We start from the raw sequence: 57,671 nt of genomic DNA on the forward strand, positions 1-57,671 counted from the left end.
GAAGGTTCAATCTTCCCATTTATTAATTGAAGTAACGTTGATTTCCCAGCACCGTTTTTACCAATTAATCCGATAACATCCCCTTGTTTTACTGTCACATTCATTTTTTCTAACAAAGTATTTTCCTTTATTTCAACATAAACATCATTTAATTTTAAAAGTTCTTTCATAAATACCGATCCCTTTCATTAAGGGAGAATAAAAAATCCTCCCAAAGTAATTTTGGCAGGATTAGTCGTTAAAATATTTATACCCAAATAAGCTATTGCGCAACCTAAATAGCAATACCGTTGTATGGAAATTGGGCAGACTAATCCTATTTTTTAGAAATTGAAATTTATTTAATTTCAACATTTAAAAATAAGATTAGTTAATCATCGTCCACCCATCATTCCTTTCCGTCATTAGTAACCATATTGTACCATGATAGTACTGTATGAGTAAATGCAATTATATGTGCTGTAATAAAGATTGCTTTCTTCTAGGTCTATTTATCATTTCTTTACTTCATATTGAACAAGCGCAAATTACATTGATTGTAATGATTCCTTTAGATTTCCCTAGTAATAAACTTCTAAGCACTCCCTCTTATATAATTTTTATATAAATTTATGATTAATTATATATTATACATACTACATTTTAGTTCTTATAATAAAATTATCATTTTTAAGGAGGGATTCTACAATGGAATTTAGCAAACTCGGAAACAGTGGGTTAACAGTAAGTAAGATTGCATACGGGAATTGGATAAACCATGGTGGAAAAGTGAATGAAGATACTGCAAATGAATGTGTGAAAGCCGCATTAGATGTTGGAATTACAACGTTCGATACTGCTGATGTTTATTCAGACACGGTAGCCGAAGAAGTACTTGGCCGATCTTTGAAGGGCATACGCAGAGAGAGTATAGAACTTTGTACAAAAGTATGCCATCCGACCGGACCTGGAAAAAATGATCGAGGTTTATCGCGAAAACATATTATAGAAAATTGTAATGCATCTTTACAACGGCTACATACAGACTATATTGATATCTATTATGCACATAGATTTGATAAAACCACTCCCCTTGAGGAAACGATGTTAGCTTTTGCTGACCTTGTAAGACAAGGTAAAATCCTTTATTTAGGCGTAAGTGAGTGGACATCAGAACAAATTACCCGTGGTGCAGCACTTGCACGAGAATTGAACATCCCTCTTATTGCTAGCCAACCTCAATATTCGATGTTGTGGCGAGTTATCGAAACGGATGTAATACCTACATGTCAACGTGAAGGACTTGGTCAAGTTGTTTGGTCTCCTCTCGCACAAGGTATTCTCACTGGAAAATACCAACCAGGTAAACCACTCCCCGCCCAATCACGTGCTAATTCAGATGCAGGAAAACCATTTTTCAACAAACTCGTACAACGTTGGATGAGTGATAATGTACTTATCGCTATACAGAAACTTAATCCTATTGCTAAAGAAAATAATCTCACCCTACCTCAACTCGCAGTTGCTTGGGTATTACAAAATCCAGCTGTTTCCTCTGCAATTATTGGCGCTTCCAATCCGGAGCAAATTAGAGAAAACGTAATTGCTTCTATTGTGAAATTGCAACCTGAAATTATGGATCAGATTGATGGGATACTAAAAGGTTTCGTTGAGTATGATCCTAGCAAAACAGGTTGAAACATGAGTGAGTTCTACCTAAAAAGAAGCATTCCTTTTAAAATGCCCACTCCCCATCCTATAAAGATGGGCTTTTATCTTTTAAATTCACAATGTGAAGTCGTATAAACCTCTCTAACAACTGTTAAGAAGTTCTCTAAAATGACAGACTTTTCATCATGTCTCCATCCGGCATATAAATTTATTAATGGTGTTTTTTCTTTGATTTCTTTATAAATGACTCCCGATTTTTTATAGCTTTCCACCGATGAAGGAACGACAGACATCCCCATTCCTACAGCAACTAAATTTACAATCGTTTGCATTTGAATCGCTTCTTGAACAATAGTTAAACTTACTCCATGTTCCCAAAAGTAACTAATAATTAAATCATAAAAGTTTGTACCGAAATGACGAGGAAATAAAATAAATGGTTCATCCACTAGTTCTTTAATAGAAATATTAGGTAACGAAACGAAAGGGTGATCTTCATGTAAAACTAGTTTTAAACGTTCGTTAGAACAAACTTCGGAAGACAATATTTCATTATTTTGCTTGGAACGAATAAATCCAATATGAATTTGTTTTTCATAGAGTGCTTTTATTTGCTGGTCTGTTGTCATCTCTCGTAATATAAGTTGAACTTTAGGGAAACGTTCTCGAAATTGTTTTAATATATCTATAACGATTCCTGTTGAATCGACAAAGCCAATTATTAAATGTCCTATCTTCCCTTCCCCCGCAAGCTGTGTTTCTTTAATAGTTCTATCTACTTGAATTATCGTTTGCCGCGCACCTTCTAAAAATATTTCCCCTGCATCGGTAAGTTCAACCATTCGTTTTGTTCGATGGAAAAGTTGAACTCCCAATTCTTCTTCTAATTTACGAATTTCTTGACTTAAAGGAGGTTGCGCCATCATAAGACGTTCTGCTGCACGACTAAAATTTAATTCCTCTGCCACTGTTATAAAATATTTCATTTTCCGAATATCCATTACAATCCCCCCTATCATTAACAACTAACAAAAAATCTCTTTTACTACCAACCAGCATTAATATGTCTAGTAATTCTTTTTACCTTCTCTTAGGTACATAATCTTTCATTATCAAATTGTATCAGTATTACAAAACAAGGCTAAAAAACTTATCTCAAAAGTTCTTTAGCCTGAAGCATTTTTTACACATTATAAAATTTAATTCGTACAACGGTACCTTTATCAATTTCTGAATGGATTTCCACACTATGTCCTAATTGTTTCGTAATTTCATATACAAGATATAGCCCCATTCCAGTTGATTCTTTAAAATCTCTACCATTTTCTCCTGTGAAGAAAGGTTTAAACACTCTTGGTAAATCTTGCTTCGGTATCCCTACGCCATAATCGGCGATTTCAAGTATAACGTTATTACCTTCCTTACAAGCTTTCACTTTAATCTTCTCTCGACTACCAGATGAATATTTAATCGCGTTCGATAGTATTTGTCCAATTAAAAATTGTAACCATTTCGCATCACTTTCTACTGTAATGTCCTTCTCAATTTTAAGCTCTGGATAAACAAAGTTCCGGATAAAGAAGCGTTTATGTTCATGCACGGAATCATTCACTATTTTATGGATTTTTACTCTTTCCACGTAAAAATCTTGTGTAAATGCTTCTAAACGCGCGACATACAAAGCCATCTCTAATCCCTTTTTCAATCGGTCAGTTTCTTCATTAATACTTTCAAAACGCGAATCCACTTCATCCTGTGTAATTAATTCTATTACAGACAAGGGTGTTTTCATTTGATGAATCCACTGATTCATAAAGGTTAAGTGATCATTATTTTTTCTCTCTTGTATTTGCAGCTGATTTTGATAATGTCGATATTGTACCTCCAGTAAGTCTTGAAGCGCAGTAGATACAACAGCAAAATCTGATTTTTGAACAGATTCATCCAAAGAATGCAACGGATTTGCTAATCTTTCATAGAACGTACGATGAGTAAAGTAACGAAATACTAAATAACCTACCATAAAAAAGACACCTAAAAACATTGCATATAATGCCGTTGCAATATGGTTATGCCCATCAAACCAATATACAAGGAATATGGAGAGAAGTTGCAATACTGTAAAACAAATAAGCGGTATATGATCACGTATAAACAGCTTCATCATTTTTCCATACCAGTATCCCAAGTAATATGCATTCTATATCCAACGCTACGAACCGTTTCAATTGCATCTTCAATCTGTAATGTTTTTAACTTTTTACGCACACGAGTTGTATTTACGCTTAAAGTATTATCATCCACATAGGATTCACTATCCCATAATTTATTTAATAACACTTCCCTGCTCACTACACGCGGATAATTTTTCATTAACGTCTCTAATAAAATAGCTTCATTCCTTGTAATATCAATCTCTTGATTCTTAAGCTTTAACACAAGTCTTTCAGGATATAAACAAAGACCTTGTTGCTCAATCATTCGTTCTTCTAGTTTTGGTGCATAATCTCCGTAGGCACGTCTTAAATGACTACGAATTTTCGCCACCACAACTTCATAATGAAAAGGCTTCGAAATAAAATCATCGCCACCATTTTCTAACGCCATAACTTGATCCATCGTACCTTCACGCGCAGAAATAAATAAAATTGGACATGTAGAAACCCCGCGAATTTGACGACACCAATAGTACCCATCAAAACATGGTAAATTAATATCTAATAAAACTAACTCTGGTTGTTCTTCTAAAAAAATGTCTAATACATTTTGAAAATCTGATACAATAATTCCTTCATAACCGTATTTCGCAACATGTGTTGATAATAGTTCTGCAATTTTTATATCGTCTTCTACAATCATTATTTTGACCATTATTTAACTCCTTTTTCGCTCCACAATCTCAAATATACTTATACAAAATAAATACTACCTCTTTTCACAAAATCCGTAAATTAAAAAAGGACACTTTTATACAAAAGTATCCTTTTTTAATCTTTATCTATTTAATATTAAATTGATTCAAAATAAATCCCAGCTTCTCCACATAATCCATTCCTATTTCCATCCGTGCCGTTTTCAGCGGGTCTACAACTTGGCATACTTTTAAATTACCTGCTGCTGATAATAAAAGAGTTGCGTCAGCTTTAGACATTCCCAACTCTTCATATAAAAATGTCACCATATTACGTACGGCGCGATTAGCTGCATCATCTAACAATTTCTCTGAAGCGATCGTTATTATTTTTCCTTTTTGAATAGCCATTGGTAGAGGCCATCGCTTTCCTTTTATAGTTTGAACAGTTACAGTTACCTCACCAGCAACTTCAACCCCGCTAACACCAATTTCACCATCACCCATCGCTGCGTGTAAATCACCTAATGCTAAAAGAGCACCAGGAACATTTACAGGTAATAATAACGTTGTCCCTTCCTTTATCTCTTTACAGTCCATATTCCCGCCGTGATCATGCGGTGTACCACATGAAATACTCTCTTCTTTCGGCGCAGTACCAATTACCCCGATCATTGGATTAATCGGGATTTGTAGTTCACTTGAAAACACAACATGTTCATTATGTATTGAGACGACTTTCACTGTATTTTCATGTAAATCTTCCCCCATTACACCAAGGTTCGCACCTGTAGTTAAAACGCCCTGCTCTGCAATTTCAATCTTTTCAATCGTTACAACTAATATATCACCAGGTTCGGCCCCTTTAATATATACAGGACCAGTCGCTGGATTAATTCGATTCCAATCTAACTCTTGAAACACCACATCTTCAGAATCAATTTGATTTTCAAAGCAATCATATGTTTCAAATACAAGGCGACTCCCAATTTCTACTTCCATACATGGTTTATTTTCTGATGACATTGCGTAAATGATATGTTCTTTTTGAATTCGATACATATTATCTCTCCCCTTTTATATTGGTCTACAATTACTAATTAGCTTTTTTCATAAAAGCTCCTTTTAATAATTAATGAATTTACATATAGAAAAGCACTTAGCTTATTTTCATACATACACTCTTTACTATAACAGGTAAAGAAAGGCGGTATCCTTATGCCTCTTATTCCATATAACGAAAGCGATGTTGACTTACTCGCTCGATTAATACGCGCTGAAGCTGAAGGCGAAGGTCGGCAAGGCGAACAACTTGTTGGATGTGTTGTAGTAAATCGTGTGTTTTGTGATTGTTTAGACTTTAAACAACTCCGTACCGTACATGATGCAGTATATCAAAGCCCAGGTGGATTTGAAGCTGTACAATACGGATATTTTTACCAACGCGCTCGTGAATCAGAAAAAGAAATCGCAAGAAAAGTTTTACAAGGTGAATGGCGCTGGCCAGCAAGATGGGCTCTTTGGTATTTCCGTCCAACTGGAGCTTGTCCACCTGAATGGTATAATCAGCCGTTTGTAGGACAGTTTAAAAGCCATTGCTTTTATGAACCACGTGGTGATGAATGTCCGAAAATGTATTCACGATAGTAAAATTTGCAACGCAAGTGCTTAGAAATTTGGGTACTTGCGTTGCTTTTCACTATGTTTTAGAAATCTAATAATGTGATTAATTTTTCTATGCCTACCACATGTATCAATAATGGTATACGAGGACCATTTGATTGATTCATAATGAGCTTATATATAATGGTGAATAATTGTTTTTGATTTTCTTTCATTATCTTTTTATCTTCATGATGACAAATCGAATACAATTGTTCCATTAAGTTAGAGTAATCGTTATTAGAACGAAGTGTTTTGCAAACTTCTACTAACCATCCTTTCTGCCTGTCATCTAATGTGTTGTAAAACTCTATATTTCTCTCTTGATTTACTGTAATTAATTTTTCAGATTGAAAGTTTCTAATCCAATATTCCACCCGATTACTTATTGCAATCATTTCAGGTAATGCATAACTTCTATCTGTTTTTTCTAATATACTTTGTAAAATAGATGAATCAAAATGTAATAATGGTAACGTTCCTGCTACTTGATTAAATTTCGGATATTCATTAACTCGGCTATCAGCTCTAGAGAGCTTCATTGCATCAAATAAATCTTCATTTTTGAGCATTTTATTTTTATAACTATCTTTTAATCGTTCATACTCTGTAAAATTGCGAATCACATCTTCATCAAGACCGATATGAAACGCTGCGTCTGGCCTATATTTTGCAAACATAAATAGAATCACTTCGGGCAAATACACTTTTAGCAACTCGCTAGGTGTAATACTATTCCCTAAGGAACTAGACATTTTTTCATGATTCCCTTTAATTCCAATGAAATCATAAGCAACGTAATGTGGAGCTTCACGATTGAATACTTCCCTCGCAATTTCCTTTGATACATTATAACTACCTGTTTCTGATGAATGATCTCTGCCGCCCGGTTCAAAAACAACATCCTCAATCATCCATCTCATCGGCCAATCGATTTTCCAATTCAGTTTCATTTTATTTGTATTTAATATTGATAATTCATTTTGATTTCCGCATTCACATTCATACCGAACTGTTTTCAATACTTCATCAAAATGTGTAATCGTTGTTGCATCTTTCCCGCATTTCTCACAATATAATGTAACCGGATAAAAATTCTCTCGTTCTTCCTCACTACACTCCCCAGTTTTAAAACTCATTAAAATATCATATATTTCTTTTCTTTTATATAAAGACTCTAATATATTTGCGTTATACCTTCCGCTTCTATACTCAGCGTTTTGATATATGAATTCCACTTCAATCCCAAATACTTGGAGCGACTTTTCAAACTCTTTTTCAAAATGCTCCGCATATGAGTTATGACATCCATATGGATCTGGAATATCACAGTATGGCATACCAATATATTTAGCAAAAGATGGATCAATATTTTTAGGGACTTTTCTAAACCTGTCATAATCATCCCATGAAAAAATGAAACGAGTCTTTTTCCCTAAATCTTTAAGCGCTCTTACAACGAAATAAGTCGTTACAATTTCACGGAAGTTCCCGATATGAACAGAACCAGATGGACTAATTCCTGAAGCGCAAACAAAAGTTTCTTTGTTTGGATGTTTTCTAATTAATTCATGTGCTACTTCATACGCCCAATGCATATACTACTCACCTCAATTATATTTTTGTTCTCACATTTTCATTTTTTTGCAATAAAAAAACTCCCACCCCCAAGATTATTCATCTTGAGGACGAGAGTTATTAGCTTCGCGGTACCACCTCAGTTTGTTAATATGTCACCATATTAACCTCTTCAGGTACGGCAAAATATGCTTATACCCTATCTCTATAACGGGAGAACCCGTCGCACCATCCCTAAACAAATTAGTTCCTTGCGCAGCTCCAAGTCTTTTTTCATTAAGATGTATACTGCTCTTTCTCAGCTACCAGAGCTCTCTGTACGTATTCTTTCTTAACTACTCTTCTCTTCCATGCCATTTTAAATATTAGTTTTTTTATATGATAATTTATAACACTTTTATTGTCAAACTTTTCTAAACAGAATATATAACTATCTAAAAAAATGCTTTATCGCTTCTAATTGAATTTTGTGGCTACACTCATCACAACAATATGCCCCTTTTGGTTTCTCTTTAAATCTCTTATATTTTTCACTACCTTCGTAAACACGAAATATGTTCTTACAAGAAAAGCAAACAATCTCATAAAACATCATATGCATTTTCCTCTCCGTGTTTATACACTTTTCAATAATTTTAGAAGATTGATTGTCTACCTTACAAATCTTAATATCTTCTTACTAAAGGTTTACCTCTATTTTTATCGAATTATATAAATATCTTATAAAACGAGGTGAACATCTTGTTCAGTAATATAGAATTAGTTTTGGATGCTAAAGCAAGTTTAGCTGAAGGACCATGTTGGGATGAGAAAAAGCAGCTTTTATATTGGGTTGATATTATGGAGAAAAAATTATGCATATATAATCCTACCGCTAATACGAACCGAGTAATCACTCTCAATCAACAAATTGGTTGTGTTGTTCCATATTTAGAGGACGTACTACTCTTAGCTATGGAAAACGGCTTTTATTCTATTAATGTATATACAGAAAAATTGACACATATTTTTGACCCTGAATCACATTTAATAGAAAACCGTTTTAATGATGGAAAATGTGATCCAGCTGGCCGCTTTTGGGCAGGTACTACAGATACATATGGTATTAATACTGCAGGTTCTTTGTATTGTTTAAATAATAATTTGAGCGTAGAGAAAAAAGTTTCACATGTAAATACATCAAATGGAATTGCTTGGTCACCCAACCATAAATACCTTTACTATATTGATACACCTACTAAAAAAGTGGTTCGCTATCATTATGATAAGTATACTGGAAAAATTCTCAATCCAATTGATGTAATCATTTTCCACGAAAATGATGGGCTACCCGACGGTATGACAATTGATGAAGAAGGTTGTTTATGGATTGCACATTGGGGAGGTTCAAAGATTACTAGATGGAATCCTTTAACTGGAGACCAAATATTAAGTATCCCAATTCCAGCGTTATATGTAACGTCGTGTACATTTGGAGGGCCTAATTTAACAGATTTATATGTTACAACAGCCAGAACAAGAATGACAGATGACGAATTAAAGGACTATCCACATGCAGGTGGTATCTTTCGAATTCAAACAAATATTAAAGGTTGTCCTACATATGAATTTTGCAATAAAAATATTGGAGCTGAAACAATATGAACCGTATCGAATACATAAGACAAGAAGAAAAGAAATATCACGATCTTTGCTATGAACAATATAAACTGTTTGAAGCTGGATCTTGGCTTAGCAAACCAGTTAAAACGGTGATGGACTTAATAGATCACTTTGCAGGACAAAAAAACTTGCAAGTACTTGACCTCGGCTCTGGCGTCGGTAGAAATAGCATTCCAATTGCACAAAAGATAAAAAATACTAGCGGTACTGTTACATGTGTTGACTTGCTTGATTCCGCTTTAAAAAAGCTACAAATTTATAGCAAAGAACATGATGTATTCGAGGTTATAAAAACAGAACAAGCAGCAATTGAAAACTACTATATTGCCTCTAACACTTATGATTATATCGTTGCAGTATCCAGTTTAGAGCATGTTAAATCAGAAGAAGATTTAACAAATGTGCTCCATTCTATGAAAAAAGGTACAAAGACTGGTGGTATTAATTGTTTAATTATTAACTCGAACATACAAGAAATTGATTTAAAAACGAATGAAGAATTAGATGCTTTAATTGAAATTAATCTTTCAACAGAAGAAATGATAAATACTTTAAAAAGCATTTATAAGGAATGGAAAGAAATAAAAGTTGAAATAAAAGAATTAGCTTATGATATAGTTCGAAATGAAAGACATATTCAATTAAAAACAAATGCGATTACATTTGTCGTTCAGAAATAAAACTTTAAAAGTCATCCTTAATAAAGTGAAACTTTAATCAGTGGGGGTTTTCTTCATCCCCCACTGATTATTAGCCTTCACCAATCGGACTTTTATGGGCAGTTGATCCCCACCTAACTTCTTTGCTTTCGCTGAATTTTGAGGTGGGGGTCTTACTGCCCATTAAAGCGGGATAAATAAAAGAGCACTTGTTTCCGCAAGTGCTCTTTTGGGGATTTTGAGATGCCCTATTAACGAAAGTTAAGGTTACCTAAAGTTAAAAGGTATTTATATTATATGCTTGTCCTTTTTATTTGTGCATAATCAATATATAAACATCTTTAATAATTCTTAATAACTTTTATTTATAGTTCTTTCTGACATGTTATCATTATGAAATTGATTGAAGGTTTATCTACCATATTCTTATTCGGTTCATCAATTTCCGAAACTTGTACCAATCCATACTTATTAAAATCTTGGTTTATAGATTCCGGATCATAGAAGAACATTTTTACACCTTCCATTACCTCAAAATAATCTTGATCCAACTCTTTTCCTTTTCTGTACATTGGAGCTTTTTTAGAAACCGTTGTAAAAACCATATATCCACCTGGTTTTAGCTGATTATAACAATCTTTAATAAATTTCTCTCGCTCATGCTTATTCAACAAATGAAGAAGTGCATGACTGAATATCCCATCATACAGTTTACTATCAAAAGGCATATTGTTTACTGAACCGTGATGTATACTAATACCTTCTAATCCGTTTTGCTTTGCTAAATCAATGGCTGTTTTTGAAATTTCAATACCCGTGACATTTATACTATTATCGATAAAAACCTTTGCATTTCTACCATATCCAATACCCGGAATTAAAATATCCTTAACGTTTTTTTCAAGGAAAAAATCCTTTGTCAAAATTGCAGAATCTGTAGGTTCAAACCCCCACATCGTTTGTTTTTCTATAAAACTTGATTCCCAAAATTCCATTATATTTCTTTCTCCTTATTCTTATCTCATTTTTAGTATCACATTACAAACTTATAAATTTTAACGTTGCTGCTACCTATGCCAAATTAATTTTTTTACCACATTCAATATAGGTCCATTGAATATAGCATAATTATAAGCCTATATCTATTATAATGATTGGTTTAAAATCCACCCATTTTTTATTAATCCTTACGTTTGTAAAAAAATAAAAAAGCCAATACTTCTGTTAGAATATTGGCTTTTCTCAAGAGAAATTATCTTTTTGTATTGTACTGATCTATTACTTTTTCTAACACTTCTAAAGTTATTGGTTGAGCTTTTTCTATTAATTGATAACCAATACGCCCATTCGGTTCAGCTGTAACTTGTTGTAAAATCTTTAAATCATGAATTCCTTTTTCTCTTAATTGCATATAAAGTTGTTGTTCCGACATTTTTGCCTTCATCAAATTCTCTATTACAATCTCTCCGTTTTCTACTATTACAATGCTACTGCCATTTAGGAATTGTTCCACCTTCTTTAATTTCAATTCAAAGATATGAATGATAAGAAGTATGCTCGCAAATATAATAGCTGCAAATATAGATGGGACTACTTTCCTACTTAATACAGGCTCTACAATAATACGTCCAATTGATACTACTATAATTATTTCAGCTCTTGTCATTTGACTAACAGATTTACTACCTGTCATTTTTAATACAATTATTCCAGTGAGAATTAATACAATGCTTTCTAAAATAACATTCATAATAGCCCAATCCTTTAATGGTGTATGTTACTATCATTCCCATTAAAGTTGTATTTTACATACTTACCAAGTTTTTAAACCCTTCAGACCATGATGAAAATAAAGGCTCCCACCCATACTCTTTACGTGCTTTATTATTTGAAGCTCCTCTTTCCCAACTAATCTTCCCAGCTTGAACTATTGGAACCGGCGCCCCAATTGCAGCTGCATATATCGGTAACCACTCTTTACTTGTTGCTGGAAAATCATCTACAATATTTACAGTTCCTGCAGGCCAATGAAGAGCTAACATAGCTGCCCTAGCAGCATCTTCGACATGTATAAACGAGCTTATCCCGTCTGATGCGATAATTTCATTATTACGAACTTGATTTGCGATTAATCCATTTTCCGCATACCATGTACCTGGACCATATAGCGTACCGTAACGAAGTATAACCGCTTCTTGTAACTCCGAAACAGCTTGTTCTAATTTTAATATGCCATCAATAGTCAGCTGCCTAGGCATAGGGGCAGCAATGTCTAATGAATCTATTTCTGTCGCAAGTGTTTCTCCTGGTTCATACGCCCATGAAATACTTTGAGCAATCATTCTCTTTACCTCTACATTTTTAGCTGCATCAACAAGGTTACGAGTACCTTTGATTCTAATTTTGGCATTATCCTCAAAATTCCACGTAGACAATGACGTTAATTGATGAATCACTACATCAGGAGTTGTTTCATTTAGTGCAGAAAATACAGCCTGTCGATTAAATATATCAGCTATTACTGGGATAGCACCAAATTTCTTCATTTCCTCTACTTGCGATTCATTACGAATCATTGCAAATACCGTATGCCCCTCTTTTATTAACATAGGCAATAAAGAACGTCCGATTACACCCGTTGCACCTGCTATAAATATTTTCATATACATTCCCCCTCATTTAATAATCATAAATGTAACGAAATATATGTGAGGAATGTGACAATTTTATATTGTTCCATAAATATCCTCTTTTTTTACAAACATGTATTCACAGTACCTATTGGACTATTTATAATAATAATTAATGTGAATGTTTCATCCAAAATTTAAGCTATAACGTTGGCTAGCAACCAACAGTGATAACATGATAATCGAATTTGATGGATATAGAATTAATGAGTATGTTATTGGCCGTAATTGTTCTCTTAACAAGTTAAAAGCAATGTATTTAAATGTAAAAAATGAAGAGTTATCTAATGAGGATCTTCTACGTTTATTTTGTATGCACTATCATTATGAAATTATTCCAAAGTCACTACAAGAAGCCGGCACGAGCGATGTTGTCATCGATTTAGACACAGACTATATTTATATCCCTAATAGATAACTGTAAACTAGATTAAATGAATAAACATTACGATTCAGCTAAGTGTTTAATAAAATAAGTCATTGCCCAAATTAATGTCGCAAATTGAGTAACAAAATACATTGTCCATTCAAAACGAGTCAATTTTCTCTCTCGTTTAACCTTCTTTAAATATCTGTAAAATATGAATGTACTCAAAAACATAAGTAACAACGATAATTGCTGTAAATCATCGACTATACGTACCGCCATAAACTCCATCACCCTTCTATTCAAAATATAAGCTTTATTTTAAGAATATCATTTATTGGTAGTTTATTTCCAGTTCATATACTTATGACATAAACTAAAAGAGCACTCAGCTATTGAGTGCTCTAAAAAATGTTAATTCAACACATTTTCCTCGTAATGGTAACGTGTTATCCCCCTTACTTTTTATACTTCAGTTTTATCACTTCTGGTATATGGTTGCTATCATATTTCCTCGTATAGGTTTCTCCATCTGGTGTAACAAATTGTAATACAATCTTACCACAAACACCATGTTGTATTTCAAATTCACCATCTGCATTTGAAATACTGCGTTCCTTGTCTTTAATAGTATCTTCATAAATTTTCACATTAAATATAGGTTCGTTATTTTGATCTATGACAACACCTTTTGAATACTTAGCAATTGCTATACACTTATCATTTTCTTTATAATATTTAGTAATAATCATGGCTCCAATTACTATAGCGATACTTACAAGTAAGAGAATTATTTTACGTCTCACAATCCACCTCCTTATTTGTGTTGTTCTTTCTTAAATTGAAAATCTAGATGTCTTAATAATTTGATTTCTTCTAGTACTTTGTAAATACCTTCTTCAATTTTCTGCTCTTTTACATTTGATACGTTTAACTTTAATAATTTTTCTTTAGGAAAATCCTTCATAAAATTTTTATCAATAGAATCGATTTTTATTTGATTTCCACTTAAACTTTCCATAAGGGTTTCTGTAACTATATGTTTCTGTAATTCTAAACAAGTATGTATTCCCAATATACTTTGCTTTTTATATATAAATAAATGTGGGTTTTCATTTTGTACTTTTTCTAATACTGTTGCTAATTTTTTTGACCTATTATAGTAAGAAACTTTAATTTTATTTTTATGACGTTCAAACATGCCGCTCTTTATATAAATCTCTAAAGCTGCTTGAGATATCATGGGACTATCAATATCTAATATCTTTTTATATTTATGGAAATCATTTGCGATCACTGGCGGAATAACTGCTACACCGACGCGTAAACCCGGAAAAATAATCTTCGAATAACTTTTCAAATATATTACATGGTTACAATCATCTATACTATATAACGGATCTGCTTTTGAATCATTTTCTAAGTCAGCTAAATAATCATCTTCTACTATAAATACATTATATTTCTTCGCCAGTAGTACAATTTTTTCTTTCTCACCTTTAGAATAAGACGTTCCAAGCGGATGATGATATCTCGGTATCGTATAAAAGAATTTTATTTTTCCAGTTTGAAATATTTGTTCCAATTCATTCAAATCGATACCTTCATTCGTACGTCTAATACCGATTACAGGAACTTTATTTATTTCTAGATAATCAATATATAGATGATATGTTGGCTGTTCAATTAATACAGTTTCATTTCCATTCGGAAACGGTATAGAAGTTAATATAGCAAGTGCTTGCTGCACACCTGATGTGACAAAAATATTGTCCTCTTTTGTGAAAACTTGATAGTTTGCTAGTTGTTTTTGAATAACTGGAATTAAAGATGGTAACCCTTTCGGTGTGCCGTAAACGAACAAAGCATTTTTATAAGTATCAATAGCCTTATTAATACAATGTTGAAAATCTAAATATGGAAAAACATCTGGATCTGGTGCTGAAGAAGCAAAATCAATTATCTCGTTATTTTCTATCATACTTCCAGATTTCTTAACAACGTAGTAGCCACTTTGAGGGACGGAATAAACAATATGACGTTTCTCTAATTCCTGTAATGCACGTATAACGGTTGCCTTATTACATTCATATTGTGAAACAAGTGTCCGAATAGATGGTAGTTTCTTCCCTTCTTTTACCTCTCCATTTTGAATCATATTTTCTAGGTCATTTAAAACATGTAAATACTTATACATCTCACACCTTCTTCGTTAGTTTTGTATCGCTACAGCTTAATTAACATACTTTTTGAGTTTTCATTTAGATTTCTTATGCAATTACATACAACTTTTTACTATGACCTATAATTCCCTTCTAAAAATATGGAATTTAACATTATTTAACAATTATTTCACTTCAAAAAGGATTTACAATTAATAAATAGAATATCTCCATGAATAAATAAAAAGTGAGGGATATATAATGCAGCGCTTAAATACGATTGATATTAGTAATGTACTTGAATTAGAACAAGCTCTTTCGACTTTATTACGTGAAGAGATTTCTTCAAAGCAAGACCTTGAAAATTGGTTAAAAGAACAATCTAAATTAATTTGGGAAATCGAAGAACAATTAAGATCACATTATATTGCCTTTCAATGTAATACAGATAATAAAGAAATAAAAGATACCTTTGAATATGATCAACAGTTTGTAAGACCCCTTTTAAAACGTTACCAAAACTTATTTCATAATACATATTTACAGTCACCTTTTCGAATGGAATTAGATTATAAATTATATGGTTTATTAGATGCTAAAATAAAAAATGCGCAAACGCTATTCTGTGAGGAAAACATCGATTTAGAAATTAAAGAAGACAAATTAGTAACAGAGTACTTTGAAATTACAGGAGGATTATGTGGAATTTGGGACGGCAAAGAAAAAACAATTACAGAATTACAATCATATTTACAAGATCCAAATCGTGAAATCCGTAAAAAAGCAAAAATAATTATTTCTGAACAATTCTTGTCTGTCGAAAAAGAACTCCAAACTATCTTAAATCAATTAATTGAAATTCGCCATCAAAAGGCGAAAAATATTCAAGTAGAGAATTATCGTGATTATATGTTTAAGAAATACGAACGCTTTGACTATACAGCCGAAGATTGCTATGAACTAGCTGAATCAATACGTAAGTACGTTATACCACTTAAAGATAAAATATTACAAGAGAAAAAAGAAAAACTGCAAGTGGATACGCTTCGTCCATGGGATGTAACAGCTGTAGCCCCAGATGAAAAAGTACTTACACCTATTGCAAATGAAAATGATTTAATTGAAAAAAGCACTCACATCTTCAATAAACTAGATGTTGAATTTTCAGCACTTTTAAACCGAATGCATGAACATGATTGCCTCGATTTAATAAGTCGCAAAGGAAAAGCATCTGGTGGATTTTGTGAGTACTTACCAGCTTCTCAATTATCCTTTATTTTTATGAACTTAAACTATACGCAAGATGATATTATCACTTTCATACATGAAATGGGTCATAGCATTCATAACGAACTCATCAAACCATTAGATTTACGACAATATATAGAAATTCCCGCTGAAACAGCTGAACTAGCTAGTATGACAATGGAATTATTCTCAATTGACTTCTGGGAAACTTTCTATACAGACAAAAAAGATTTAAAACAAGCGAAAATTAACTTCTTTAAAGATGTTATTTCATATTTACCTGTTATGCTTATCGTAGATCAATTTCAACACTGGCTTTATGAAAATCCGAGTCATACTTCTGAAGAAAGAAATGAAAAATACTTACAACTTCAAAAAACTTATGAGTCTAACGTCATACATATTAATGGCTACGAAAACTGGATAGCAACGAGTTGGTTACCTGTACTCCATATTTTTGAAGTGCCATTTTATTATATTGAGTATGCAATTGCTCAACTTGGTGCGTTGCAAATGTATAAACAATATAAAGACAATCCGGACCAAGCTCTAGAAAATTATAAAAAGGCACTATCGCTAGGAAGCTCAAAATCAATAAAAGAAGTATATGAGACAGCCGGCATTCGTTTTGATTTTTCAGGTGAAACCATTAAAGAACTCATGTCATTTGTAGAAAAAGAATTAGAATTATTGGAACAAATATAAGAAAAAAGCTGTACCTATATTTTAGGTGCAGCTTTCTTTTTTATTTTATTGATTAATTCTATGTACTGAAAATCTCCATATCCGATTGTTGGAAAAAGATGAAACAACTTTATTAATAATTCTTGCGTTGATAAATCTTTATTTTTGGAGATAAATTTTATTACATCATTATCATCTTTTAACATTTCTAAATATAAGTCTACAGCCTGATACATTACTGGAAGTAACTCTACAGATTGTTTCCTATGATTCACTAATACTTCTGTATATACAGAGTGATAGTTACCTAACTTCATTTCAATTTGACTGACTTTGAATTCATCCTCTTTAAAGCTATTTAAAACCACTCTCCCCTCATAACCTGACTGTTCAAGGTATGCAAGTATTGTAAGTAGATTCATTTGGCAAAACATATCCTCACCAAACCATAAAACAATACATTCATATTTATTCTTAAAAAGATTATTTAATGGAGCTATAACCTTTTGTATATAATCCTCAACTGCACTATTATGCCCCGTTGCTCTTGTTTTAATAAACTCTTCATCAAAAGCTTGTGTAGTAACGCGATTTACACACATCGCTTCGTTAAATGGTGCATAATCAGATTCACCCATTAGCTTTTCATTTTTAAACTCTTCATACATCATTTGACCGTTTAATATGTGAAGTACATCTTTATCAAACAGCTCCCTCTTTGCATTTCGTAACTGCTCAACCTCTACTTTTCTAGAAATATTCATTTTAAACTCCCCTTCTATATTGATATTGAGTTTAAAAAATGATTGAATAGGCTTGAAATTCTCTTGGATTTATTCCTAAAACATTTTTAAAAGCTCTACTATATCAATTTTAAAGGATTTCAAAAATTAAAACACGAATTTTGTACATTAAGAGATGTTTAGTTTCTAATTGAAAATTTATGTATGGAAAGGAAATTACAATGAACGAATTAAAAAAAGAAATACTCCACTTACTTAATGAGCAATATCCATTAGATTTTATAAGTGTTACATCCATAACAAATGAAATGTATCGATGTCTTGCGGAACAAGGTACTTACTTCATTAGAATTACAAACTATAAAACGTATAAAGAACAGTTAGAAGAAGTTACATTTACAAACTTTTTATATCAAAATGGCTTAGGTGTTCCTCCCGTAATACCTTCACTAACTGGAAATTTAGTTGAGAAATTAACATTAGACAAGGAGATTTTTACCGTAGTATATAAAGCTGCTCCTGGGATACATTTACCAAGAAATGAATGGAATGCTAATGTATTTAAAAAGCTTGGTCAACAAATTGGTAAGTTGCATCGTATATCTAACAACTTTGGAAATACCAAACCGGTAAAACATATTAACGATTGGTATGAAAATGAAGAATACAATTTTCTTAAGTATATTCCTAAAGAAGAGACTATTATTAGAGAAATTGCATCTGATATTTTATCTTCCATAAAAAATCTGCCAAAAACATCTACGAACTACGGCCTGATCCATGGAGATTTATGGTTGGAAAACGTTTTAGTTGATAATAATTTAAACTTAACAATGATTGATTTTCAAGACTGTGAAAAACATTTTTACATATTCGATTTAGCGGTTCCAATCTATAGCGCGATAGAATACTCATTTGCCGGCAATGGAAATATTGTGGACTATGAGAATTTAATTACAAAAGCAATACTTGATGGGTATCAAGAAGAAAATGAATTACCTAAAGAAATGATAGACAAACTTCCTTTGTTTATAAAATTAAAGGAGATATTTGAATATAGTTTAATGCATATGTATTGGGAGAAAGAAAAATTAACTGAGGAACAAGTACGGATAATGAATCTTTATAGAATGAAACTTGAAAATAAGTATACCTATATCAATATGTAAAGCTGATGTTGTTTAACTACAGTATTGTATTTAAACAACATCCTAAATAAGGGTAATTACTTGCTTACTAAATTGTATTTATTTTTCACTTATACATACTGATCTAATAATCCATTTAAATATACTGCGTTTTCCGGAGATACTTTCTCTGACAATCTAGCTACAATAATAATAGGAGCCCATTGAAAAATCTCATCTCTTGATAAGCTGGTATTTTTGCAATAAATATGTAAATACATTTCAACTAATTCTACTGATGCCTGAGCGTACAATAAGTATGTACGAAATACATCTGCACGAACATCACCTGAACTTGCATCAACCCAATCTATAATTTTCACGTTACCGTTACTCAAAATCAGATTGAATGGATGAAAATCTCCATGACATAGCCTAGAATCAAATACAATTGAATCTAATTTTTGTAATATATTTTCCTTCTTATTTTCATCCAATCTATGTACAGATTTAATTTGACGCTCTAACCTTTCTCTCATTGGCTCCGTTTCATCTGGATTCACACATATAGCATGAATCTTTTTTGTTCATTAACACATAGGCCAATGTAATGCTCTGCTTCATTTAGGTTATTAAGTAGGAGATCACCAATACTGTCCCCTTTTACATATTCCATAATAATTGCCTGTCTATCTTGTATTTTTGTCACTTCAAATACGTTCGGAACTGGTAGCTCACATGAATAAGCATATTTTTGTTTTTTTTGTTTCGTTTATAGCCTCTGTATTTGGGAGATAGTCTTTAAATAATTTCACAATCTTATTATCATATAGATAAATTTCCGCTGTATTCCCTTTTGCAATCGGATTACCTAGATTCACTTCATTTCCCTCCTGTAAATAAAGTGAAACTTTAATCAGTGGGGGTTTTCTTCATCCCCCACTGATTATTAGCCTTCACCAATCGGACTTTTATGGGCAGTTGATCCCCACCTAACTTCTTTGCTTCCGCTGAATTTTGAGGTGGGGGTCTTACTGCCCATTAAAGCGGGATAAATTCAAATAACACTTTATCCTTTACTTTACATTCACTGTAATCATAACGAAAACCTACTTAACAAATCTACAAAAAACTTACCACTTTCTACCCTTAAATAGAAAGTGGTAAGTTTAACTGTTTAGGAACATCAGAATGAAACACCGGTGTATGCAAGATAGTAAATAAATATCCTTGTTGAATAAACGATACTTCATTACGCTTACATTCAAACGGAATACTATTTTTCTTGAAATTATTTTGGATTTGCTGTAAAAATACGGGGTCCGGTGTTCCGAAAGAAACGTGTACTTTCGGTGGTAAAGCTTTCATTGCAATTGGAATCCAAGGTCGCTGCCACCAAGTTGCGACGATATAGGCAGTTCCACCTATAACAAAGTTAAAAATATCCCCATCTTCCATCGTTTTCATATGAAGATTTGATTTTAACCATTCTGTAAATACAGGTACACTTTTAACGGGAAGACCGATTTCCCTAACATATAAAATGTTTAAAGGTGACTGCGAAACTAATACATCTTCTTTAACATAGCTATGTGCGATAATTTCAAGAAGATTTCCATCACCGTCTTTAAAGTATAAATTGAATAGACCGTTCTCCTCACCGATTGTATTTCCATCTTTCCATTTCACAATAAGTAATCCGGATTTTTTAAGCCACTTTGCTGTTTCATGAAATGTTGAATATGGAATTTCAAAAGCGAAATGCGCAGGTGCAATCGGTTCATATACTTCTTGAAAACTAATTGTTGTGTATGGTGTTACTTCAAATTGAATACATGATGCAGTTTCTTTTTTTATTGGAAAAGATAATATATCCTTATAAACTTGTTTTACTCCTTCTATTGAAACCGTTTGTAGTTTTATATCTGAAATATGTGTAATCATTTTACATCCCCCTATTTCATATTATCTACTCGTATTGTATTACAATTAGAAATAGATAAAATCAAACGGAAGGATTGATTTTTCATGTTGAAACTACAACTTTAGTATGAATACGTTAGCTCCAATTATTTTTGATTTCCGCTATAACAATTTCTGGTTTATCCCAGTGCAACATGTGGGTAGTATCAGGGATTACCTTTACTACACCGTCTGTTTTCTCTTTAAAAATATTTACTGTCTTATCTCGATAATCCGTCCAAATTTTTGGGACTGTAGCTCGAAGTAAGATAATGTTAGCCGGCAACTGCTCATATATATCTATCGTTTCATCTTTATGCATACCTCTTATTATATTGCCAGCCGTTGTTCCTCGCGCATGCCAACATACTTTATTATCCAGTTCAATCCCAAGATCTTTTACTGCAAGTTCTAATAATGGCGACCATCTAGTATAAGCTTCTTTTTCACTTTTGAAAAATTCGTCCCAATTATTAAAAACGTATTCATCAAAGTCCTTTTCATAATAAGCAATTTCTTCTTTCAACGTTTCTTCTTTAAGCCTTTTTGTTTGATATCCACCATCAATAAGAATACTTCCTTGTACTTTTTCTGGATGATTTAACAAATAAAATAACGCTACAAAACTTCCCCATGAATGTGATAGAAAATAGAAGTGTTCGATTCTCAATTCATTTATTATTTCATTTAACCAATTTGCTAAATTGTGCATCTCATAATCTTCTGTTCTTTCAAAGGGCGGTGTTTTACCATGTCCAGGTGCATCAACGGAGATAAATCTATACTCTTCTTTTAATTCCTCAGCAATTTCTATAAAACTTAAACTCGTACTACCTAATCCATGTAAACAAAAGATAACGGGCTTGTCATTATTCTCCCATTCAGTAATATGTACATTTATTTTTTCGTTGTTAATATAGTAGCGTTTCAAAACAATTATCCTCCATATTTCGTTTTTTTGATTAGCACTTTACTTATTTCTATTTTTTTCAAGTATCCCCTGCATTCTTTGCCACACAAAAAGCTGCTTTTCTATAATAGAAAAGCAGCTTTTACACTCAAATACACTATAATTTAACAGCAATTATCATAAATCTTTTTGAATTCGTACGAATCCCTTTTTCAGAACTATTCGTGTCAATGAATTTTTGTAAAATAGTAAAATCCTTTTTCTCTTCTCCAAATCTAGGAATAATAGGCGTATGTTTTAATAAGAAAATGAGATCTTCAGGAGTACTGTAATAATCAGTAACATCATATTCACGTACTTGCACGAGATCAAATCCTGCACTTATAAGTTCATTCATATACTTTTCTTTTAAAGTGCCATCTCGTTCACCTAAGCATTGTCCTCTGCCAAATGCTTCTTTCAGGTTTAATTTATCATTCTCACTTACTTGTTGTGTTAAGAAAAAGGCACCCTTTTTCATTACTTTTGCTAACTCAGATGCCAGAAACGGGGCATGACAACTTGAAGCAATATCAAAATGAGCATGTGGAAACGTTAACGCTTCAGAGTCCATTTGGAGAAACTCAACGTTTTGTACACCTGCTTTTTTTAAGTTGGAATATGCTTTTTCAATCATGCCATTTGAATTATCTATTCCAGTTAGTAATTTTACTGAAGATGCTATTTTTATTACATTCTCTCCGCCACCTGTACCAACATCAAGTAGACTATGTGATGGTTTGCATCTTTCTTTCACTTCGCTATAAAAGTCCCATGTATCTCCTACAGTTTCACATTTTATTTTACTAAAATCCCATCCATTTAATCTTCCTACTTTATCATAGAAGCTTTTATACTCTAATTCGTTCATCTTATTACTTCCCCTTTGTAAAAATGCATTAAATATGTATAATAACCTGCAACACTACTTAATTATATATTATAAAATGCAAATTATTAAAACAACATAATTCTTCGTACCACATTAAGTTTACATAACAATTTTATAGTTTACCTTTATCTATATGTTCTAAATGTCCTCTTCCCCAACTACACATACTATCCAAAACAGTACTGACTGTTTTTCCATGCTCAGTTAAGCTATATTCTACTTTAGGTGGTATTTCTTGATAAATTTCGCGTTTTAGTAGTTGATCTTGCTCTAATTCACGTAATTGCTTTGCTAACGTCCCTTGAGATATATCTGGTATTAATCGCTTTAATTCACCAAAACGTTTCGTTCCATCTGTTAGCAAAATAAACAAAATGAGCGGCTTCCATTTCCCGCCGATTATTTGTAATGTCGCTATTACCCCTTCTAACTTCGGTTCTTTTAAATCCATTTTTCTCACCTCTCCTCAGATATCATAAACCATATTTAGCAATTTTTCCTATTACTTATCTGCATAAATAGCGATTAGTACGAAATTTACGACTATGTACATATAAAGTGCGTACTTTTCAATACTCTTATTTTAAAGAATAATAAAAGCAACACAGATTTATTTTTAATTTTATATTAAGGGAGAGGCTTAATCATGTCTTTTACTTCATTAAAAGATAAACAAATTGTTATCATTGGCGGGAGTTCTGGTATTGGATTAGCAACAGCAACAGAAGCAATTAAACAAGGCGCACATGTTATTATTGCAGGGCGTTCGGAAGAAAAATTAAAAGTTGCTAAAAAATTAATAAATAGCAATCTTCTCCAAACTTACGTATTGGATAATCAAAATAAAGAGCAATTACAAAATTTTTTCGAGAAAATCGGGAATTTTGATCATTTATTTACACCAGGGGCCTCTTACACACTTGGACCAATAAATGCTACTGATGATATTGCTGAAAGTAGCTTTATCGGAAAATTCTGGCCACAATATTACGCCGTAAAATATGCAATTCCTTTTCTTTCAAACTCTGGATCTATCGTGTTAATGTCCGGTGCCTTTAGTCAAAGGCCACTTAAAGGTGCGCCTGCTTATGGAGCTTGCAATGGTGCTATTGAAAGTTTAGGGAAAGCTTTAGCTGTTGAATTAGCTCCTATAAGAGTTAATGTTGTTTCTCCCGGAACGATCCGAAGGGAAAATGAGAAAAGACTAGCTGCTTATGAAGCTTATAAATCTCATTCTCTTGTAAAGAGACCTGGGCATAATGATGAAATTGCACATACTGTCCTGTATTTAATGCAAAATAGTTTTACTACAGGTAATGTATTATTTCCAGATGGAGGATACACATATCATTGATTTAAAATTCAACTGCAAATTATCTTGAAGGTTTTTATTAAAACACAATTTCCATTAGGTGTAAATTTTTCAACTGCCTCCATTTATCTTCATAATTTAAATTTTAGTTGATGAATCAAACCGACAAGCCATTTAACTGTTTTTGAGCACAATAAAATAAAAAAAGGCATAAAATATGCCTTTTTTATTACTTATTTGTTTATCGGATAACAAACCTCAGTAATCCACTTATTAGGATCCGATTCAATAGCTGGGCTAACATGATAAATATTAAACATAGGGCCGGCTAATTCATATCCTTCCGCTTCAATCCATTTTGCAGCTGCTTCATTTACATCTGTCATTTGTTCATAGCTTCCGTTTACTGTTATAGATGCTACTTTAATTGCTTCGATTTTTTTAAAATGAACATCGTTTGTATTTTCGTACTTTCCAAAGATATTTAGCTGTATTTCTACATCTACATCCTTTTCCTTGTATTCTTGATCATGGAAGACAGCAATACTATAACTCGGATGAGCCATACTAATATTTTTCATATGAATTTCTTGCATCAATATACTCCATAGATCGCCTTCACAATTATATGAAGGAATAACCTTTCTAACACTACCTACATTTCTTTCTGGAATTTCTTTTATAGAAACATGATATTTCATCTCAACAACATCCTCTCTCATCATTTTCATTGAGTTTTCGAGGAGACGTAATTGTTTTTGAAGGTCACCCATTTCATCCTTTATTTGAGCACAACGATTTTGAAATTGTTCTTTTACACTATTTATATTATCGCATTCAATTATTTCTTTAATAGTAGCGATGTTAAATCCCATATCTTTTAACATTTGAATTTGATTTACTTTCTTTAATTGGGCTGCTGAATAGTATCGATAACCACTTTGTTCATCAACTTTTACTGGCTGCAATAATTCAACTTTATCGTAGTGCCTCAACATACGTATGCTAATGGAAGATAGTTTTGAAAAATCCCCTATTTTAAACATGTTTTCCTCCTATAAATTACATCTACTTCGAAGCTCAACTTTATCTTAAACAATGACATTGTGTGAGAGTCAACTGTTTTTAATGATTTAAACAATAATTAAATGTATTATATTTACACAATTAAAGTTGTGTATTTACATTTTTATAATCAACATTATAGTTTGTCTGTCTAATTATTTATCTCCAAACATTCATAAACGGCCATCATATCTCGTTTATCCAATTCGCGAATGCGACTGAAAATTGGTATTTGCGAAACAGCTTCTGTTAATAAGCTTTCATCCACAACATCAGTAACTTTTCCAGTTAACCAAGTTTGTACATCCACGCCCTCAACAACTTCTTTTAGCCCTTCGTCATTAATACCACTTGCATTACAAGTTACACAAGGAATTGTTAATTTAAACACGCCGTCATGTAGATTATCTTCTGTTATAACTTTCTTTCCTTTACAAAATGGACATGGATTACTTTTTCTAATTTTATTAATTTGAGTAACTAACTTTTTGTATCCAAACGCTTCGTATACATACGTAAGTTTTTTATATTTACCATTTGTGAAGTACTTATCTATAATAGTTTCTCTCGTTTCATAAACATTATGGAAATCACAAACAGTTACTTGATTATTAACACTAATGGATTCGATATTTCCTTTTATTTCATCCCAGAATGGTAAGACATTTTGCAACACCATTTCATAGTTTGAAAAGCTTGCCTGTTCTAATTCAAACATTTTTAGTGCAACTTGTTCTTTTCTTGGCAATAAAGAAACATCTTCTGTCAATCTCATATCGCCACCAACAATAGATTTTAATTTATGAAGTGTAGGTAAATCATCGACTATTTTCAACACTTCATCAACTGGTTGATTGATAATTTCACGAATATCAAAGTTATCAAATTTAAGCGGTTTATGATGATTTAAAACTGTCCCCTCACAAATTGGACATACAATCATTTCTTTAGATTCTTTAATTTCTTCTTTAATGGCTGCTTTTGAAATAACAATATATCCACCAATAATCGTATTAAATCCTACCCATGTTCTACGTGTCTTTCCTTTTTTATCATAAAATGATTTTTCAAAATAACCATACCAAAACGTATGCTTTTCTTCTTCTGACATATCATTATAGCTCTTTGACAAATCGTGACCAAGCTCATTTTTAATTTCTTCAAATAGAAATTCTATTTTTTCATATTGATAAAATTTTAATACTTTCATGATTTCTGGATCGAATAGACCGTCCCAAAATGGAACGTTTTTATTTTGGATTGTAATATCTTTATCGAAAACTTCAATTTGAAGACGTCCAGAACAAGATGGACAATGATTGTCCTGTGAAAAGAAATCAAAACTTCTCGTATCTTTATTAGTTGGATGAGCAGCTACAATATGATTAATTAATCCACCGATCTCATATAAAAAACTATATTGACTATATAAATGTCTTTCAAGATCAATAGCAACAACCGGTGCAATTGTATCCGATTCATATTCACCATAAATTAAACGGGCCATTGATGATAAACTTTTTAAAATACCACCCTTATAAATATTTTCGGCATTTTTAAAATAGTTAATATGATTTTTTTCTAAATAGTGAACTCCTTGTTTCTGCTTAAGCATGGAAGAAACATGTATTTTCTCTGTGCTATTCATAATACTTTTTTGACGATAGTAATTCTCATGACTGACAACATACAGATGCTCTACAGATTCATACTGCCTTTTCCTAAAATCAACAATATAATCAGAGCTTTCTAACATGTAACTATTATGCTCAATCATAATGATAGAAACTGATTCATCTTGCAAAATCCCTCTAATACTATCTATAAATTGATTTAAAATATTTTGTGATAAACCTTTTGAAGGCTCATCAAAAATAAATAATGTATGTGGATTTCTTGTTTTTGCAAATAACTCAGAAACTAAATGAACACATTGAAACTCACCTGTTGATAATGTTTGTGTTTTTCGTTCTAATGTTAAATAACCCAGCCCTAATTTGATTAGTAGGCTCAAGCGTTTATATGCAATATCTTCATTTGGAATTTCATCAATAATATCCTCAATCGAACGCTCAAAAATATCATCGATTTCTTCACTATACTTTGTCAGTTTCTTTTTAATATCAAGGAAAGTAGCAACAGTTGATCGACTTGTAATCGATTGGTTTCGATCTTGTCCAACCATAACTAGTCTATCTTTTGGATAACGTTTCAAAAAGTCTTGCGCTACACATTCATTGACAAGTGTAGATTTTCCACATCCTGATTCACCAGTAACCGTAACAAGTCTATTTTTAGGAATTTGAAACTCAGCCATTTGGATATTACGACAATACAAATCATGGAATGTATAATAGTCTGTTGGCATTTCTTTATTTCTTTCCCACAATATTGGTTTTGGTCTTGGTGATTCTTTCACAATTTTCCCGCCATATTTTCCGCTACCAGGCCCGAAGAACAATTGCTCATCAGTTGTATCTAGTACTGTATCTGAATGATCAATAAGCCAAATTTGATTTTTACACCCTAATTGTTTAATCTCTTCTAATATTTTTAGTAATGTTTCATGATCAAGTCCAACTGAAATCTCATCAATAATAATTACAGCATTTTCACTTACCGCCATAAATTCAGCCAAGTAAAGCCTTGTTAACTCTCCACCTGACAACGTACCCATAATTCTATTTAACGTTAAATAACCGATATTCATATTTATAATATTTTGCAGTATATGTTGTTTTGCTTCACTAATATTTAATTCTTCTGCTAATGAAAGAATAGATTCAACACTTAAATCATTAATATTTGAAATTGTATGTGGTTTAGCAAATAAATCTATCGTATGTTGTTCGATTTCTTCACTATAACGTTTCCCCTTACATTTTTTACATTCAATATTTTTCGTAGTGCCACGTCCTTTACAACCAGTACACCAACCTAATTGATTATTGAATGAAAAGACCTCAGGAGAAAGATTAAACACTTCAGCAAGTTTTTCACGAACCTCTGTAAAAACACCAGTATGAGTACCAATTGTTGAACGCGGATTAGATGAAATCGATGATTTCCCTAGAAAAAGTACTAATGGCATTTCTTCCATCTTAATAGCACTAAAATTCGTTTCCATAATGTTAGGAAATAAATATTGATATTCAGCTTTTGGTAATAAAGAAACTAAACGTTTTTTTGATTCTTCACCAATCGTTTGGCAAAATGTAGTTTTACCAGATCCAGACAAACCCGCAATTCCAAACGATTTATTTACCGATATTTCTGCATCCAATTTATTAATATTATTCGCAATTAATTGATTTACTTTCATATTAACCTCTATTCTTATAGTTGTTGAAAAACATTTTTATAGGATAATAATTACATAATAAATACAGATTATATAATGTCTATCCATTCAATTCATCGGTCTTAACCTTATATTTATCAAACCAATACTTCCATTCATCTTTTGAAAATTCTTTTTCTTCACCTTGTAAAACAGAAGAAAAAAGATCTAGACAAATATGCCAACCGGCTATATCTTTCGGTGTATGGTCTGTTAGTTCATGGATGAATTCTTTAAGTATTAATACAGACCCATTTTCCTCTTTATGTATTTCAAATCGCACGCGGTCTTTATCCCACGTGAATTCTAATGTTGAATTTATTTTACAATCTAAAATATCGATATTTAAAAACGAACCATCCATCATGTCAAATTTAATAATTCCACCTGTTTTAAGATTTTCTATTTGCAAGTTAGACATCCACTTCTTCAATTTATTATTATCTGTTAATACAGACCATACTTTTTCTATCGAATATGGAAAATACCTATCAAATTGTACTACGTATTCATTACTTTGTTTATCTATTATAGCAATCATTATTCATACGCCTCCTTCTGCCTCTGACAGAATATATGTTCTCTTTTATTATTTTACTTGATTTCACTAAAAAAATAAATCTCAATTAACATACTTTTACGGTATTTTAACAACATATGGCTTCATTATAACTATTTACTATAATCATTCCCTACAGGTTGTTCTTTGAAAACTGAAGATATGAGGTTGATTCGACGGGGCATTATTCCCTACTTATTTTTATGACAAAAATAAAAAGCAGAAAGAATACTTCCTTCTGCTTTTATAATAAATGGTACATTTCATATTGTGTTAAAGCGTTCTTTTCAAACCCATTTTTCTTTAAAAATCCTTCCAGTAAACTATTATTAGGAAACCCAATAGATACAGTTGCTAACTTCAATTTTTCATTTGCTACTTGTAATAATTGCGTCGCAACACCAATATTTCTATAGTCTTTGTCTACGAATATAAAGCTAATTTTCCCATGTTTATTTATACATACCGTACCTTTTAAATCATTATCAACATATGCACTGTAATACGTGTTATTTGTTTTCTCAATATAATCAATATCATTTTGCCAATTTATATGGAAGTTAAGCCATTTTTGAATTTCAAGTTTAAATGTTTGAAATTCAATTTTTTTCACTTCAACATTTTTATTATCTTTATTTGTTAGTTTAGTTACATCATTTAAATTATAATAAGAAAGATCATATACTTTTTCATAACCTAGCTTATTATAGAAGTTAATCGCTCTATCATTACCTACAATGACCTCAAGAAAAAGTTGTTTGCATCCATTTTGAACCGCCTCTTCTTTATGCAGTTCAAATAAATGCTGACTTACACCCATCCCTCGATACTCTGGATGAACCGCTAATGTTCCGCAACGCAATGTTTTTATGCTTTCATAATCCTTTATACCACCAAGTATTACGCCAACAGATTTATCACCATCTAAAGCCAAAAAAGAGTGTTCTATCGCATTTCCTTCTGGTCCAAAAAATCTTTTAATAAAATCTTCTTGTGAAACTTCCATTTTAATGATGTAATCTGAGAATCCATCTTTAAAAGCTTCATACACTAAATCTATACTTACTTCGCTACATCTTTTGTATTGAATCATATAACTATAATCCTCCGCTTTGGCTTGTTATATACTACATTCGAACACATGAAATGAATTCCCTTCACCATATCCATCCTTTATTTCATGAATAACCACTTGACTAAACCCATTTTGAATAAGGATATTTTCAAACTCTTTTAAATCATATAGTCTTATAGGAAAATCCATAATCTCAGTTTCTACTATTTTCTCATTTTGGATGACTTCATATTTTAGTTTAATATTTAACAGCCTTTGCGAGTCATCATATGATACTTTTCTATTTTCAACAATGCATTCATTGTTAATTTCTTTTCTATTTGTTTCTATCCAATCTAGAATATCTTCCGTTTCGCTTCCCCCTAATACAACTGTAAGAAGGAATTTCCCATTTTCTTTTAAATTATTTTTCATATTTTGAAGACTAATATCTACTAAATTATCTGGTAAAAGTGAAAACGAACCAATTGGTATCATGATAAGATCATATTTTTTATCACCATGGAAGTTTTCGATTCTTTCTTGTGATATAACTGGCTTCAAGTTGAATTTTTCTGCCTTTTCTTTACACACTTTAAGCATTTCTACTGAAAGGTCGAACCCTTCTATATCAATACCATTTTGCATAAACGGAATTAACATTCTACCATTCCCGCACATCGGTTCTAACACTTTCATATTTTTGTCTTTTATAAAAGAAAGATAAAATTCCAATTCTTTTCCGGCCGCTATTGATTTATCACTTTCATATATTTTTGTACAAAGTTCACCATAATACGTATGCAATATTATTCCACCTCTTAACTTAAAATACATGGATAGTTTGTTATATAAGTTCTGCTATCTATTATTTACTACAGTAATCTCATAAACACGTAAAAAAGCAATTAAATGTTCACATGCTCTTTCGCATGCTAACATTTTAAAGATTTTTTGTTCTTCTTTCGTCTTATCATTCGCTTGATCCGAAGCAGCTTTTAAACATAAAAATGGTTTTTTATTTATATGACAAACATAAGCGAAAGCTGCCACTTCTTGATCAACTGCCAAAGCTCCGTATACAGTATGGAGTAAATATCTCATTTCTGAACTACGAATACGTTGATCCCCAGATAAGAATGTGCCGAAATGAATCGGATCATAAGACCGCATTTTTTTCATTCTTCTTACAAGTGATTTTGTTGTTTCAATAGGTGCTGTTCTACCATTATATAAATTAAAAACATCTTCTCCCGAACCAGCAGCAGTAACGTCGTGTTGTATTGCATTAAGGGCCACTACAATTTGACCATTTTTCACCTTATTTGATAGACTTCCGCATATCCCTGTCATAAATAACTCATCTGGCTGAAACTCGCTAATTAATAACTGTACACAACTAGCGCAGCTTACTTTACCAACACCAGTTACAACTGATATAATTTCCAACTCATTAATAGTATGAAAATGAAATTCCCAAGCTGCTCTTTTTTCAACGCGTTCACTTGGATAATATTGATGCAAATACGTAAGTTCTGGTTCCCATGCGGATACGATTGCAATACGTTTCATTACACGATTCACTTCCCCTACTGTCATTTAAATAAGTTATCTATACTTTCTCGTTCATAGTCTGGAATCCACTCTTTGTATTTCTCATATAAATCTCGTATTATTTCTTTATTCTTCGCAATTACTTCACATCCTCTATCATCGTAAATAAACATGATAATACCTTTCGTTGCATTTATGAGAAATACATCTGGATAAGAAATTTCTTTCTTACGTCCAAAACGAGGATAAAGTTCTGGAAAGTTTTCATGATTAGCAGCTTGAATAATCGGTTCATAATTAATATCTTCCGCAAGACATTTTAAAGAGAATTGAAATGTACAATATACATCTGCTTTTTCATCTTCAAATAGAAAAGGTAAAGTTTCTTGTCTTATACGAAACTTTAAATCTTTTTTCTTAATATATTTATTGTATACATTTATTTTCTGTGGAGTTTTTATATTTTCCTTTTTAAATCGATAAACATTTGTTACTAAAAAAACTGTATCTTTTTCCGAGAATATATCATGGAATACTTCTTTATTGCACTTATATAGCTGATAAAAATAATCCATATTATATTCATCTGTTCCCTCTTTGAATTGGTATTTACCTTTCCCAAAATCGAAATGCAAATGATTTTCCCACTGAGAGCATATGTACGGTACTAATGTAGCACCTGGAAATGTTTGATTCATATATTCTTTTAATTGCATTTTTATATCCTTTCTACTCTACAATTTCTTTTAAATGCCAATATGCTTCTTCTAGCCACGGATGTATAACTTTCAGTGTATTTTTTCTTTCCCATAAATATGAAATATATGCAAATGCAGCATGTTCCAACGATTTTTCCAATCCTTTTTTTACTTCTACTAAATACGGTGGTGTGCCTTGTTGATCCCATGCTATTTTGTCAGCAACAAATAATATTAAATCCATCTTTGTAGCCTGTTTACGCAACGTAGTGTGGCAACCGATTGCGTTTAAAATCTCTTCATCATGTACTTTAAATATCTCATTTGCAATTACTCTCGATAGTTTTTGATGAATGATCATTGGGAATTCTCGTTCTTCTTCTAATATCTCTATTCCGAATTCTTCAGCAACTATAATCCGCACCTTATTGGGAAAGATTGCACTAATATCATGTAAATATCCCGCGATTGCTGCTTTTTCTTCATCTTCATAAAACATTTCTGCAATTTTTCTCGCCTCATTTGCTACACGAATTGAATGTTTATATGTAAAGTCCTGATTGTATTTTAATAAAAATCTTTAATATCATTTTCAATTTCTCCAGTTGCAGCAAATGAATATATATCATTATATAACATAGCAAATCCCCCTTATAACTAACTTTCATTATAATGTAGAATATAAATATCCCTCTTATTTTGTATTCGCTATGAATATTTTAATACCTTTTTAATACGTTACATGAAATTTTATGTAGAATCATTGCTACAAAGTACATAAATGTTTGATATTATAGTAATGTTAATAATTTTGGAAAGGAACTAACTAAATAATGAATAAAAACATATTAATTATTGATGACGATAAAGATATTGTAGAATTACTCGCTGTTTATTTGCGAAATGAAGGCTATAACATTTTTAAAGCATATGATGGTGATGAAGCTTTGCAGATGTTATGTACATATGAAGTAGATCTTATGATTCTGGATATTATGATGCCAAAACGAAACGGATTAGAAGTTTGCCAAGAGGTTCGTGAAAATAATACTGTACCTATTCTTATGCTTAGTGCCAAAGCTGAAGATATGGATAAAATATTAGGACTTATGACAGGGGCAGATGATTATATGATTAAACCATTCAATCCACTGGAATTAGTGGCTAGAGTGAAAGCTTTGTTAAGAAGATCGTCTTTCCAAAACAATGCTACTCAAAAAAAAGAAGATGGTATCATTCGTATTCGAGCTGCTGAAATCCATAAGCATCATCATACCGTGAAAGTAAATAATGAGTATATTAAGCTTACATCTATTGAATTTGATATTTTATACTTACTTGCAAGCAATACAGGAAGAGTATTTAGTTCAGAAGAAATATTTGAACGCGTATGGAATGAAGATGGTTATGGTTCTAACAAAACTGTTATGGTCCATATTAGTAATTTACGTGATAAACTTGAAACTGTAATGAATGGAGAAAAATTTATTCATACTGTTTGGGGAGTGGGCTATAAAATTGAGAAATGAAGCATTTGATATATTAAAAGATATTCCAAAATGGAAAATTATTTTTTGGCTCTTATTAGCTGTTACACTAACTCCGATTACCGAATTAATTATATATCGTCTCATAACGAGTGTAATTGAGAGTTCGCTTACTTTAAGTGAACTCGGTAAAGAATTCATTAGAATTTTCGGCTATGAAAAATATAAAGGGCTAAAGGAATCCCTTTGGATGATAATTGTATCTTATTTGTTTCTGTTCTCTATTTTCTCATCCTATTTATACATTTTTTATCGTCGCGAAAGAAAAATGTACTATGAAACTCGTATAAAAAAAATGATCGAAGAAATTCGTTATATCGCAAGTGGAAATTTCAATCATAAAATTTCCATTGTAAATCATAATTATTTAGAAGAATTAGCAACTGGGGTCAATCAAATTGTTGAACAATTAAAAGTCTCAATTGATGAAGAAAGGCAAGCGGAACAAGCCAAAAGCGAACTGATTACAAATGTATCACACGACTTACGAACCCCTCTTACATCAATAGTGGGCTATGTAAATTTAATCCATCATGATAATTATAGAGACGAAGTGGAATTGCGTCATTATATACAAGTCATTTATGATAAGGTAACACGCCTTAATGCATTAATGAATGACTTGTTTGAATATACACGTGTTCAAAATAAAGAGTTAAGTTTATATTCTGCTCCCATTGATATTGTAGAACTACTTGGGCAATTAACTGTTCAATTCCGAATACAGGTTCAAGAAGCTAACATAGAATGCAGACCTTCCTTCCCATCTCAAAAACTCATGGTATTAGCTGATGGTGACAAATTAGTACGCGTGTTTGAAAATCTTATTATAAACGCTATCGCTTATGGAAACGATGGTCACTATATTGACCTTACAGCTTATGAAAGTAATAATATGATTACAATTGATATTACAAATTACGGACAACCTATTCCTAGTACGGATTTACCTCATATTTTTGAACGATTTTATCGCGTTGAGAAATCACGCTCAACAAACACTGGTGGATCTGGCCTCGGATTAGCAATTGCCAAAAGTATTGTCGAACTGCATAAAGGAACAATTGAAGTATATAGTGATGACACCAAAACAACTTTCACTGTAAAATTATTACCTTATAAAGGTTAATTTTACATAAATTTAGGTTCAATTTCTTCTACAATAAGAAATTGAACCTTTTATTTTCCATTAATACCCAAAATTTAATAATCCTTTATAAATCTTTAGAAATTCTTTACCTTTTCTTTCTTCCTAATTAAGCATTCCTTCTTACAATAATAATATTGATGTCATAGTAGGAGGATCGCTTATGCAATTCTTAAAAAAAATAACAGTTTTATTATTATCTTTTCTCATTACTGCACTTATCGTTTTATATTTTTATCTTTATGTAAATGGTCCAGTTATTCAAGCTAAATCAGCTATTTTAATAGATGCTAATTCAGGGGAAGTTATTTATAAAAAAAATGAAGAAACTCTAATACAATCAGCTACTTTATCTAAATTAATGACAGAGTATATCGTGTTAGAACAACTAAATGACGGCAAAATACAGTTGGATGAATCCGTAGAAATAAGCAACGACGTGTTCCAAGCGGAAACAAGCCCTATTCAAGTAACATCCAAGGATAAAACGACGGTTCGTGATTTACTTCATGCATTGCTTTTAACAGGAAATAATCGTTCCGCACTTGCGCTAGCAGAACACATTGGTGGAAATGAAGATAGCTTTACAACGTTAATGAATGAAAAAGCAAAACAACTACAGTTATCACAATCATCTCCATTTCTAAACTCTACTGGTGTTAATAACGATACAAATAAACAACCTAGCACAACAGCGATAGACGTAGCTAAACTAGCAACACAATTAGTAAAAGATTTTCCAGATGTACTGAATATTACAAAATTAACCTCTTACCAGTTTACCTTCAAAGATTTCCAAGTTTTTAACACGAACAAGATGATTTATTCCATTAATAAAGACATTAAACTCCAAGGTGTCGATGGCCTGCAGACTAGTTTTTCAACTAACGGTATTTATAGTTTTGTCAGTACAGCTAAGCTAGGTAATACAAGGCTTATTTCAGTAATATTAGAAGCCGATGAAGAAAACAGTACTTTTATCGAAACAAAAAAATTACTGCAGTACGGTTTTGACCCTTCCTCCTACTCTGCACTCCAAGCTTTTAAAGATACCCTTACATCTTGGTCAATATTGCTACAGTTTAAAAATTTAATCATACAAACGATGATGATTTTTTTCATCATTACCATATTAATGTTTTTACATATACGTCAAAAAAAATCCGAGGATTTCAACTGAAAAATCTTTTTGTATTTAAAAACCGACTTGCGTTTACAGTGCAAGTCGGTTTTTAAGTCTATAATCCTCTTCCAATTAAATTCGCTGAAATGGGCTGAAGGTTTAACTCTCTTGCCCATATGGATAGCTGACCTATATGATGAATTTCATGTACAATAACGTGTCGTAACACTTCACCATACCTATACTCTTTATCCGTCCATGAAACGTTTAATATTTGATTTTCTAAAGATTCTGTCCACGATTGTACAAATTCTTCTAAATCTTTGTTATACAAATCAGATAACGCCTTTACTTTTTGAATGGATTGATAATCCTTAAATTTCGGCTCATCTACTTCCTTTCCTTTCAAATCACAAATCCAGCTATACTCAACATCTACAATATGAAATAATGTTTCTAAAATACTTCCAACACCACCAACACGCTTACGGAGTAATTCTTCCTCTGAAAGTTGCTCACACCACTTAAACCAATCGTCTCTTACTTGCCAATTGTATTGAAATAAAGTGTACACATTTATCTCTCCCCTACCTCAATAATCCACTTAACAGCATCTATTACACAATATGGCTCATCTTTTTGAATATAGTGGCCACTTTGTTTTGCAATTACAAATTTATTATTGCTTGATAAACGTAATAATTCTTCTTGCAATTGCAACCATTTCATTTGTGCATCTGGCGAGTAAAAAGCTTTTTTGCCTGCAGCTAACACGGCAAGTGGAATATTTCTCATTGACTGACAATATTTATCTACTTCACCTAGACTAAACATAAACTCTTCATAAGAACTTTCATATACAAACTGTTTATAGTAAGCTTCTTGAAATTCTAGTGACATGATTGGCAAAAAATCTTCTTTATAATTTTCCGGTGTCGAATCAACCAAAACTATTCCCGACATATCTTCGGGATAAAAATCCGCAAATAAACGTGCATTTATTCCACCAAAAGAATGTCCTACAAAAATATAAGGTGGTTTCAATTGTAATTGCTCTAAACAACTTCTCAAATCTTTTACCATTTCAGAACTAATACGTCGCTTGGAACTCTTCCCGCTTTTTCCCATTCCCGCTCGATCATATGTGAGTACCGTCCCATATTCCGTCAATTCTTCAGCAATAAGGTCCCATGCCTTTGAATAATCGCCATAACCTGCTTCCATTATAATAACAGGCTGCAACTTCTTTCCTTGGAATATTTTCGTATATATTTTAAAGTCATCAACTTGCACATATTCTTCCATACATTTAATCATTGACGATCACTTCTCTCACATTAAGACAATCTACAATTTGATCAATTATTTCACCGACAGATAAAGATCCATCCAAAACAATATCTGAATTTGGCTTTACAGTATGGAGCGCCTCCAAATAAGCTTTTCTAGCATATGTTATATAATGCTTTAAATCATTATGTATTTCACTCATTGTATCTTCTTTAAAATCTCGCAAAATTCTTCTAGCCATCGCAATATCTAAAGGCGTATCGATAAATATCGTTACGTCAATCAACTTTCCCATTTCACTATTTAAGTATGCAAAGGGATAATCTACAATAATATAATCTAAATAACTATTTTGTAGCAGATGCTGAATATCGTTAATTAATGGTGTGAGTACCCATTCATCATAATTTGCTCCATCTTCAATCCATTTACAAATATCAGCAGGACAGTTATCAAATATATAACTATCAAAATAAAGAGCTTTTAAATTTTTTAACTCATGAGTTAATCTTTCTGTAATGGTAGTTTTACCACCCCCAGAAACAGCTGCAATTGAAATTATTTTTGTCTTTTTATCCACGATTCCCACCAACCCTTTTGTTAACATAATATAATTATAAATTACTATTTTTGTTTATGTTCCATTCATATTCTAACATACTCATTTCCCATAAATTCCAATACGTATCTCCTACTTTTTTTGACTCTCTTAATAAACCTTCTTTTACAAACCCTATTTTTTCATAACATGAAATAGCTGTCGTATTAAAATCATACACACCAAGCGTTACTCTATGTAGTTTTAATTCTTCAAAAGCAACATGAAGTACTGCTTTCATCATATGTTTCCCTATAGAACGTCCTCTCATTCCCTTATCACCAATTAATACTTTTCCAATTCTAGCTGACTTATTTATATTATCGATTTGTCCAAGCGAAATATGACCAATAATGTCTGAAGTCTCTTCATCTATTACTTTGAATGCGAGTGTGTTTGTACTTTCGATATATTTATGTAGTTGCTGTTCATTTAGAGGGTATGTAAATGCATTTCCTGACCATTGTATTAAAAACTCCTCGGAATTAATCCAATTTAATAATTGTTTGGAATCGGATTTTTTAAAAGGTTCTAGTCTAATCAACTTCATTCTCCTTTCATACACCCTACTATATTTCTTCAAACTTATTTCTATATATAGAATATATTCTCCTTTTATACGAAAATAAAATAAAGCCATTCATAAGAATGACTTTACAAAAACATAACCTAATTCTGCTATGTTTCCTATGTCAACAATGGTTCAATTGCTTCAATTTTACAAACTGATATAATTACTGTAACTACCCCCGCACTATTAGCAAGCTTTACAACATCACAAGTGACAGAAGAAACAGTTCCTGCATAATTATTACTTCCTGTATTAATGCGCACTGCTCTATTTACTAATTTTTTAAGCTCATCTCTAATTCCTTGCACACAGCAACAATCACATTGTTTATTCTGTTCTTCCTGTTCTTTTTTACACTCTTCAAAAGCATCCCAACAATCATCCTGTTTGCACGTACACTTCTTTTTAGAATTACTATAACGATACCCCAAAATCTCACCCCCTGATCATTTCTATTAATATAGTATGTCCACTAGCTTTAAAATGTACGAGGCAAAAACATAGAGAGAAAAAAACAAACGCATGTACTAAACTTTCTTATTTACATTTCGAAAAGTAAATATAATGCTTTACAAACCCTCAATTCAAACACTCCACATATGTAGGCATTATTAGTATATAAGTGCTTTCAACGTCAATAACCATTCTTTTCTTTATTAATTATAAAAACGGAGCTCTAACAATTAGAGCATCGTTTAATACGGGAACTTGGATTTAATTTTACTGAATTTAATATTTAGACAACCTCTTTTTCAAATACACCTTTTTTTATTGTAATTTCCTGTTTTATTAAGACGATTACTTCTAGCTTCTACACATTTGCTATATTTTTTCTGATGAGATTACATACAACATCTTTGAACTCGCTTCATAGCCGAAAAAGGACTATTTTAGATAGATTCCTATAAGCATCCATACAGCCAAGGCACCAATAATAGCAAGCCCTATGCGTGTAGATATCTGTTTTCTTAAAGGATTCAGGATATCAATTATGTAGATTCCCTTTAATAATGCAAGCTATGCAATAACCGTTATGAACCTCGCGGACAATCAGGTTTTCTTTTATTTAAATAAAGGTTTTTTAAAAATCCACAAAACTCACCTATATTAAAATATCTTCTAAAATCTCTATGGAACATTTATAATACTTTTAAACGGTTTAAATTCTACAATCAGTAATGGAGGCATTTTAATGGGAAACATCCCAAAAGTATCATCACACCAATCAAATCCTTATATACCCTCACAACAAGTGAACCCTAATACCCAACAAGGTAATATAAAAAAAATAAGACGCCGTATTATAACTACTTTGTCTTTTATATTACCTATAATTTTTATCCTTCAATATTCTCTGAATAACCAACAAGAAAGGATTAAAGAAAAACAAATCACGCTTAATACGGAGCAACAAAAATTATCTTCTGTAAAGAAGGATGGTCATTCCCTTAAGAATGATGTTAAGGCTTTAACAAGTAGTGAAGAAGAAATTTTAAAATTCGCAAGGAAACTGTATGGATTTTCTAAACCGAATGAAACTATATATCAAATAACTGAATAAAATTACACTGCATTACCCAAAAGGTGATTTGAAGATAATCGCCTTTTTATGTTTAATTTCTAAAGGAATCGTACTAATCTCTCTTTCTATCATATAAATACGTTGTTTAATTTGTTAAAATACAACGCTTGTCCATTTCACTTTTTTCTATCATTACATTTACTATTAGTAATACGATTTTTAGAGGTGATAAATAATGGACGAGTTTTTATCTTTTGCTGCACTTAATCCGGGTTCTATTGGACCTACACTTCCACCTGTTCAACCCTTTCAATTCCCTACCGGTCCCACTGGTTCTACTGGTTCTACTGGACCAACCGGGCCTACTGGACCAACCGGACCTACTGGATTTAGCCTTCCTGCTGGGCCTGCATCTATTACCTTGACTTCTAACGACACCACAGCATGTGTATCCACTCAAGGAAATAATACTTTATTTTTTTCGGGTCAAGTATTAGTAAACGGTAGTCCCACTCCAGGAGTAGTAGTCAGTTTTTCATTTAGTAATCCTTCTCTTGCCTTCATGGTCCCTCTTGCTGTCATTACCAATGCTTCAGGTAACTTTACCGCTGTATTTCTAGCCGCTAATGGGCCTGGAACAGTAACCGTTACTGCTTCACTTCTTGATTCTCCTGGAACAATGGCTAGCGTCATTATTACCATTGTGAATTGTCCATAATGATTTTATTTCTAAGGACTAAGCAATTTCTGATAAGATGAGCACTGATTTACAGTGCTCATCTTATCATTGGGATGTTACTTTCAAATAAAATTTCGTAACACCCTACAAAAATAGCGCCTTTATTAAGAAATAATGATTTTAATATTTCTTAAGCTTTTTTCATCTCAAGTAATTTTTATTATTAGTTAAATTCTCAATATAGTTTATGTATATAATTCCATTCAAAGATACATAATACCCACGTAACTACTTAAAAACACTTCGTTTTATATCTAAGTTCAAAAAGGAGCCACATAACATGGATAAAAAAGATCTATTAAGTCAAAAACTTGATCATGTGTCATCGGATGCATTGAATACCCCTAGTAAAGAACAAGAACATATGCAAGAAGCATCTCAGCAGGCATATGTTTCAAACAAAAAGGACCGTACTCAATCTTTACATGGTGAAGATTTACCAATTTCAGACGTATATAGAACAACGAACAAACAGTAAATTTTAAGGGGAAAAACCTTAAGAACGAGTGAACGTAATTTTTCCCTTTTCCTATTTCAAATAACACTTTTATATAAAACCCGTACACATTATTGATATATTAAATATCACAATATCTTGAAAATTCGGGATATCATTAATTGGTCGTATACACCAAATTTCGACATCAAACGATAAGAATATCTCTCTTAGTGAATCCCTGTCCCCCAGGGGTTTCTCCTATTATCTTTTTACTTTTCGCTCCACTAAATTTTTATTCTTAACAAAATTCAATCACTCCATTGAATAGACATACCACAGTATCATATTTTGATAAAACCTATAAAACAAATAGACATACGTAATAATACTAGTAGTATTTTTCTACTCTAAATTTACTTCTTCCCTCTTCTATTTTTATAAAAATAAAAATGAGCTCTATTTAAATAGAGCTCATTCCTAATTTTATGATTTACTAGACTGTAATCCTTGAATAAACGGAACTACTTCAGGATTTACAAGTGACGATAAATCTCCTAATTCTTTTCCTAAGTAAGCAGCTTTAATGACACGTCGCATTACTTTCGAATTACGTGTTTTCGGTAAATCTTCTACAACGTGAATATCTTTTGGACATAATGCCTTTCCAATATGAGAGTTTACTAAACTCATTAACTCTTTCTTTAATTCTTCTGTGAATGTTACACCGTCCCTTACTACTACAAAACAATGACATACCTCACCTTTTACATCATCAGGTACACCAATTGCAGCAGCTTCTACTACATCATTATGTTTCACAAGAATAGATTCATATTCAGCAGGACCAATACGTTTACCTGCAATATTTAATGTATCATCTGAACGTCCTGTAATGATGTATTGTTCACCATCGTAAATAACCCAGTCCCCATGGACCCATTTATTTTCAAAACGTGACCAATATGTGTTCACGTAACGTTCATCGTCTTCCCAGAAACTTTTCGTCATACCAACCCAAGGTTTCTCTAAACATAATTCTCCAACTTCATCACGAATTGGATTACCTTGATCATCGAGCACAACCGCTGCCATTCCTGGTAAAGCAGCGTTAAAACTAATCGGTGCAATTGGTTTAATAAGAACATTACCGAAAATCCCACCAGAAATTTCAGTTCCGCCTGAATAGTTACAAATTGGTACATTACTTTTTCCAACTGTTTCAAATAGCCACATCCAAGGGTCTGGATTCCAAGGTTCACCTGTTGAGGCGAATACTTCTAAACTCTTAAGCGAATGTTTCTTTACATACTCATTACCTTTTGCCATTAACGCACGAATTAATGTTGGTGATATACCGAGATGTGTAATTTCATATTTATCAACTGTTTCCCATAGGCGATCTGCTTCTGGGAAGTCTGGAACACCTTCATACATAACCATTGTTGCTCCATTTATTAAAGAACCAAATAATAAAAATGGCCCCATCATCCAGCCCATATCAGTTACCCATAATACACGGTCACCTTGTTTTATATTCATTCCAAACCCAGCATCAAATGCAGACTTTAGCGGGAAACCAGCATGCGTATGTACTGTTCCTTTCGGTTTACCAGTCGTTCCTGATGTATAAATGAGCATCAATGGATCGTCGCTTTTCATTTCTTCAGCATGTACAAATGGTTTTTCTTTTTCTAACGTACTCCATGAGAAGTCATAGCTGTGCGGAGTAAAATCATTTCCTGCATGACGTACGATAACAACTTTTTCAACCGTTGGGCAATGTTCACATGCTTTATCCACTTCATCTTTTAAAGAAACAATTTTCCCGCGTCGTGAAAATCCATCTGCGGTAATTATCATTTTTGAACCAGCTGCTTGTACACGTGTCATTACTGCATCCGAAGCAAATCCTGAGAATATTGGTGAAATAATTGCTCCAATTTTCATAACAGCTAGCATCGCAACAACTGTTTCTGGAATCATCGGCATATAAATTGTTACACGATCACCTTTTTCAATACCCGCATGTTTCAATCCGTTTGCAACACAGCTTACCCAGCTGTCAAGTTCTTCATATGTAAATGATTTTGAAGTTCCATTTTCCCCTTCATACTGAAGTGCTGGTTGTTTTCTTGTTTCGTCATCTGCAAGCCAGCGTGATAAAACTGATTCTACAACGTTACATGTTCCGCCATTATACCACTGTGCAAACGGCGTACCATTTTCTAAGTCTAACACTTCTGTATAAGGTTTCATCCATTGATAGCCAACCGCTTTCTCAGCTTCTCCCCAAAACCAAGCTGTTTCTTCAATAGATTTATTATAAAACGTTTCATAATCTTCATAGCCCAATGATTTCATCCAACCATATAAACGCGTTTTTTCTTTATACTCTTCTGTTGGAAACCAAACTGCTTGTTTCAATGTTTTCCCCTCCTTAACTTTTTGAGAAAGAAAGCCCTAAATAGGGCTTTTAAACTGGATATACAGGATGTTTACGATCCGTGAATACTTGATATTTACTCATATACATTTCGAAACGCCCTTTTAATTCTTCTCGTAAATTGTTTGGATGAACAATACCATCAATGACCATTTCTGATGCTAAGTGGTAAATATCAATATCTTTCTTATATTCTTCACGTTTTTCAGCAATGAAGGTTGCACGCTCTTCTTCTGGTAAAGCTGCAATTTTATTTGCATATACTGCATTAACTGCCGCTTCCGGACCCATTACTGCGATAGAAGCTGTCGGTAATGCTAAGCAGCAATCTGGTTCAAATGCTGGACCTGCCATTGCGTATAAACCAGCCCCATACGCTTTACGAACAACGATAGAAATTTTCGGTACTGTTGCTTCACTCATTGCAGAAATCATTTTTGCACCGTGACGAATAATACCAGCGCGCTCTACTTTTGTACCAATCATAAATCCTGGTACATCTGCAAGGAATAATAATGGAATATGATATGCATCGCATAAATTAATAAACTTCGCTGCTTTATCAGCTGAATCGTGGAATAATACGCCGCCTTTCATTCGCGGTTGATTTGCAATAATTCCAACTGGCTTACCATCAATACGTGCTAAGCCTGTAATTAATTCTTGAGCAAATAATTTTTTCACTTCATAGAAAGAGCCTTCATCAATAACTCTATTAATAAGATCTTTCATATTGAAAGGAGCATTTTGATTTTCTGGAATGATTTGTTCTAACGTTTTATCGAATTGTTTCGGTTCTTGAGGTGTAACCAATGGAGTCTTTTCTAAGTAGTTGTTTGGAAAATATGAAATGTATTGTCTTGCTTGTGTAATCGCATCTTCTTCTGTTTTACATAAAACATCTCCGCATCCTGATACAGAGCAATGCATACGAGCTCCGCCCATTTCTTCTAAAGTTACCTTCTCACCGATAACCATCTCAGCCATACGAGGAGATCCTAAATACATAGATGCATTTCCTTCCACCATCATAACAACGTCACAAAAGGCTGGAATATATGCACCACCAGCTGCAGAAGGTCCAAATAATAAGCATACTTGCGGAACTTTACCTGATAATTTCACTTGATTATAGAAGATCCTTCCTGCACCGCGGCGCCCTGGGAACATTTCAACTTGATCAGTAATACGCGCTCCAGCAGAGTCAACTAAATAAAATAACGGAACACGTAATTTTTCTGCCGTTTCTTGAATACGTAAAATCTTTTCAACTGTACGTGCGCCCCATGATCCTGCTTTTACAGTTGAATCATTTGCCATCACGCATGCAGTACGCCCATGTATTTTACCCGTTGCCGTTATAACACCATCCGCTGGTAATCCTGTTTGTTCACAATTTGCAAATAATGCATCTTCTACATATTCACCATTATCAAATAAAAGCGCTAAACGATCTCGAACGAATAATTTACCTTTTGCTTTGTTTTGATCATGATATTTTGGTGCTCCGCCTTGTTTAATTGTTTCAACTCGTTCTTCAAATGAATTAGATTGTTGTTTTTGGTCTAACATATTTACTCCCCCTTATACATTGGTTTGCGTTTTTCTTTGAATGCCTGTAATCCTTCTAATCTATCTTTCGTATGGATTACGCCCTCATACGCTTGTTTTTCCATTTGTAATCCGGTATGTAAATCTACTTGAATACCATTTGAAATTGCTTCTTTTGCTAACCGAACCGCAATAGGACCATTACTAGCAATACGCTCTGCAATTTCAATTGCTTTTTCTTCTAATCTTTCAGCCGGTACAACGTATTCTACTAAACCATATTCTTTCGCTTCTTGAGATGAAATACGTCTTCCTGTATAAATTAGTTCTTTCGCTCTACCTACGCCGATTAATCTCGGTAAGCGCTGCGTACCACCTGCTCCAGGTATTATAGCAAGCGTAGTTTCAGTAAGACCAAGACTTGCATTGTCAGCCGCAATTCTGAAATCACAAGCTAAACTTAATTCTGTACCCCCACCAAGAGCGATTCCATTTATAGCCGCAATTACTGGTTGTGGTAATTGTTCAACCATTTCCATAGTAGAACGAATCATACGAACAGCATTTCTAACTTGTTCTTCATTCATATTGGCACGTTCTTTTAGGTCTGCACCAGCGCAAAACGCTTTTTCGCCAGCTCCTGTTAAAATAACTACACGTGTATTTGACTCTTCACTAATTTGCGTTAATATAGTTTGTAATTCTTCTAATAACGCTAAAGATAATGAGTTTGCTTGTCTTTCACGATTTAACGAAATTTTTACAACGTGAGGTGTTACATAATCAACTGAAATGTTTTGTAATTGTAGCATCTTCTCACCTACTTATCGTTTTATGTTGAAGCGCTCTATATACATGACTTGGTAATTGGATATTTAATTTACTTTGAATAAATTGACTAGCTCTCAATAACTTTTCTTCATCTATATTTGTTTGGACACCTAACTTATGGAGCATATGTACTAGGTCATCAGTAGCAACATTCCCCGATGCTCCCGGTGCATAAGGACATCCTCCAAGTCCACCACAAGAACTATCAAACGTTGTAATACCATATTCTAACGACTTAACTACATTTGCTAAAGCCATACCGTACGTATTATGAAAATGCATTGCAAACTGCGAAGCATCATATTTCTTTAATAAATGCTCTAATACTCCCTCTACTTGTAAAGGATTCGCTACACCGATCGTATCACCAAGAGATACTTCATAAATGCCGTATGAAAATAGTTGATTACATAATTCGTCAACTGCTGCGACACTTATATCCCCTTCATAAGGACATCCAAATACAGTAGAAACATAGCCTCTTACCTTTTTCCCTTCGAATAATGCCTGTTTTGTTATATCTTCAATTACAACTAATGCTTCTTTAATTGATTTATTAATATTACTTTTATTGTGAGATTCACTTGCTGATAAAAAAACATTCACCTCATCTACATTTTGCAAAAAAGCTCGTTCCAAACCATTTTGATTTGGAACAAGCGCTGCATATGTAACATTTGGATCCCTTTTCAGCTCAGAAAACACATCATTTGCATCTGCTAATGCAGGAACCCACTTAGGGTGAACGAATGAGGAAACTTCAACGTACGATAATCCAGCCTCTGTAAGTAGTTGAATCCATTTTACTTTATCTTTTGTGCCAACAATCTTTTTTTCATTTTGTAAGCCATCACGTGGCCCGACTTCTTTAATGACAGCAAAATTAGGTAGTTTCAATTCGCTTCCCCCTATATCTCCCTATTCAATTTCTAGTAATACATCTCCTTCATTTACAAAATCGCCTTCTTGCACATTAATTTTCATAACTGTGCCAGCTTCTTCTGAAACGATTGGAATTTCCATTTTCATAGATTCCAAAATGACGACATCCTGCTCTTCCTCTACTGTATCTCCTACTCCTACAACAATCTTCCAAACGTTTCCTGCCATCGATGCATATACTTTCGTCATCATTTCTTCCCCCTTAGTATTGTTAAATCTTATTTTTTAACAAGTTGTTTCGTTACAAAACCTGTTGTATAAATACCCTCTTTGAACACTTCGTCTTCTAATACTTGCAATAACATTGGCGTGTTCGTTTTAATACCTTCTACTTTTAATTCTTCTAAAGCATCATGTAATTTCGAAATTGCTTCTTCACGAGTCTCACCATGAGCAATAACCTTTGCAATCATTGGATCATAGAAAGGTGTAATTGTTACATGATTCTCTAAGAAGTGATCGATACGTACATTTGACGGTAATGTTAAAGCTGTAATTTTCCCAGGTGATGGGAAGAATGTTTTTGGATCTTCTGCATAAATACGAGCTTCAATGGCATGACCAGTACGCTTTACATCATCCTGTGTAAATGATAACTTTTCACCACTTGCAATAAGAAGCTGTTGTTCTACAAGGTCTAATCCAGTAATTTCTTCCGTAACTGGATGTTCTACTTGTAATCGCGTATTCATTTCTAAGAAATAGAAGTTCTTTTGATCATCTACAAGAAACTCAACTGTACCTGCATTTGTATAACCAAGTGCTTTAGCAGCTTGTACAGCAATTTCTCCCATTGCTTTTCGTGTACCTTCATCTAAAAATGGTGAAGGTGCTTCTTCAATTACTTTTTGATTTCGGCGCTGCACGGAGCATTCACGCTCCCATAAATACACAGTGTTACCATGCGTGTCTGCTAAAAGCTGAATTTCAATATGGTGTGCATCTGCTATATAGCGCTCTAAATACATTTCTCCGTTACCGAAGAAGTTTTGTGCTCTTGTTTTGTTACTTTCAAACGCTTTGGTGAGCGTTTGCTCAGTTTCCATCAACTGCATTCCAATGCCTCCGCCGCCTGCGGATGCCTTAAGCATTAATGGATAACCAATTTGTTTTGCAATTTCTATTGCTTCTTCAGCAGTTTCAATATTTGTAGTAATTCCTGGAACTACTGGTACATCTGCTGCTTGCATTGCTAAACGTGACTCAATTTTACTTCCCATCTTCGTAATGATTTCTTCTGAAGGACCGATAAAGACGATGCCCTCTTCTTTACAGCGAATCGGAAAAGATGGATTCTCTGATAATAATCCGTATCCCGGATGGATTGCTTCAGCATTTGTCTTCTTAGCTATTTCTATAATTTTTTCAAGGTTTAAATAGCTCTCTTGTACACGAGGCCCACCTACTAAGTAAGCTTCGTTTGCCATTTTTACATGTAGGGCATTTTCATCTGCCTCAGAATAAATAGCAACGGTACGAATGCCAAGTTTTTGACAAGTTTTCATAATACGAACAGCAATCTCCCCGCGATTCGCAATTAATATTTTTTGAAACATAGTGATTCCTCCCTTTTATCTACATCCTAAATGTCTTGCAATTACGAGACGTTGAATTTCAGAAGTTCCTTCACCAATTTCTAATAGTTTTGCATCACGAATATGTCGCTCCACTTCATACTCACGCATATAGCCATACCCACCATGAATTTGTACTGCTTGATTCGCAATGCGGCTTGCTGCTTCAGATGCAAATAGTTTTGCCATTGCCGCTTCTTTACCGAAAGGTTTATCATTATCTTTTAACCAAGCTGCTTTATGTACTAAATTACGCGCTAGCTCTACTTCAGTCGCCATATCAGCTAATTTAAATTGAATCGCTTGGAAATTAGAAATTGTTTTTCCGAATTGCTGACGTTCTTTCGCATATTGCAGAGCACGTTCAAATGCAGATTGTGCAATACCAACAGCTAATGCAGCAATTGAAATACGTCCACCATCAAGTGTATATAAGAATTGTTTAAATCCTTTATTTACATCACCAAGAATATTTTCTTTCGGTACACGAACACCATCAAGTACGATTTCACAAGTATTAGAAGCGCGAACACCCATCTTATCGTAAGGACTAGAGATCGTTAATCCTTCACTAGTAGTTGGTACGATAAATGCCGAAATGCGTTTTCTACCATTATCTTCAACACCATTGATAGCGGTTACAATAATCGTATTTGCATACTCTGCATTTGTAATCCAACACTTTTCACCACTAATTACATATTCATCGCCATCTAAAATCGCTTTCGTTTGTGTGCCCCCTGCATCAGATCCTGCATTTGGCTCCGTTAATCCGAAAGCACCTAATGTTTTACCTGACGCCATTGGAACTAAATACTTTTGTTTTTGTTCTTCTGTACCGAAATAATAAATTGGAGAAGCACCTAATGAAATTGTTGCAGCATAGCTTAAGCCTGTACCACCACAAGCGCGTCCAATTTCTTCAACTGCTAACGCGTACGATACTGTATCGCCACCTGAACCTCCATACTCTTCTGGGAATGGGATGCCTAATAATCCTAGTTCGCCCATTTTTTGAAATGTTTCATATGGAAACTCTGCAGTTTTGTCATAATACACAGCTTTCGGTGCGATTTCCTTTTCAGCAAAGTCACGTACCATTTCTTTAATCATTTGTTTTTCGCGAGTTAGAGTAAATTCCATTCCGCTACACACCCCTTATCGAATATTGAGTTTCGACAGCGTGCGAGTTTCTACTACAAACATTGCTACTTAAAAGACAAAAATATTAGTTAGATAATTGTTATAATTCTGTCATAACTTAATTTTAAAACAGATTCTGTACTAATGCACAAAAAAATTCCTACATTGTTCTACAACAACATAGGAGTTTTTGTGTCGAATTATGTAATTTATTGTTTAATAATCTCTACCTTTTCCCGAATCGGAAATCTCTACTAAAGCTTCAGGGTATGGTTCGAAGTATGTTTGTCTTAATAAATACTTTTCATCAAATCGAAGGGCCCATGATTTTAAAATTGCAAGTAAACTACTAAGTGGGACTTTCTTTTCTATATACTTTTGTATCAAATCGAAAAAATGATCTTTTTCTTGTTTTTTCAGCCTCGTTTTAAAATATCCAAAAATATGCTCACATACATTTACATTCGATGTATAGCGGGGTGTGCGTATAAACAATTCATATAAACTCTTCTCATACTTATCAAATACCGCTTCAATCTTTTCATTTTTGTGATTTGCAATAATACGCCCTAATTCCTTTTGTTTTACCTGATTATATGCCATAAATAAATATTTATTATCTGACTGAAACGATACGAGCTCTTTCATATTTTTATTATGTTTAATCATTTTGTAATATGCGATTGTAAATAACCTTGTAAAGAAATGTTCTCTAATAATAAAATTCGACAATCTACCTTCTTCTTCAATTGGAAGATGCGAAAAATTTTTTAGTACCGCTCCGCCAAATAAACCAGATCCCTTTCCTTTTGCTGGTGCTTTTTCAAAACCAGCATAAATTTTCACATCACGCGTACCACAACTTGGCGAGCGATTCTTTAAAATAAAACCATCCACATCGGATGTTGTTTGTAAAAAGTCCTTTGAAAATTTCTCCATTTTTCCAGTTACATCTTCCCGTGTCGACGGTTGCACAAGCCTTTTTATTCCATTTTCTTCTACCATTCGTATCGTTTCTCGAGGAATTCCTAAACCAATTTCTACTTCTGGACAAACTGGGATAAATGTAACAAACGGCTGCAAATTTCGTATTGTTACATCTGGAATCATCTCTGCATTATAACGACACGCATCAAATTCTAAACATTTACTTACAACAATTTTCGGTTTAGCAAATTGGCGCATCACATTACCTCCGTGGCGTTAATCCATACAAAATAAATTGAATCGTATTTTCAATTTCCACTTCATCATCCCATTTTTCTTCAGGCAATAACAAAAATCGGGTTAAGAGTAATCCTAATACCGCCGATAGAGTAAGGCGTAATACGGAAGATGGTGGCATCTCAATAATTTCACCTTTTTCTTGAAACTTTACAATTAACTTTTTAAAATGTGAAAAGAGTTCTGTTTCTATTAATTGTTGTATTTCACTTTTTAACTCTGGCTGAAATGGTACTTCTTGAATTAATATTTTTATCATTGGGAAATGCTTTTTCGCAAATTCAAATCGATTATGAATTACAACTTTTAAAAGTCCTTCATACGATTCATACTCTGATTTAAATATTTCTTTTGCAAAGGCTTGTACGAAAAATGGTGCTGCAAACTTTGTTAAAGTTGGCATGACGACTGCTAACAATAAATCTTTTTTCGTTTTATAGTAGCGGAAGATCGTTCCTTCCGCTACACCAGCACGCTTTGCAATTTCGCTTGTTGAAGTTGAAGCATATCCTTTTTCTCCAAACATATCAACGGCTGCTTCTAAAATACGCATTTGACGTTCATTTCGTTTATCTGTATTTGTTGCAGCAACTAGTTCTTCAAGCCAATCTTTCTCCATTTATATAACTCCTTTTTTCATCATTATATTTTGCGATGTTTCTTTAATGCCAATACATTTCCTACTGCAAATAATAGAGAAAAAAGTAGTAATACAGTTAAATCTAATGCAATCTCTGTAAATCCTTGATTTCGAATCATCACTTGTCTCATTGCGTCAGCGCCATATGTGAGTGGAAATAATTTCCCTAACATTTGGAGCCACTTATTCATAGATTCAATTGGAAATAACCCAGAAAAGAAAATTTGTGGCACAATGACCAGCGGTATAAACTGGATCATTTGAAATTCATTATTTGCGTATGCTGATAAAAACGTTCCTAATGTTAGTGCAGTTAGTGATAACATACATGTAATAAGGAGCGTTAGCCATATGGAGCCAGCTACATACAAGTCTAAAATATAGACAGAGAAACTTACGATAATAATAGATTGTATAAATGCAAAGATTCCAAAACCAATAATATATCCTGCAACTATTTCCCATCTTCTTACCGGAGTAGACAATAATCTTTCTAATGTACCACTCAAACGTTCTCTTACGAAAGAAACCCCTGACAAAATGAATACAAAGAAAAATGTAAAGAAACCGATTAATACAGGTCCGAGCCCATCAAACATCGTAAAGTCTTTAGATCCATGTAAATAATTTACTTCTGGCTTCATAACTGACACATCATTCTTTTCTGCACTCTTTTGCAATACTTGAAGTACAGCACGATTTTTGGATGAATCACTGCCTTCTAATAATAGTTTCATTTTTCCATTTTCTAAGTGTATCACTGCATCCACTTTTTGTTTTTCTAATTCAGAATATGCCTTTTCTTTTTCATATTCATAAATTGATGCTTCTTGATTTTTCATTGCTTTTACTATTGGAGCTGGTACATCCACTACAGCGATATGTGGTATATAATCTTTTTGTGTAAATACGAGAGATAATAACCAAAGTAATAACATTGGTGCCCCAAACATCATAGCTAACGAACGCTTATCTCGAAAAAATTGGCGAATAATACGAATGATTACACCTGTAACTCTCATGATTGAGCCACCTCTTCCAACAAAAAGACATCTTCAATTCGTCCTGATGATACACGTTTTTTCAATTCTTCAGGTGTTCCAACCGCAACTAAGTTCCCTTCTCTAATCAACCCTAGTCGTTCACAAAATTCAGCTTCATCCATAATGTGCGTCGTCACAATAATTGTTGTACCTTTCTTCTTAAGATCATAAAACTTTTCCCAAATCGTTTTTCTAAGAAGCGGATCTATCCCCACTGTTGGCTCATCTAAAATTAATATTTCCGGTTCATGAAGGAGTGCTATCGCTAATGATAAACGCTTTTTCATGCCACCTGAAAAATGTTGTACTTGTTTTTTCAAATGCTCTGATAATTGTACAAGCTCAAAAACTTCATTAATCCGCTCTTTCTTACGCTTACCTTTTAAACCATACATTGTTGCAATAAAATCTGCATTTTCATATGCTGACAGTTCTTCGTATAATGCATCAGCTTGTGCCATATAACCAATTCTTTTCATCTCACTTAACTTTGGCATGTTTGTATTGAAAACCAGTACCTCGCCTTTGGTTGCCTCATTAATACCTGCAATCATTTTAATTAGCGTCGTTTTACCTGAACCGGAAGGACCAACCAAACCAAAAATCTCTGCTTTTTCTACTTGCAACGAAATGTTATGCAGAACTTCTTTTTTCCCAAAACTTTTGGATACACCTTGCAAAATAATTGAAGATTGTTGCATTCAAAATCCCCCTTTTTAACGAAATGAGTGAGTACTCACTTTTATTTTATTCTTGCGTAATTATATGTCAAACTTTATTGATTAATATTCATTTTCAATCAACAATTTTAAACAATGAAACAGAGTCGACATTAGAATATCTTTTCTTAAAGTCGACTCTGTTTCATTTAAACTATATATTTTTCTTTATGTTTTTAAATTCATATACTTCCTAATTCTAGCAACGTCTAAAGAATATTCGATAACTAATTGCTGTAACGGTAAAATCACTGTGTCGGGATATAAATGTGCATATTGTAATGTTTCCGCATATTTTTCTAACCTTTTTTCTAAATACTTTATTATTTGATCAGGATGACTTACTAATAAACATTTACAATAATAATGTATTTGTTCCTCAATCGCCGTATACTCTTCAATTTCATATTCTTTGTGCATGTGTACACCCCTTTAAGTTTTTTACATAGATTACTTATCACACTTTTCACTCGACTAATTTTTAAGTTTTTTAATTATTTACACTATAACAAATTCTTCAGGTCAAATTTTGTTACTTTATGTAACGTAGAAAATTTTTAACAAAATTGTAATGTTAACTTGTACAAAATATAAAAGCACCTTTTCCTTTTTCACATAAAAAGTCGTACAGTTCAATTTAACTGTACGACTACAAGTTCCGGCCTATTAAAAATTCTTTGCGGAATGATACTATTACCTAATCCTCTACTTACTACCATAGACGTATTTTGTTTTTCATATAAACCAGCTGTATATGTAGGGAATACCCCTTGATTCGGAGCAACTAACCCGCCAATAAATGACAATCTAACTTGCCCTCCATGAGCATGACCCGATAATACTAAATCTAGTTGCTCATCAGCGTATTCTGTCAAAAATTCAGGCCTATGGGATAGTAATACATCAAATGTATTTGGAGGCATTTCAAATTTCGCTTTTAAAATTGCATCTTTTACAATATTTCCTTCATCACGGTTTCCAGTTACAAACTCCGGATCATCAATACCTAGCAAGTTTATTTCTTGCTCACCCTTTCGAATGCCTACATGTTCATTCCTTAAAACATTGACATCATATTTCTTCAACTCTTTTTCTAAACGGTTATACTTTCCAGACCATTGTTCATGGTTTCCTGTCACAAAATATACAGGATACTTCTTTACAATTTCTCGTATTAATTGCATACTAACTTCTGCATCGTATGATTTACTGTCAATTAAATCACCCGTAATCGCAATAATATCTGGGTCTATGCTTTCAATTTTTTGAATTAACACATCTTGCTTATCGCCAAATTGTTTATTGTGTAAATCTGAAATTTGTAGAATTTTATACCCTTTAAAAGAGGAGGGTATTTTACTAGAGGTTATTTTAACCTCAGTTATACCTATTAAATTGTTCTGTAAATATAAAAAAGTAATAAAAGCTACTAATATGCCAATAAACAATATGATTCTATTAATATTTCTCTTCATATTCTCTCCTTTTATTTTCATAAAACGCTTATTTTATGTTAACTGAATTTTATTATACATTTTTGAAATTGTTTAAGTTAATAAAATGCAGTACATGAAATTTCAGATGAAATACGTAATATATGTTTCATATTTTTACTTTTTTTATAATAAGAATACAAAAACGATTCTTTTCATACGAAAAAGAATCGTTTTCCAATTTTATACATTCAATAACATCTGGTAAAGAAATAAGATCACTAAGAGATTATTATCTAATAGCATTGACTACAACTTCAGCTGCCTCTTCAATTAGTTGATTATCATAGGTAGCCTCTTTCTCATCTTTACTGGATAAAATTGCGATAATAATTGGTTCTCTATTTGGTGGCCAAACGATAGCAATGTCATTTCGTGTCCCATAACTTCCTGCTCCTGATTTATCCCCAACTATCCAATCAGTTGGCACGCCTGCACGAATAAGTTTGTCTCCTGTAGCATTCCCTTTCATCCACTCTGTAAGAATGTTACGCTTATGAACCGGAAGCGCATTTCCGACCGTAAAAGCTTTAAGATTCGTAGCAATTGCTTTCGCTGTACTAGTGTCACGAATGTCACCTGGAATAGCCTCGTTTAATTCTGTTTCAAAACGATCAGACATAGTAATCCGATCCCCCATCTGTCTTAACGCTTCTTCATATCCTTTCGGTCCGCCTATTTTATGGAATAAAATGTTCCCTGCAGTATTATCACTGTAACGAACAGCAGCCTCAGCAATTTCTCCTAGTGTCATTCCGGTATCTACATGTCTCTTTGTAACAGGTGAATATTCCACTAAGTCTTCTTTCGTAAATTTAATGACTTCATTTAATTTATCCATTGCGTTTTGCTGTAGTAATACTCCTGCCGCTAACGCCTTATAGGTTGATGCGAAGGCAAATCTTTCGTTAGGTCGATAAGAGATTGTTTGATTTGTACCAGTATCAATCGCATATACACCTAATCGAGCATCATATTTTTTCTCAAGTTGAGAGAACTCTTTATGCGTCGCCTGATTTTTATGTTTCACTTGCCTTAGCTTTTCTTTCGCTTCAACTTGCAATGCCCCTCCTTTAAAAGCTTCTAGGCTTGTTAGACTTAAACCTAATATACCAACGCATATACCTATTTTTAGCATCTTCTTGTTTTTCAAAATCATCATTCCTTTCAAATTCTTAACACCTATTTATACGTACACATAATAGACAATCACCAAAACAAGTTTGTTCCATAAACTTAAAAAACTTTATAACTAGTATGAGAGTTATTAACTAAATAAGAGATAGCGACTATGATCGTCACTATCTCTTATTTCACATCTCATCTCTTTACTTATAATTACCTCTATATAAATAGGGGCTCTTCCCCTGAGAAAAGTACTCAAATTTTACTAATTTTGATTAGAACTATCTATACTAGCAGCTTCACCATGTATACGTTGCTGTTTTAAATCAAAGTATACATCTAAAACTTCCTTCCCAATTATAGAATTAATTCCATTTTTATCATCATGAAGCCATGGGACTACTATAGAAAACGCTACTTCTGGATTATCATATGGAGCATATCCAACTAACGTTAAGTTGTAACATTCCATACGTTCTCCTTTTGCATTTCTACCAATTGGATCATCTCCACCATATACAGTTTGAGCTGTCCCTGTCTTTCCTGCTGGTTTGTATGAAGCGTTTTTGAAATACTTCACGCCAGTTCCATCACCTTCTTGGAATACCCATCTAAACCCTTCTTTTATCCGATCAATATGTTCTGTCTTCATATCAACTCGATTTAATACGACAGGCTCTATAGAGCGTATAACTTTACCAACCTCTTCTTTTATTGATTGTTCTCTTATTTCTTGTACAATTTGAGGTTGCATTCTATAACCGCCGTTGGCAATCGTTGAAATATATTGTGCCAATTGCAACGGCGTATACGTATCATACTGACCGATAGAAAAGTCTAGTAAAAAGCCAGGTTGACTATCTACTTTTCTAGTTTGTCCAATTATTTCATTCGGTAAATCAATACCTGTTGGCACGCCTAATCCAAATTGTTTAAAATAATAGCGCATCGTATCAAATGCTTCTTGTTTAATATCCAACGAACCATTTGGTACGTAATTAACTCCCGCAATTTTCAAAGCCGTCTGGAACATGTATACATTCGAAGATACTTGTAAAGCTCGTAAATCATTAATATTACCAAATCCGGATACATTCCATGATTTCTTAGCTTGCGTACCTTTAAATTTCATCGGTGCATCATAAAATTGATCTCCTGGCTGTATTGCCCCTGTCTCATATCCAGTTAATAAAGTAGCACCTTTTACAGCTGACCCTAGCTCATACGAAGTTGTCATGTTACCTAATGCCAAATCCTCAATCTCTATTTTCCCTTCTTTTTCTACAATCCTTTTGCCTGCCATAGATAAAATCTGTCCGTTATTGGGATTCGTCATGACGACAAAAGCTCGGTCTAACAGTGGCTCTGAACTCTTAAAAGCTCTCAAGTTTTTCTCTATACTTTCTTCTACTTTCTTTTGTAATTCCATATCAATCGTTAATGTTAAACTATTACCACTTTTCCCTTTAGAGATTATTTCTGTGTTTATAATGTTTCCT

58 protein-coding genes, 3 pseudogenes and 1 other annotated feature (2 of these 62 running past the window's edge) are annotated in these 57,671 nt (G+C 32.9%); of the genes and pseudogenes, 14 read left to right on the forward strand and 47 right to left on the reverse strand.

The window, feature by feature from the left end; translation table 11 throughout:
• Positions 1–170, reverse strand: the start of a protein-coding gene (abc-f, locus tag EUC40_RS13715) for a ribosomal protection-like ABC-F family protein (protein ID WP_156575674.1). Its footprint begins 1,459 nt before the window's first position; the window shows 170 of its 1,629 coding nt (coding positions 1–170); its start codon is at positions 168–170; the stop codon falls past the left edge of the window.
• Between the two features lie 517 nt (positions 171–687).
• Between abc-f and EUC40_RS13720 the strand changes: the two genes are divergently transcribed.
• The gene (locus EUC40_RS13720) at positions 688–1,677 is read left to right on the forward strand and encodes an aldo/keto reductase family protein (RefSeq protein ID WP_156575675.1); all 990 of its coding nucleotides are present in this window, start codon (positions 688–690) and stop codon (positions 1,675–1,677) included.
• A gap of 74 nt (positions 1,678–1,751) precedes the next feature.
• Here the strand turns inward: EUC40_RS13720 and EUC40_RS13725 are convergent, their stop codons facing one another.
• The 4 genes from EUC40_RS13725 to EUC40_RS13740 form a co-directional block, all read right to left on the reverse strand.
• Positions 1,752–2,651 carry a LysR family transcriptional regulator gene (locus EUC40_RS13725; protein WP_156575676.1) on the reverse strand — a complete coding sequence of 300 codons (900 nt, stop codon included), beginning with the start codon at positions 2,649–2,651 and terminating at the stop codon, positions 1,752–1,754.
• 182 nt (positions 2,652–2,833) lie between these two features.
• Positions 2,834–3,817, reverse strand: a complete 984-nt coding sequence (locus tag EUC40_RS13730; protein WP_156576944.1) for a sensor histidine kinase — start codon at positions 3,815–3,817, stop codon at positions 2,834–2,836.
• Positions 3,814–4,521, reverse strand: coding sequence for a response regulator transcription factor (locus EUC40_RS13735; RefSeq protein ID WP_156575677.1), 708 nt, complete (start codon positions 4,519–4,521; stop codon positions 3,814–3,816). Before EUC40_RS13735 ends, EUC40_RS13730 begins: the two co-directional genes overlap by 4 nt.
• A gap of 127 nt (positions 4,522–4,648) precedes the next feature.
• Entirely contained in the window at positions 4,649–5,563 is a 915-nt protein-coding gene (locus tag EUC40_RS13740; RefSeq protein ID WP_156575678.1) for an acetamidase/formamidase family protein, read from the reverse strand.
• 156 nt (positions 5,564–5,719) lie between these two features.
• Here EUC40_RS13740 and EUC40_RS13745 point away from each other — a divergent pair, with 156 nt between their 5' ends.
• On the forward strand, positions 5,720–6,148 hold the full coding sequence (locus EUC40_RS13745; RefSeq protein ID WP_001128412.1) for a cell wall hydrolase: 429 nt from the start codon (positions 5,720–5,722) through the stop codon (positions 6,146–6,148).
• 59 nt (positions 6,149–6,207) lie between these two features.
• On the opposite strand, the gene lysS is transcribed toward EUC40_RS13745, so the two are convergent.
• Positions 6,208–7,761 (reverse strand): lysine--tRNA ligase, encoded by a 1,554-nt coding sequence (lysS, locus tag EUC40_RS13750; RefSeq protein ID WP_156575679.1) that lies wholly within the window; start codon positions 7,759–7,761, stop codon positions 6,208–6,210.
• Between the two features lie 83 nt (positions 7,762–7,844).
• Positions 7,845–8,101, reverse strand: a binding site (T-box leader).
• 70 nt (positions 8,102–8,171) lie between these two features.
• On the reverse strand, positions 8,172–8,342 hold the full coding sequence (locus tag EUC40_RS13755) for a DUF2197 domain-containing protein (protein WP_149175311.1): 171 nt from the start codon (positions 8,340–8,342) through the stop codon (positions 8,172–8,174).
• A 140-nt stretch (positions 8,343–8,482) separates the two neighbouring features.
• On the opposite strand from EUC40_RS13755, the gene EUC40_RS13760 reads away from it, so the two are divergent.
• Together EUC40_RS13760 and EUC40_RS13765 are read left to right on the forward strand one after the other, a co-directional pair.
• A complete protein-coding gene (locus EUC40_RS13760) occupies positions 8,483–9,385 on the forward strand; it encodes an SMP-30/gluconolactonase/LRE family protein (protein WP_156575680.1) in 903 nt (300 codons plus the stop codon).
• Positions 9,382–10,083, forward strand: coding sequence for a class I SAM-dependent methyltransferase (locus EUC40_RS13765; protein WP_156575681.1), 702 nt, complete (start codon positions 9,382–9,384; stop codon positions 10,081–10,083). Before EUC40_RS13760 ends, EUC40_RS13765 begins: the two co-directional genes overlap by 4 nt.
• 344 nt (positions 10,084–10,427) lie before the next feature.
• Here the strand turns inward: EUC40_RS13765 and EUC40_RS13770 are convergent, their stop codons facing one another.
• The 3 genes from EUC40_RS13770 to EUC40_RS13780 all read right to left on the reverse strand — a co-directional run bounded on the left by EUC40_RS13770 (position 10,428) and on the right by EUC40_RS13780 (position 12,725).
• Complete coding sequence (locus EUC40_RS13770) at positions 10,428–11,057, reverse strand: class I SAM-dependent methyltransferase (RefSeq protein ID WP_156575682.1); 630 nt, start codon at positions 11,055–11,057, stop codon at positions 10,428–10,430.
• Between the two features lie 257 nt (positions 11,058–11,314).
• Positions 11,315–11,812 (reverse strand): DUF421 domain-containing protein, encoded by a 498-nt coding sequence (locus EUC40_RS13775; protein WP_071712165.1) that lies wholly within the window; start codon positions 11,810–11,812, stop codon positions 11,315–11,317.
• A 55-nt stretch (positions 11,813–11,867) separates the two neighbouring features.
• Complete coding sequence (locus EUC40_RS13780; RefSeq protein ID WP_071712166.1) at positions 11,868–12,725, reverse strand: NAD-dependent epimerase/dehydratase family protein; 858 nt, start codon at positions 12,723–12,725, stop codon at positions 11,868–11,870.
• A gap of 202 nt (positions 12,726–12,927) precedes the next feature.
• On the opposite strand from EUC40_RS13780, the gene EUC40_RS13785 reads away from it, so the two are divergent.
• A complete protein-coding gene (locus EUC40_RS13785) occupies positions 12,928–13,170 on the forward strand; it encodes a hypothetical protein (protein WP_156575683.1) in 243 nt (80 codons plus the stop codon).
• 27 nt (positions 13,171–13,197) lie between these two features.
• Here the strand turns inward: EUC40_RS13785 and EUC40_RS13790 are convergent, their stop codons facing one another.
• The 3 genes from EUC40_RS13790 to EUC40_RS13800 all read right to left on the reverse strand — a co-directional run bounded on the left by EUC40_RS13790 (position 13,198) and on the right by EUC40_RS13800 (position 15,316).
• Positions 13,198–13,401, reverse strand: coding sequence for a hypothetical protein (locus EUC40_RS13790; RefSeq protein WP_000290888.1), 204 nt, complete (start codon positions 13,399–13,401; stop codon positions 13,198–13,200).
• A 176-nt stretch (positions 13,402–13,577) separates the two neighbouring features.
• The gene (locus EUC40_RS13795; RefSeq protein WP_156575684.1) at positions 13,578–13,925 is read right to left on the reverse strand and encodes a carboxypeptidase regulatory-like domain-containing protein; all 348 of its coding nucleotides are present in this window, start codon (positions 13,923–13,925) and stop codon (positions 13,578–13,580) included.
• 11 nt (positions 13,926–13,936) lie between these two features.
• Positions 13,937–15,316, reverse strand: coding sequence for an aminotransferase-like domain-containing protein (locus EUC40_RS13800; RefSeq protein ID WP_156575685.1), 1,380 nt, complete (start codon positions 15,314–15,316; stop codon positions 13,937–13,939).
• Positions 15,317–15,542: 226 nt separating this feature from the next.
• Here EUC40_RS13800 and EUC40_RS13805 point away from each other — a divergent pair, with 226 nt between their 5' ends.
• Complete coding sequence (locus EUC40_RS13805; protein ID WP_156575686.1) at positions 15,543–17,234, forward strand: M3 family oligoendopeptidase; 1,692 nt, start codon at positions 15,543–15,545, stop codon at positions 17,232–17,234.
• Positions 17,235–17,248: 14 nt separating this feature from the next.
• On the opposite strand, the pseudogene EUC40_RS13810 reads toward EUC40_RS13805, so the two are convergent.
• Positions 17,249–18,050 (reverse strand): annotated as a pseudogene (locus EUC40_RS13810) (AraC family transcriptional regulator).
• Between the two features lie 127 nt (positions 18,051–18,177).
• Here EUC40_RS13810 and EUC40_RS13815 point away from each other — a divergent pair.
• Entirely contained in the window at positions 18,178–19,125 is a 948-nt protein-coding gene (locus EUC40_RS13815) for a phosphotransferase enzyme family protein (protein ID WP_187130352.1), read from the forward strand.
• A gap of 89 nt (positions 19,126–19,214) precedes the next feature.
• Here the strand turns inward: EUC40_RS13815 and EUC40_RS13820 are convergent.
• The 5 genes and pseudogenes from EUC40_RS13820 to EUC40_RS13840 all read right to left on the reverse strand — a co-directional run bounded on the left by EUC40_RS13820 (position 19,215) and on the right by EUC40_RS13840 (position 23,337).
• Positions 19,215–19,964, reverse strand: a pseudogene (locus EUC40_RS13820) (aminoglycoside phosphotransferase family protein).
• Between the two features lie 268 nt (positions 19,965–20,232).
• The gene (locus tag EUC40_RS13825; RefSeq protein WP_156575688.1) at positions 20,233–21,027 is read right to left on the reverse strand and encodes a VOC family protein; all 795 of its coding nucleotides are present in this window, start codon (positions 21,025–21,027) and stop codon (positions 20,233–20,235) included.
• Positions 21,028–21,142: 115 nt separating this feature from the next.
• Positions 21,143–21,976, reverse strand: a complete 834-nt coding sequence (locus EUC40_RS13830; protein ID WP_156575689.1) for an alpha/beta fold hydrolase — start codon at positions 21,974–21,976, stop codon at positions 21,143–21,145.
• 136 nt (positions 21,977–22,112) lie between these two features.
• Entirely contained in the window at positions 22,113–22,865 is a 753-nt protein-coding gene (locus EUC40_RS13835; RefSeq protein ID WP_156575690.1) for a class I SAM-dependent methyltransferase, read from the reverse strand.
• A 133-nt stretch (positions 22,866–22,998) separates the two neighbouring features.
• On the reverse strand, positions 22,999–23,337 hold the full coding sequence (locus EUC40_RS13840; protein ID WP_156575691.1) for a winged helix-turn-helix transcriptional regulator: 339 nt from the start codon (positions 23,335–23,337) through the stop codon (positions 22,999–23,001).
• 195 nt (positions 23,338–23,532) lie between these two features.
• Between EUC40_RS13840 and EUC40_RS13845 the strand changes: the two genes are divergently transcribed.
• A complete protein-coding gene (locus tag EUC40_RS13845; RefSeq protein WP_156575692.1) occupies positions 23,533–24,240 on the forward strand; it encodes an SDR family oxidoreductase in 708 nt (235 codons plus the stop codon).
• Positions 24,241–24,431: 191 nt separating this feature from the next.
• On the opposite strand, the gene EUC40_RS13850 is transcribed toward EUC40_RS13845, so the two are convergent.
• From EUC40_RS13850 to yqeK, 8 genes and pseudogenes are all read right to left on the reverse strand, one after another.
• The gene (locus tag EUC40_RS13850) at positions 24,432–25,244 is read right to left on the reverse strand and encodes a MerR family transcriptional regulator (RefSeq protein ID WP_156575693.1); all 813 of its coding nucleotides are present in this window, start codon (positions 25,242–25,244) and stop codon (positions 24,432–24,434) included.
• A 170-nt stretch (positions 25,245–25,414) separates the two neighbouring features.
• Entirely contained in the window at positions 25,415–28,585 is a 3,171-nt protein-coding gene (locus tag EUC40_RS13855) for an ATP-binding cassette domain-containing protein (RefSeq protein ID WP_156575694.1), read from the reverse strand.
• A gap of 79 nt (positions 28,586–28,664) precedes the next feature.
• Positions 28,665–29,144 carry an SRPBCC family protein gene (locus tag EUC40_RS13860; protein ID WP_071712181.1) on the reverse strand — a complete coding sequence of 160 codons (480 nt, stop codon included), beginning with the start codon at positions 29,142–29,144 and terminating at the stop codon, positions 28,665–28,667.
• Positions 29,145–29,406: 262 nt separating this feature from the next.
• Positions 29,407–30,255: a GNAT family N-acetyltransferase gene (locus tag EUC40_RS13865; RefSeq protein WP_156575695.1), complete on the reverse strand. Its 849-nt coding sequence runs from the start codon at positions 30,253–30,255 to the stop codon at positions 29,407–29,409.
• Between the two features lie 27 nt (positions 30,256–30,282).
• Positions 30,283–31,023, reverse strand: coding sequence for a class I SAM-dependent methyltransferase (locus EUC40_RS13870; RefSeq protein WP_156575696.1), 741 nt, complete (start codon positions 31,021–31,023; stop codon positions 30,283–30,285).
• 54 nt (positions 31,024–31,077) lie between these two features.
• Positions 31,078–31,815 carry a 5'-methylthioadenosine/S-adenosylhomocysteine nucleosidase gene (mtnN, locus tag EUC40_RS13875; protein WP_156575697.1) on the reverse strand — a complete coding sequence of 246 codons (738 nt, stop codon included), beginning with the start codon at positions 31,813–31,815 and terminating at the stop codon, positions 31,078–31,080.
• The gene (locus tag EUC40_RS13880; RefSeq protein ID WP_156575698.1) at positions 31,812–32,486 is read right to left on the reverse strand and encodes a DUF3885 domain-containing protein; all 675 of its coding nucleotides are present in this window, start codon (positions 32,484–32,486) and stop codon (positions 31,812–31,814) included. The genes mtnN and EUC40_RS13880 overlap by 4 nt, the downstream gene beginning before the upstream one ends.
• Before the next feature lie 13 nt (positions 32,487–32,499).
• Positions 32,500–33,107, reverse strand: a pseudogene (gene yqeK, locus EUC40_RS13885) (bis(5'-nucleosyl)-tetraphosphatase (symmetrical) YqeK).
• 194 nt (positions 33,108–33,301) lie between these two features.
• Between yqeK and EUC40_RS13890 the strand changes: the two are divergent.
• From EUC40_RS13890 to EUC40_RS13900, 3 genes are all read left to right on the forward strand, one after another.
• Positions 33,302–33,997, forward strand: coding sequence for a response regulator transcription factor (locus EUC40_RS13890; RefSeq protein ID WP_071712187.1), 696 nt, complete (start codon positions 33,302–33,304; stop codon positions 33,995–33,997).
• Positions 33,987–35,144 carry a sensor histidine kinase gene (locus tag EUC40_RS13895; RefSeq protein WP_156575699.1) on the forward strand — a complete coding sequence of 386 codons (1,158 nt, stop codon included), beginning with the start codon at positions 33,987–33,989 and terminating at the stop codon, positions 35,142–35,144. The genes EUC40_RS13890 and EUC40_RS13895 overlap by 11 nt, the downstream gene beginning before the upstream one ends.
• Positions 35,145–35,325: 181 nt before the next feature.
• The gene (locus EUC40_RS13900) at positions 35,326–36,342 is read left to right on the forward strand and encodes a D-alanyl-D-alanine carboxypeptidase family protein (RefSeq protein WP_156575700.1); all 1,017 of its coding nucleotides are present in this window, start codon (positions 35,326–35,328) and stop codon (positions 36,340–36,342) included.
• A 58-nt stretch (positions 36,343–36,400) separates the two neighbouring features.
• Here the strand turns inward: EUC40_RS13900 and EUC40_RS13905 are convergent, their stop codons facing one another.
• From EUC40_RS13905 to exsK, 5 genes are all read right to left on the reverse strand, one after another.
• Positions 36,401–36,859, reverse strand: coding sequence for a DinB family protein (locus tag EUC40_RS13905; protein ID WP_156575701.1), 459 nt, complete (start codon positions 36,857–36,859; stop codon positions 36,401–36,403).
• A 2-nt stretch (positions 36,860–36,861) separates the two neighbouring features.
• Positions 36,862–37,602, reverse strand: coding sequence for an alpha/beta fold hydrolase (locus EUC40_RS13910; protein WP_156575702.1), 741 nt, complete (start codon positions 37,600–37,602; stop codon positions 36,862–36,864).
• On the reverse strand, positions 37,595–38,155 hold the full coding sequence (locus EUC40_RS13915) for a nucleoside/nucleotide kinase family protein (RefSeq protein WP_156575703.1): 561 nt from the start codon (positions 38,153–38,155) through the stop codon (positions 37,595–37,597). The genes EUC40_RS13910 and EUC40_RS13915 overlap by 8 nt, the downstream gene beginning before the upstream one ends.
• Positions 38,156–38,189: 34 nt before the next feature.
• The gene (locus EUC40_RS13920; RefSeq protein WP_185914470.1) at positions 38,190–38,723 is read right to left on the reverse strand and encodes a GNAT family N-acetyltransferase; all 534 of its coding nucleotides are present in this window, start codon (positions 38,721–38,723) and stop codon (positions 38,190–38,192) included.
• A gap of 137 nt (positions 38,724–38,860) precedes the next feature.
• Positions 38,861–39,175, reverse strand: coding sequence for an exosporium protein ExsK (gene exsK / locus EUC40_RS13925; RefSeq protein ID WP_156575705.1), 315 nt, complete (start codon positions 39,173–39,175; stop codon positions 38,861–38,863).
• Between the two features lie 761 nt (positions 39,176–39,936).
• On the opposite strand from exsK, the gene EUC40_RS13930 reads away from it, so the two are divergent.
• The 3 genes from EUC40_RS13930 (at position 39,937) to EUC40_RS13940 (ending at position 41,483) form a co-directional block, all read left to right on the forward strand.
• Positions 39,937–40,305 carry an FtsB family cell division protein gene (locus EUC40_RS13930; RefSeq protein WP_156575706.1) on the forward strand — a complete coding sequence of 123 codons (369 nt, stop codon included), beginning with the start codon at positions 39,937–39,939 and terminating at the stop codon, positions 40,303–40,305.
• A 196-nt stretch (positions 40,306–40,501) separates the two neighbouring features.
• Positions 40,502–40,984 (forward strand): exosporium leader peptide-containing protein, encoded by a 483-nt coding sequence (locus EUC40_RS27515; protein ID WP_156575707.1) that lies wholly within the window; start codon positions 40,502–40,504, stop codon positions 40,982–40,984.
• 301 nt (positions 40,985–41,285) lie between these two features.
• Positions 41,286–41,483 carry a hypothetical protein gene (locus EUC40_RS13940; RefSeq protein WP_156575708.1) on the forward strand — a complete coding sequence of 66 codons (198 nt, stop codon included), beginning with the start codon at positions 41,286–41,288 and terminating at the stop codon, positions 41,481–41,483.
• Between the two features lie 444 nt (positions 41,484–41,927).
• Here EUC40_RS13940 and EUC40_RS13945 read toward each other — a convergent pair whose 3' ends face one another.
• From EUC40_RS13945 to EUC40_RS14015, 15 genes are all read right to left on the reverse strand, one after another.
• Positions 41,928–43,868: an AMP-binding protein gene (locus EUC40_RS13945; protein WP_156575709.1), complete on the reverse strand. Its 1,941-nt coding sequence runs from the start codon at positions 43,866–43,868 to the stop codon at positions 41,928–41,930.
• Between the two features lie 49 nt (positions 43,869–43,917).
• The gene (locus tag EUC40_RS13950) at positions 43,918–45,459 is read right to left on the reverse strand and encodes an acyl-CoA carboxylase subunit beta (RefSeq protein WP_156575710.1); all 1,542 of its coding nucleotides are present in this window, start codon (positions 45,457–45,459) and stop codon (positions 43,918–43,920) included.
• A 2-nt stretch (positions 45,460–45,461) separates the two neighbouring features.
• Positions 45,462–46,250, reverse strand: a complete 789-nt coding sequence (locus EUC40_RS13955; RefSeq protein WP_071712200.1) for an enoyl-CoA hydratase — start codon at positions 46,248–46,250, stop codon at positions 45,462–45,464.
• A 4-nt stretch (positions 46,251–46,254) separates the two neighbouring features.
• Positions 46,255–47,166 (reverse strand): hydroxymethylglutaryl-CoA lyase, encoded by a 912-nt coding sequence (mvaB, locus tag EUC40_RS13960; RefSeq protein WP_156575711.1) that lies wholly within the window; start codon positions 47,164–47,166, stop codon positions 46,255–46,257.
• Positions 47,167–47,187: 21 nt separating this feature from the next.
• The gene (locus EUC40_RS13965; RefSeq protein ID WP_001985297.1) at positions 47,188–47,403 is read right to left on the reverse strand and encodes an acetyl-CoA carboxylase biotin carboxyl carrier protein subunit; all 216 of its coding nucleotides are present in this window, start codon (positions 47,401–47,403) and stop codon (positions 47,188–47,190) included.
• Positions 47,404–47,429: 26 nt separating this feature from the next.
• Positions 47,430–48,767 carry an acetyl-CoA carboxylase biotin carboxylase subunit gene (locus EUC40_RS13970; RefSeq protein WP_156575712.1) on the reverse strand — a complete coding sequence of 446 codons (1,338 nt, stop codon included), beginning with the start codon at positions 48,765–48,767 and terminating at the stop codon, positions 47,430–47,432.
• 15 nt (positions 48,768–48,782) lie between these two features.
• Entirely contained in the window at positions 48,783–49,928 is a 1,146-nt protein-coding gene (locus tag EUC40_RS13975) for an acyl-CoA dehydrogenase (RefSeq protein WP_000397267.1), read from the reverse strand.
• A 216-nt stretch (positions 49,929–50,144) separates the two neighbouring features.
• Positions 50,145–51,113, reverse strand: a complete 969-nt coding sequence (locus EUC40_RS13980; protein ID WP_156575713.1) for a YbgA family protein — start codon at positions 51,111–51,113, stop codon at positions 50,145–50,147.
• Positions 51,114–51,117: 4 nt separating this feature from the next.
• Positions 51,118–51,771 carry a TetR/AcrR family transcriptional regulator gene (locus tag EUC40_RS13985; RefSeq protein WP_071712204.1) on the reverse strand — a complete coding sequence of 218 codons (654 nt, stop codon included), beginning with the start codon at positions 51,769–51,771 and terminating at the stop codon, positions 51,118–51,120.
• 23 nt (positions 51,772–51,794) lie between these two features.
• Positions 51,795–52,814, reverse strand: coding sequence for an ABC transporter permease (locus tag EUC40_RS13990; RefSeq protein ID WP_156575714.1), 1,020 nt, complete (start codon positions 52,812–52,814; stop codon positions 51,795–51,797).
• Positions 52,811–53,536: an ABC transporter ATP-binding protein gene (locus tag EUC40_RS13995; RefSeq protein ID WP_156575715.1), complete on the reverse strand. Its 726-nt coding sequence runs from the start codon at positions 53,534–53,536 to the stop codon at positions 52,811–52,813. Before EUC40_RS13995 ends, EUC40_RS13990 begins: the two co-directional genes overlap by 4 nt.
• Positions 53,537–53,722: 186 nt before the next feature.
• Positions 53,723–53,974: a hypothetical protein gene (locus EUC40_RS14000; RefSeq protein ID WP_000548621.1), complete on the reverse strand. Its 252-nt coding sequence runs from the start codon at positions 53,972–53,974 to the stop codon at positions 53,723–53,725.
• Positions 53,975–54,186: 212 nt separating this feature from the next.
• Positions 54,187–55,029, reverse strand: a complete 843-nt coding sequence (locus tag EUC40_RS14005) for a metallophosphoesterase (RefSeq protein WP_156575716.1) — start codon at positions 55,027–55,029, stop codon at positions 54,187–54,189.
• A gap of 250 nt (positions 55,030–55,279) precedes the next feature.
• A complete protein-coding gene (gene bla / locus EUC40_RS14010; protein WP_482763965.1) occupies positions 55,280–56,206 on the reverse strand; it encodes a class A beta-lactamase Bla1 in 927 nt (308 codons plus the stop codon).
• Between the two features lie 231 nt (positions 56,207–56,437).
• Positions 56,438–57,671: the 3' portion of a peptidoglycan D,D-transpeptidase FtsI family protein gene (locus EUC40_RS14015; protein ID WP_156575718.1), read on the reverse strand. 899 nt of this gene lie beyond the right edge of the window; the window shows 1,234 of its 2,133 coding nt (coding positions 900–2,133); its start codon lies off the right edge, out of view; it ends in the stop codon at positions 56,438–56,440.

The organism is Bacillus luti, assembly GCF_009739945.1.
Classification (GTDB): Bacteria; Bacillota; Bacilli; order Bacillales; family Bacillaceae_G; genus Bacillus_A; species Bacillus_A luti.

Excerpts from the sequence above, each read along its gene's own strand:
- EUC40_RS13720 (WP_156575675.1), top strand. The coding sequence starts at position 688 with ATGGAATTTAGCAAACTCGGAAACAGTGGGTTAACAGTAAGTAAGATT.
- EUC40_RS13725 (WP_156575676.1), bottom strand. The coding sequence starts at position 2,651 with ATGGATATTCGGAAAATGAAATATTTTATAACAGTGGCAGAGGAATTA.
- EUC40_RS13730 (WP_156576944.1), bottom strand. The coding sequence starts at position 3,817 with ATGATGAAGCTGTTTATACGTGATCATATACCGCTTATTTGTTTTACA.
- EUC40_RS13735 (WP_156575677.1), bottom strand. The coding sequence starts at position 4,521 with ATGGTCAAAATAATGATTGTAGAAGACGATATAAAAATTGCAGAACTA.
- EUC40_RS13740 (WP_156575678.1), bottom strand. The coding sequence starts at position 5,563 with ATGTATCGAATTCAAAAAGAACATATCATTTACGCAATGTCATCAGAA.
- EUC40_RS13745 (WP_001128412.1), top strand. The coding sequence starts at position 5,720 with ATGCCTCTTATTCCATATAACGAAAGCGATGTTGACTTACTCGCTCGA.
- lysS (WP_156575679.1), bottom strand. The coding sequence starts at position 7,761 with ATGCATTGGGCGTATGAAGTAGCACATGAATTAATTAGAAAACATCCA.
- EUC40_RS13755 (WP_149175311.1), bottom strand. The coding sequence starts at position 8,342 with ATGCATATGATGTTTTATGAGATTGTTTGCTTTTCTTGTAAGAACATA.
- EUC40_RS13765 (WP_156575681.1), top strand. The coding sequence starts at position 9,382 with ATGAACCGTATCGAATACATAAGACAAGAAGAAAAGAAATATCACGAT.
- EUC40_RS13770 (WP_156575682.1), bottom strand. The coding sequence starts at position 11,057 with ATGGAATTTTGGGAATCAAGTTTTATAGAAAAACAAACGATGTGGGGG.
- EUC40_RS13775 (WP_071712165.1), bottom strand. The coding sequence starts at position 11,812 with ATGAATGTTATTTTAGAAAGCATTGTATTAATTCTCACTGGAATAATT.
- EUC40_RS13780 (WP_071712166.1), bottom strand. The coding sequence starts at position 12,725 with ATGAAAATATTTATAGCAGGTGCAACGGGTGTAATCGGACGTTCTTTA.
- EUC40_RS13785 (WP_156575683.1), top strand. The coding sequence starts at position 12,928 with ATGATAATCGAATTTGATGGATATAGAATTAATGAGTATGTTATTGGC.
- EUC40_RS13790 (WP_000290888.1), bottom strand. The coding sequence starts at position 13,401 with ATGGCGGTACGTATAGTCGATGATTTACAGCAATTATCGTTGTTACTT.
- EUC40_RS13800 (WP_156575685.1), bottom strand. The coding sequence starts at position 15,316 with ATGTATAAGTATTTACATGTTTTAAATGACCTAGAAAATATGATTCAA.
- EUC40_RS13805 (WP_156575686.1), top strand. The coding sequence starts at position 15,543 with ATGCAGCGCTTAAATACGATTGATATTAGTAATGTACTTGAATTAGAA.
- EUC40_RS13815 (WP_187130352.1), top strand. The coding sequence starts at position 18,178 with ATGAACGAATTAAAAAAAGAAATACTCCACTTACTTAATGAGCAATAT.
- EUC40_RS13825 (WP_156575688.1), bottom strand. The coding sequence starts at position 21,027 with ATGATTACACATATTTCAGATATAAAACTACAAACGGTTTCAATAGAA.
- EUC40_RS13835 (WP_156575690.1), bottom strand. The coding sequence starts at position 22,865 with ATGAACGAATTAGAGTATAAAAGCTTCTATGATAAAGTAGGAAGATTA.
- EUC40_RS13840 (WP_156575691.1), bottom strand. The coding sequence starts at position 23,337 with ATGGATTTAAAAGAACCGAAGTTAGAAGGGGTAATAGCGACATTACAA.
- EUC40_RS13845 (WP_156575692.1), top strand. The coding sequence starts at position 23,533 with ATGTCTTTTACTTCATTAAAAGATAAACAAATTGTTATCATTGGCGGG.
- EUC40_RS13850 (WP_156575693.1), bottom strand. The coding sequence starts at position 25,244 with ATGTTTAAAATAGGGGATTTTTCAAAACTATCTTCCATTAGCATACGT.
- EUC40_RS13855 (WP_156575694.1), bottom strand. The coding sequence starts at position 28,585 with ATGAAAGTAAATCAATTAATTGCGAATAATATTAATAAATTGGATGCA.
- EUC40_RS13860 (WP_071712181.1), bottom strand. The coding sequence starts at position 29,144 with ATGATTGCTATAATAGATAAACAAAGTAATGAATACGTAGTACAATTT.
- EUC40_RS13865 (WP_156575695.1), bottom strand. The coding sequence starts at position 30,255 with ATGATTCAATACAAAAGATGTAGCGAAGTAAGTATAGATTTAGTGTAT.
- mtnN (WP_156575697.1), bottom strand. The coding sequence starts at position 31,815 with ATGACAGTAGGGGAAGTGAATCGTGTAATGAAACGTATTGCAATCGTA.
- EUC40_RS13880 (WP_156575698.1), bottom strand. The coding sequence starts at position 32,486 with ATGCAATTAAAAGAATATATGAATCAAACATTTCCAGGTGCTACATTA.
- EUC40_RS13890 (WP_071712187.1), top strand. The coding sequence starts at position 33,302 with ATGAATAAAAACATATTAATTATTGATGACGATAAAGATATTGTAGAA.
- EUC40_RS13900 (WP_156575700.1), top strand. The coding sequence starts at position 35,326 with ATGCAATTCTTAAAAAAAATAACAGTTTTATTATTATCTTTTCTCATT.
- EUC40_RS13910 (WP_156575702.1), bottom strand. The coding sequence starts at position 37,602 with ATGATTAAATGTATGGAAGAATATGTGCAAGTTGATGACTTTAAAATA.
- EUC40_RS13920 (WP_185914470.1), bottom strand. The coding sequence starts at position 38,723 with ATGAAGTTGATTAGACTAGAACCTTTTAAAAAATCCGATTCCAAACAA.
- EUC40_RS13930 (WP_156575706.1), top strand. The coding sequence starts at position 39,937 with ATGGGAAACATCCCAAAAGTATCATCACACCAATCAAATCCTTATATA.
- EUC40_RS27515 (WP_156575707.1), top strand. The coding sequence starts at position 40,502 with ATGGACGAGTTTTTATCTTTTGCTGCACTTAATCCGGGTTCTATTGGA.
- EUC40_RS13940 (WP_156575708.1), top strand. The coding sequence starts at position 41,286 with ATGGATAAAAAAGATCTATTAAGTCAAAAACTTGATCATGTGTCATCG.
- EUC40_RS13950 (WP_156575710.1), bottom strand. The coding sequence starts at position 45,459 with ATGTTAGACCAAAAACAACAATCTAATTCATTTGAAGAACGAGTTGAA.
- EUC40_RS13955 (WP_071712200.1), bottom strand. The coding sequence starts at position 46,250 with ATGCTACAATTACAAAACATTTCAGTTGATTATGTAACACCTCACGTT.
- EUC40_RS13965 (WP_001985297.1), bottom strand. The coding sequence starts at position 47,403 with ATGATGACGAAAGTATATGCATCGATGGCAGGAAACGTTTGGAAGATT.
- EUC40_RS13970 (WP_156575712.1), bottom strand. The coding sequence starts at position 48,767 with ATGTTTCAAAAAATATTAATTGCGAATCGCGGGGAGATTGCTGTTCGT.
- EUC40_RS13975 (WP_000397267.1), bottom strand. The coding sequence starts at position 49,928 with ATGGAATTTACTCTAACTCGCGAAAAACAAATGATTAAAGAAATGGTA.
- EUC40_RS13980 (WP_156575713.1), bottom strand. The coding sequence starts at position 51,113 with ATGCGCCAATTTGCTAAACCGAAAATTGTTGTAAGTAAATGTTTAGAA.
- EUC40_RS13985 (WP_071712204.1), bottom strand. The coding sequence starts at position 51,771 with ATGGAGAAAGATTGGCTTGAAGAACTAGTTGCTGCAACAAATACAGAT.
- EUC40_RS13990 (WP_156575714.1), bottom strand. The coding sequence starts at position 52,814 with ATGAGAGTTACAGGTGTAATCATTCGTATTATTCGCCAATTTTTTCGA.
- EUC40_RS13995 (WP_156575715.1), bottom strand. The coding sequence starts at position 53,536 with ATGCAACAATCTTCAATTATTTTGCAAGGTGTATCCAAAAGTTTTGGG.
- EUC40_RS14000 (WP_000548621.1), bottom strand. The coding sequence starts at position 53,974 with ATGCACAAAGAATATGAAATTGAAGAGTATACGGCGATTGAGGAACAA.
- EUC40_RS14005 (WP_156575716.1), bottom strand. The coding sequence starts at position 55,029 with ATGAAGAGAAATATTAATAGAATCATATTGTTTATTGGCATATTAGTA.
- bla (WP_482763965.1), bottom strand. The coding sequence starts at position 56,206 with ATGATTTTGAAAAACAAGAAGATGCTAAAAATAGGTATATGCGTTGGT.